Source organism: Pantoea sp. EKM21T (genome assembly GCF_011800405.1).
Taxonomy (GTDB): Bacteria; Pseudomonadota; Gammaproteobacteria; order Enterobacterales; family Enterobacteriaceae; genus Pantoea; species Pantoea agglomerans.
In genome coordinates this window covers 343305-400975 of sequence record NZ_JAALFV010000004.1, presented here as the reverse complement: position 1 = coordinate 400975, position 57671 = coordinate 343305, and the positions used below count along the sequence as shown (strand labels likewise).

The 57671-nt window shown below is 59.2% G+C and carries 52 protein-coding genes (2 of these 52 cut by a window edge); 44 read left to right on the top strand and 8 right to left on the bottom strand.

Annotated features, from left to right (window positions below):
- The 20 genes from cbl to HFD87_RS10730 all read left to right on the top strand — a co-directional run.
- Positions 1-211, top strand: partial view of an HTH-type transcriptional regulator Cbl gene (gene cbl, locus HFD87_RS10825; RefSeq protein WP_010247887.1) — the 3' portion only. Its footprint begins 749 nt before the window's first position; the window shows 211 of its 960 coding nt (coding positions 750-960); the start codon falls outside the window, past its left edge; its stop codon occupies positions 209-211.
- A gap of 160 nt (positions 212-371) precedes the next feature.
- Complete coding sequence (locus tag HFD87_RS10820) at positions 372-1829, top strand: NAD-dependent succinate-semialdehyde dehydrogenase (RefSeq protein ID WP_033758293.1); 1458 nt, start codon at positions 372-374, stop codon at positions 1827-1829.
- Between the two features lie 443 nt (positions 1830-2272).
- The gene (locus HFD87_RS10815) at positions 2273-3742 is read left to right on the top strand and encodes an aldehyde dehydrogenase (protein WP_167423408.1); all 1470 of its coding nucleotides are present in this window, start codon (positions 2273-2275) and stop codon (positions 3740-3742) included.
- Positions 3743-3770: 28 nt separating this feature from the next.
- Entirely contained in the window at positions 3771-4439 is a 669-nt protein-coding gene (locus HFD87_RS10810) for a haloacid dehalogenase type II (protein WP_167423407.1), read from the top strand.
- A 10-nt stretch (positions 4440-4449) separates the two neighbouring features.
- On the top strand, positions 4450-5727 hold the full coding sequence (locus HFD87_RS10805) for an FAD-binding oxidoreductase (RefSeq protein ID WP_167423406.1): 1278 nt from the start codon (positions 4450-4452) through the stop codon (positions 5725-5727).
- An 82-nt stretch (positions 5728-5809) separates the two neighbouring features.
- The gene (locus HFD87_RS10800; protein WP_167423405.1) at positions 5810-7417 is read left to right on the top strand and encodes an ABC transporter substrate-binding protein; all 1608 of its coding nucleotides are present in this window, start codon (positions 5810-5812) and stop codon (positions 7415-7417) included.
- Positions 7418-7444: 27 nt separating this feature from the next.
- Positions 7445-8401: an ABC transporter permease gene (locus tag HFD87_RS10795; RefSeq protein WP_010247875.1), complete on the top strand. Its 957-nt coding sequence runs from the start codon at positions 7445-7447 to the stop codon at positions 8399-8401.
- Positions 8398-9249 (top strand): ABC transporter permease, encoded by an 852-nt coding sequence (locus HFD87_RS10790; protein WP_010247873.1) that lies wholly within the window; start codon positions 8398-8400, stop codon positions 9247-9249. Before HFD87_RS10795 ends, HFD87_RS10790 begins: the two co-directional genes overlap by 4 nt.
- Entirely contained in the window at positions 9246-10910 is a 1665-nt protein-coding gene (locus HFD87_RS10785) for an ABC transporter ATP-binding protein (protein WP_010670910.1), read from the top strand. Before HFD87_RS10790 ends, HFD87_RS10785 begins: the two co-directional genes overlap by 4 nt.
- A gap of 134 nt (positions 10911-11044) precedes the next feature.
- Complete coding sequence (locus HFD87_RS10780; protein ID WP_033767690.1) at positions 11045-12376, top strand: FAD-binding oxidoreductase; 1332 nt, start codon at positions 11045-11047, stop codon at positions 12374-12376.
- A gap of 11 nt (positions 12377-12387) precedes the next feature.
- On the top strand, positions 12388-13230 hold the full coding sequence (locus tag HFD87_RS10775) for a GNAT family N-acetyltransferase (RefSeq protein WP_167423404.1): 843 nt from the start codon (positions 12388-12390) through the stop codon (positions 13228-13230).
- On the top strand, positions 13230-14156 hold the full coding sequence (locus HFD87_RS10770) for a glyoxylate/hydroxypyruvate reductase A (protein ID WP_167423403.1): 927 nt from the start codon (positions 13230-13232) through the stop codon (positions 14154-14156). The genes HFD87_RS10775 and HFD87_RS10770 overlap by 1 nt, the downstream gene beginning before the upstream one ends.
- Position 14157: 1 nt before the next feature.
- A complete protein-coding gene (locus HFD87_RS10765; RefSeq protein ID WP_033778890.1) occupies positions 14158-15291 on the top strand; it encodes a M20 aminoacylase family protein in 1134 nt (377 codons plus the stop codon).
- 113 nt (positions 15292-15404) lie between these two features.
- The gene (gabT, locus tag HFD87_RS10760; RefSeq protein ID WP_167423402.1) at positions 15405-16721 is read left to right on the top strand and encodes a 4-aminobutyrate--2-oxoglutarate transaminase; all 1317 of its coding nucleotides are present in this window, start codon (positions 15405-15407) and stop codon (positions 16719-16721) included.
- Positions 16722-17011: 290 nt separating this feature from the next.
- The gene (locus HFD87_RS10755) at positions 17012-17524 is read left to right on the top strand and encodes an Lrp/AsnC family transcriptional regulator (RefSeq protein ID WP_010247853.1); all 513 of its coding nucleotides are present in this window, start codon (positions 17012-17014) and stop codon (positions 17522-17524) included.
- 271 nt (positions 17525-17795) lie between these two features.
- The gene (locus HFD87_RS10750; protein ID WP_167423401.1) at positions 17796-18242 is read left to right on the top strand and encodes a GNAT family N-acetyltransferase; all 447 of its coding nucleotides are present in this window, start codon (positions 17796-17798) and stop codon (positions 18240-18242) included.
- Between the two features lie 18 nt (positions 18243-18260).
- The gene (locus HFD87_RS10745; protein WP_167423400.1) at positions 18261-20306 is read left to right on the top strand and encodes a hydantoinase/oxoprolinase family protein; all 2046 of its coding nucleotides are present in this window, start codon (positions 18261-18263) and stop codon (positions 20304-20306) included.
- Between the two features lies 1 nt (position 20307).
- On the top strand, positions 20308-22266 hold the full coding sequence (locus HFD87_RS10740) for a hydantoinase B/oxoprolinase family protein (RefSeq protein WP_167423399.1): 1959 nt from the start codon (positions 20308-20310) through the stop codon (positions 22264-22266).
- A 62-nt stretch (positions 22267-22328) separates the two neighbouring features.
- The gene (locus HFD87_RS10735) at positions 22329-24110 is read left to right on the top strand and encodes a thiamine pyrophosphate-requiring protein (RefSeq protein ID WP_033767679.1); all 1782 of its coding nucleotides are present in this window, start codon (positions 22329-22331) and stop codon (positions 24108-24110) included.
- 98 nt (positions 24111-24208) lie between these two features.
- Entirely contained in the window at positions 24209-25051 is an 843-nt protein-coding gene (locus HFD87_RS10730; protein ID WP_010247836.1) for an oxidoreductase, read from the top strand.
- Positions 25052-25138: 87 nt separating this feature from the next.
- Here HFD87_RS10730 and HFD87_RS10725 read toward each other — a convergent pair whose 3' ends face one another.
- Together HFD87_RS10725 and HFD87_RS10720 are read right to left on the bottom strand one after the other, a co-directional pair.
- Entirely contained in the window at positions 25139-25366 is a 228-nt protein-coding gene (locus tag HFD87_RS10725) for a hypothetical protein (RefSeq protein ID WP_029519618.1), read from the bottom strand.
- The gene (locus tag HFD87_RS10720; RefSeq protein ID WP_033772110.1) at positions 25350-25919 is read right to left on the bottom strand and encodes a hypothetical protein; all 570 of its coding nucleotides are present in this window, start codon (positions 25917-25919) and stop codon (positions 25350-25352) included. Before HFD87_RS10720 ends, HFD87_RS10725 begins: the two co-directional genes overlap by 17 nt.
- A gap of 367 nt (positions 25920-26286) precedes the next feature.
- Between HFD87_RS10720 and HFD87_RS10715 the strand changes: the two genes are divergently transcribed.
- The 3 genes from HFD87_RS10715 to HFD87_RS10705 are packed head-to-tail and all read left to right on the top strand — an operon-like array spanning position 26287 to position 29703.
- Complete coding sequence (locus HFD87_RS10715) at positions 26287-27723, top strand: amidase (protein WP_167423398.1); 1437 nt, start codon at positions 26287-26289, stop codon at positions 27721-27723.
- The gene (locus HFD87_RS10710) at positions 27720-29030 is read left to right on the top strand and encodes a cytosine permease (protein ID WP_167423397.1); all 1311 of its coding nucleotides are present in this window, start codon (positions 27720-27722) and stop codon (positions 29028-29030) included. The genes HFD87_RS10715 and HFD87_RS10710 overlap by 4 nt, the downstream gene beginning before the upstream one ends.
- Positions 29017-29703 (top strand): cysteine hydrolase family protein, encoded by a 687-nt coding sequence (locus HFD87_RS10705; protein WP_033772104.1) that lies wholly within the window; start codon positions 29017-29019, stop codon positions 29701-29703. The genes HFD87_RS10710 and HFD87_RS10705 overlap by 14 nt, the downstream gene beginning before the upstream one ends.
- Before the next feature lie 107 nt (positions 29704-29810).
- Here the strand turns inward: HFD87_RS10705 and HFD87_RS10700 are convergent, their stop codons facing one another.
- Positions 29811-31997 carry a bifunctional diguanylate cyclase/phosphodiesterase gene (locus tag HFD87_RS10700; protein ID WP_167423396.1) on the bottom strand — a complete coding sequence of 729 codons (2187 nt, stop codon included), beginning with the start codon at positions 31995-31997 and terminating at the stop codon, positions 29811-29813.
- Between the two features lie 415 nt (positions 31998-32412).
- Here HFD87_RS10700 and HFD87_RS10695 point away from each other — a divergent pair, with 415 nt between their 5' ends.
- Positions 32413-33504 carry a mechanosensitive ion channel family protein gene (locus HFD87_RS10695; RefSeq protein ID WP_033758264.1) on the top strand — a complete coding sequence of 364 codons (1092 nt, stop codon included), beginning with the start codon at positions 32413-32415 and terminating at the stop codon, positions 33502-33504.
- A gap of 184 nt (positions 33505-33688) precedes the next feature.
- Here the strand turns inward: HFD87_RS10695 and HFD87_RS10690 are convergent, their stop codons facing one another.
- From HFD87_RS10690 to HFD87_RS10680, 3 genes are all read right to left on the bottom strand, one after another.
- Positions 33689-35329 (bottom strand): methyl-accepting chemotaxis protein, encoded by a 1641-nt coding sequence (locus HFD87_RS10690; protein WP_010247812.1) that lies wholly within the window; start codon positions 35327-35329, stop codon positions 33689-33691.
- A 578-nt stretch (positions 35330-35907) separates the two neighbouring features.
- Positions 35908-36405, bottom strand: coding sequence for an AAA family ATPase (locus HFD87_RS10685; protein WP_167423395.1), 498 nt, complete (start codon positions 36403-36405; stop codon positions 35908-35910).
- A 140-nt stretch (positions 36406-36545) separates the two neighbouring features.
- Positions 36546-37175, bottom strand: a complete 630-nt coding sequence (locus tag HFD87_RS10680) for a Vat family streptogramin A O-acetyltransferase (RefSeq protein ID WP_033758258.1) — start codon at positions 37173-37175, stop codon at positions 36546-36548.
- A 255-nt stretch (positions 37176-37430) separates the two neighbouring features.
- On the opposite strand from HFD87_RS10680, the gene fos reads away from it, so the two are divergent.
- The 15 genes from fos (at position 37431) to phnE (HFD87_RS10605) (ending at position 49387) form a co-directional block, all read left to right on the top strand.
- Positions 37431-37829 carry a fosfomycin resistance glutathione transferase gene (gene fos, locus HFD87_RS10675; RefSeq protein WP_167423394.1) on the top strand — a complete coding sequence of 133 codons (399 nt, stop codon included), beginning with the start codon at positions 37431-37433 and terminating at the stop codon, positions 37827-37829.
- Positions 37830-38068: 239 nt separating this feature from the next.
- Positions 38069-38782 carry a phosphonate metabolism transcriptional regulator PhnF gene (gene phnF, locus HFD87_RS10670; protein WP_010247805.1) on the top strand — a complete coding sequence of 238 codons (714 nt, stop codon included), beginning with the start codon at positions 38069-38071 and terminating at the stop codon, positions 38780-38782.
- The gene (phnG, locus tag HFD87_RS10665) at positions 38782-39228 is read left to right on the top strand and encodes a phosphonate C-P lyase system protein PhnG (protein WP_167423393.1); all 447 of its coding nucleotides are present in this window, start codon (positions 38782-38784) and stop codon (positions 39226-39228) included. The genes phnF and phnG overlap by 1 nt, the downstream gene beginning before the upstream one ends.
- On the top strand, positions 39228-39803 hold the full coding sequence (gene phnH, locus HFD87_RS10660) for a phosphonate C-P lyase system protein PhnH (RefSeq protein WP_010247799.1): 576 nt from the start codon (positions 39228-39230) through the stop codon (positions 39801-39803). Before phnG ends, phnH begins: the two co-directional genes overlap by 1 nt.
- Positions 39803-40879: a carbon-phosphorus lyase complex subunit PhnI gene (locus HFD87_RS10655; protein ID WP_033758254.1), complete on the top strand. Its 1077-nt coding sequence runs from the start codon at positions 39803-39805 to the stop codon at positions 40877-40879. The genes phnH and HFD87_RS10655 overlap by 1 nt, the downstream gene beginning before the upstream one ends.
- Positions 40872-41720, top strand: coding sequence for an alpha-D-ribose 1-methylphosphonate 5-phosphate C-P-lyase PhnJ (locus HFD87_RS10650; RefSeq protein WP_010247794.1), 849 nt, complete (start codon positions 40872-40874; stop codon positions 41718-41720). The genes HFD87_RS10655 and HFD87_RS10650 overlap by 8 nt, the downstream gene beginning before the upstream one ends.
- A complete protein-coding gene (phnK, locus tag HFD87_RS10645) occupies positions 41710-42471 on the top strand; it encodes a phosphonate C-P lyase system protein PhnK (protein WP_013358336.1) in 762 nt (253 codons plus the stop codon). The genes HFD87_RS10650 and phnK overlap by 11 nt, the downstream gene beginning before the upstream one ends.
- Positions 42472-43185, top strand: coding sequence for a phosphonate C-P lyase system protein PhnL (phnL, locus tag HFD87_RS10640; RefSeq protein ID WP_033772090.1), 714 nt, complete (start codon positions 42472-42474; stop codon positions 43183-43185). It abuts the gene before it with no gap.
- The gene (gene phnM / locus HFD87_RS10635; RefSeq protein ID WP_010670886.1) at positions 43182-44318 is read left to right on the top strand and encodes an alpha-D-ribose 1-methylphosphonate 5-triphosphate diphosphatase; all 1137 of its coding nucleotides are present in this window, start codon (positions 43182-43184) and stop codon (positions 44316-44318) included. The genes phnL and phnM overlap by 4 nt, the downstream gene beginning before the upstream one ends.
- Complete coding sequence (phnN, locus tag HFD87_RS10630) at positions 44318-44854, top strand: ribose 1,5-bisphosphokinase (RefSeq protein ID WP_167423392.1); 537 nt, start codon at positions 44318-44320, stop codon at positions 44852-44854. Before phnM ends, phnN begins: the two co-directional genes overlap by 1 nt.
- A gap of 65 nt (positions 44855-44919) precedes the next feature.
- Positions 44920-45690, top strand: coding sequence for a phosphonate metabolism protein PhnP (gene phnP, locus HFD87_RS10625; RefSeq protein ID WP_064703786.1), 771 nt, complete (start codon positions 44920-44922; stop codon positions 45688-45690).
- Between the two features lie 78 nt (positions 45691-45768).
- Positions 45769-46599 carry a phosphonate ABC transporter ATP-binding protein gene (phnC, locus tag HFD87_RS10620; RefSeq protein ID WP_167423391.1) on the top strand — a complete coding sequence of 277 codons (831 nt, stop codon included), beginning with the start codon at positions 45769-45771 and terminating at the stop codon, positions 46597-46599.
- Positions 46600-46625: 26 nt separating this feature from the next.
- A complete protein-coding gene (gene phnD / locus HFD87_RS10615) occupies positions 46626-47552 on the top strand; it encodes a phosphonate ABC transporter substrate-binding protein (protein WP_010247773.1) in 927 nt (308 codons plus the stop codon).
- A gap of 93 nt (positions 47553-47645) precedes the next feature.
- Complete coding sequence (phnE, locus tag HFD87_RS10610; protein ID WP_010670882.1) at positions 47646-48506, top strand: phosphonate ABC transporter, permease protein PhnE; 861 nt, start codon at positions 47646-47648, stop codon at positions 48504-48506.
- The gene (gene phnE, locus HFD87_RS10605) at positions 48503-49387 is read left to right on the top strand and encodes a phosphonate ABC transporter, permease protein PhnE (RefSeq protein WP_167423390.1); all 885 of its coding nucleotides are present in this window, start codon (positions 48503-48505) and stop codon (positions 49385-49387) included. The genes phnE (HFD87_RS10610) and phnE (HFD87_RS10605) overlap by 4 nt, the downstream gene beginning before the upstream one ends.
- Here phnE (HFD87_RS10605) and HFD87_RS10600 read toward each other — a convergent pair.
- A complete protein-coding gene (locus HFD87_RS10600; RefSeq protein WP_167423389.1) occupies positions 49341-51956 on the bottom strand; it encodes an ATP-binding protein in 2616 nt (871 codons plus the stop codon). The genes phnE (HFD87_RS10605) and HFD87_RS10600 overlap by 47 nt on opposite strands.
- Positions 51957-52103: 147 nt before the next feature.
- Here HFD87_RS10600 and HFD87_RS10595 point away from each other — a divergent pair, with 147 nt between their 5' ends.
- The 4 genes from HFD87_RS10595 (at position 52104) to HFD87_RS10580 (ending at position 56381) form a co-directional block, all read left to right on the top strand.
- Positions 52104-53618 (top strand): sugar ABC transporter ATP-binding protein, encoded by a 1515-nt coding sequence (locus HFD87_RS10595; RefSeq protein ID WP_167423388.1) that lies wholly within the window; start codon positions 52104-52106, stop codon positions 53616-53618.
- A gap of 10 nt (positions 53619-53628) precedes the next feature.
- Positions 53629-54609 carry a ribose ABC transporter permease gene (locus HFD87_RS10590; RefSeq protein ID WP_010670880.1) on the top strand — a complete coding sequence of 327 codons (981 nt, stop codon included), beginning with the start codon at positions 53629-53631 and terminating at the stop codon, positions 54607-54609.
- A 90-nt stretch (positions 54610-54699) separates the two neighbouring features.
- Positions 54700-55638 (top strand): ABC transporter substrate-binding protein, encoded by a 939-nt coding sequence (locus HFD87_RS10585; RefSeq protein ID WP_010247755.1) that lies wholly within the window; start codon positions 54700-54702, stop codon positions 55636-55638.
- A gap of 44 nt (positions 55639-55682) precedes the next feature.
- Positions 55683-56381, top strand: a complete 699-nt coding sequence (locus HFD87_RS10580) for a D-lyxose/D-mannose family sugar isomerase (protein ID WP_167423387.1) — start codon at positions 55683-55685, stop codon at positions 56379-56381.
- Here the strand turns inward: HFD87_RS10580 and HFD87_RS10575 are convergent, their stop codons facing one another.
- The gene (locus HFD87_RS10575; protein ID WP_010247750.1) at positions 56382-57125 is read right to left on the bottom strand and encodes a response regulator; all 744 of its coding nucleotides are present in this window, start codon (positions 57123-57125) and stop codon (positions 56382-56384) included. It abuts the gene before it with no gap.
- Between the two features lie 422 nt (positions 57126-57547).
- Here HFD87_RS10575 and HFD87_RS10570 point away from each other — a divergent pair, with 422 nt between their 5' ends.
- Positions 57548-57671: the 5' portion of an NCS2 family permease gene (locus HFD87_RS10570; protein WP_212685931.1), read on the top strand. Its footprint extends 1175 nt past the window's final position; the window shows 124 of its 1299 coding nt (coding positions 1-124); the start codon lies at positions 57548-57550; its stop codon lies beyond the right edge, outside the window.

Here is a 57671-nt window from a genome sequence, read left to right as displayed (position 1 = left end):
TGAAGAGAGTGAAGAGCTGGTGCGCCTCGATGCCACGCATCTGTTCGATGCCAGCACCGTATGGCTCGGCCTCAAACGCGGCCAGCTGCAACGCAACTACGTCTGGCAGTTCCTGGAACTCTGCAACGCCAACCTGTCGCTGGAAGAGATCAAGCGTCAGGCGCTCTCCTACAGCAATGACGACGAACCGGTTATCGACTTCCAGATTTAAGCACACGGCGCATCCACCCGGATGCGCGCCTGTTTCCGCACGGCATAAAATTTCAAATCACCGCGAAAATCTCCTCTATCGACCTTTCTCACCCCGCACAACAACATCCTGCGCTGACCCGGCGCGATAAAGTGGAATCAGCTGACCACAAGGGGATGATATGTCGCGACTACAACTTAACGATAGCGATCTGCTGCGCCAGCAGGCGCTGTTTAATGGACGCTGGCAGGATGCGCATCAGGGCGCCACGCTGCCGGTTACCGATCCCGCCACGGGCGAAACCCTGGCGACGATTCCGGCACTGGGTCGGGCAGAAACCGGGCAGGCGATAGCTTATGCGGAAACGGTGCGCATCAGCTGGGGCAAAACCACCAATGCCAGCCGTGCCGCGCTGCTGGAAAAGTGGCATCAACTGATTATTGAACACGCTGACGACCTGGCGATTATCATGACCGCCGAGCAGGGCAAACCGCTGGCGGAAGCCAGAGGCGAAGTGCTCTATGGAGCCAGCTTCGTGAAATGGTTCGCGGAAGAGGCACGCCGCATCTATGGCGACACCATTCCCGCACCCAGCGAGGACCGGCGCATCCTGGTGCTGAAACAGCCGGTAGGCGTTGCCGCCGCGATCACGCCGTGGAACTTCCCGATTGCCATGATCACCCGCAAGGTGGCGCCCGCGCTGGCCGCCGGATGCCCGATTATTGTTAAGCCTTCCGAGTTAACACCGCTGTCGGCGCTGGCACTGGCGGTACTGGCAGAGCGCGCGGGCTTCCCGTCCGGCGTGCTGCAGGTGCTGACCGGCCTGCCCACGGAGATTGGCGCGACGCTGACTGAAAGCCGCACGGTACGTAAAATCTCCTTTACCGGTTCAACCCGCATCGGACAGTTGCTGATGCAACAGAGCGCCGACAGCATCAAGCGCCTGAGTCTGGAGCTGGGTGGCAACGCGCCCCTGATCGTGTTTGATGATGCCGATATTGAGATTGCCGTCGCGGGGGTCATGCTCAGCAAGTTCCGCAACGCCGGACAAACCTGCGTCTGCGCTAACCGCATCCTGGTGCAGCGAAGTATCTATCCGCGTTTCACCGCCCGGTTGCTGGAGGCGGTCGCCACCCTGAAAGTGGGCGATGGTTTTGCGCCCGACAGCACTATTGGTCCTTTGATCAACAGCCGCGCGGTGGAGAAAGTGAACGGTCATATCGATGATGCGCTCAGTCAGGGTGCAACGCTGCTGACCGGCGGCATCAGCCAGGGCAACGGGACCTTTGTGCAGCCCACGGTGCTCGGTGAGGTCACCGCCACCATGCGCATAGCCCATGAAGAGACGTTTGGTCCGGTCGCGCCGCTGTTTATCTTCGATGATGAAGAGGAGGCAATCGCGATGGCAAATGACACGCCCTACGGCCTGGGTGCCTATTTCTTTACTGAGAACATCCGGCGCGCATGGCGGGTAGCGGAGGCGCTGGAGTTTGGCATGGTCGGCTTTAATACCGGCGCTATTTCCCTGGAGGTCGCGCCGTTTGGCGGCGTGAAACTCTCCGGTATTGGCCGGGAAGGTTCCCGCTACGGAATTGATGAATATCTGGAACAGAAAACATTTCACATTGGCAGTCTGTAACTAAAAATGAAAAAAGCCAGCCGGATAATCCGGCTGGCTTTTTTTTGCCTGAGTCTCCGTAAAAACTTACCGGCGTCAAATAATTGTTCTGAAAAATCAAAGAATTTATCAGGGATGTGAAGCGGGTCGTTAAATCGGCGGATCATGTGAACCGGAATGAGCCGCCTGACCCGAAATATCCGCTTTGGTGCAATTTCCGTGCAGGTTGCACCAGCAGGGCGCATAAATTTTGTGAAGTAAATCATCTGTTTAATTGTTCGGCAATTCCGCAAAAAATCCCCCGCCAATACGGCAGAAAATTTTTTTGCACTGTTTTAAACGCATTTTTATTTTTTGCCCGGCTGGCATACTTTCTGCATTAGCTTATTAACAGCGCAGAAACCGGCAGTTTTAAACGCTAATAAACCAGCAACTGATGGGTGTAACAAATAAGGAATTCTTCCATGTTAAGTTTCGACCCGGAAAAAGTTTCTCTCCCGACTGGCCATTATATTGGCGGCCAGCACTGCCAGAGCCAGGGCGCATCCTTTGAGGTTAAACGTCCCTCGGATGGCAGGGTTTATGCCACGCTGCAGGACGCTACGCTGCAGGATGTTGATCGTGCCGTGACTGTGGCGCATCAGGCGCTGAAAAGCAGCGGCTGGTCCGGTTGTCCGCCGCGCGAACGCGGACGGGTACTGCGCCGCTGGGCCGATCTGATTGAGCAGGACGCGCTGCTGGCACAGCTGGAAGCGCTGGGCTCCACCCGGCCGATCAATGACGTGGTGCTGCACGAAATTCCTTTTACCGCCGAAGCGATTCGCTTCTATGCCGAATGCGCTGACAAATACAGCGGGGATCTCTTTCCCACCCGCGACAGCAGCCTGGGTATGCTGATTGCCGAACCTTATGGCGTTATCGCCGCGATTACCCCGTGGAATTTCCCGCTGTCGATGGCGTCGTGGAAATGCGGACCGGCGCTGGCGGCGGGCAATGCGGTGGTGCTTAAACCCTCTGAACTGACCCCGTTTTCTACCGTGCGCATGGCCGAACTGGCCATTCAGGCGGGCTTACCGGCGGGCGTGCTGAACATTGTACAGGGCAGTGGCGCGGTGACCGGCAGCGCGCTGGTAAAACATCCGCTGGTGCGCAAAGTCTCGTTTACCGGCTCGACGCTGACCGGCGCGCGCATTATGAGCGATGCCGCGCAGCACGGCATGAAGCCGGTGACGCTGGAACTGGGCGGCAAAAGTCCGCAACTGGTGTTTGATGACGCGGGTGACCTTGAGGTGCTGGCCCAGCGGATTCTGCGCGGCTTCACCGCCAACGGCGGTCAGGCCTGCGTGGCGGGCACCCGTCTTATTGTGCAGCGCAACATTGCCGATCCGCTGGTGGAGCGGCTGGCTCAGCTCTGCCGGGAGGTTAAACCGGGCGTCACCTGGCAGGAGGACAGCCGCTACGCGCCGCTGATCGATGAACGACAGGGCAACAAAGTCTGCTCGGTTATTGAAGCGGCAAAAGCGCAGGGCGCAGAAGTACTGGTGGGCGGTGAGCGTTTTGCCGACACCGACGACGGCTGGTTCTGGCAGCCCACGCTGCTGAGTCACGTGGCGCAGGATAACCCGGCGGTCCAGCAGGAGATTTTTGGTCCGGTGCTGACGGTGCAGACGTTTGATGATGAAGAGCAGGGACTGGCGATGGCCGCCCATGACACCTATGGCCTCTGCGCCGGTGTTCACACCCTGAGTCTGCCGCGCGCGCTGCGGGCAATGCGCGCCATCGACGCGGGCACCGTCTGGATCAACCGCTATGGGCGCTCCGGCGACTTCATCATTCCGACCGGTGGCTTTCTCGGCTCCGGCATTGGTAAAGATTTAGGCCGCCAGGCGTTTCAGGCCTGCCAGCGCCAGAAGAGTGTACTCATCGATTTCTAAGCGCAACTGACAATGACGAGGGTGTTACATGGCACTGTTTAAACCGAAATTCATCACGTTTGACTGTTACGGCACGCTGATTCGCTTCGATATGGCGGGTGCCGCACAGCGCTGTTTCAGCGACCGCGTCGACCCGGACGCAATGCTCGCCTTTACCACCGACTTTTCCAGCTACCGGCTGGATGAGGTGCTCGGCGCATGGAAACCCTATTACGACGTGGTGAGTAATGCCCTGCAGCGCACCTGCAAAAAGTGGGGCGTCCGCTGGGACAAAGCCGACAGCGACTTTATCTACACCGACTGCGCCAGCTGGGGTCCGCATCCCGACGTGCCCGCCGGGCTGGCAAAGGTGGCTAAGGAGTTTCCGCTGGTGCTGCTGACCAACTCGATGAAAGACCTGATCCCTCATCACGAACCGCGTCTGGGCGCGCCAATCTATATGGCTATCACGGCAGAAGAGACGGGAGCCTACAAACCACAGATGAAGGGCTTCGAGTACATGCTGGATAAGCTCAGCTGCGGCCCGGAGGAGATCCTGCACGTCTCCTCCAGCTTCCGCTATGACCTGATGACTGCCCACGATCTCGGCATCAAAAACAAAGTCTGGGTCAATCGCGGTCATGAACCGGCGAATCCGTATTACCAGTACACCGAAATCAACGATATCGGCGGCCTGCCTGGCGTCGTCGGACTCTGAGGAACACCCCATGAAACTGGAATCGTTCTGGCAGGCCACCGCTCCGGCCTTTACCGGCGCCGCACGCGAACCGCTGCCCGCACAGGCGGACGTGGTGGTGATTGGCGGTGGCTTCACCGGCATCTCAGCGGCCCTGAATCTGGCGCGCAGCGGCATCAACGTTGTGCTGCTGGAGAGTGGTGACGTGATGAGTCAGGCCTCGGCGCGCAACGGCGGCCACTGCAACACCGGTGTGGCGCAGAACTTCGCCTCGCTGGTGGCGAGCCAGGGTCTGGAGCAGGCCAGCCGCTTCTACCGGGCGTTTGATGAGGCGGTGAGCTATGTCCAGCAACTGATCCAGGATGAAGCGATCGACTGCGACTTCCGGCTGTGCGGCAAACTCAAGCTCGCCAGCAAAGCGTCGCATGTGGCCGGGCTGCAGGAAGCGTATGAGCTGATGCGGCGCACCGTTGACCCGGAGATCGAACTGCTCGACAAAACCGCAGTGCGTGACGAGATCGCCAGCGATGACTTCCACGGCGGCCTGCTGCAGAAACGTGGCGGTCAGATGCACATGGGCAAGTTCGGCGTCGGGCTGGCTGAGGCCGCCGCCCGCAGCGGCGCGAAGATTTTCCCGCACCACGCCGTGACGAAGTTAGCACGCCTGAAGGGTTATCAGCATCGGGTAGAGACCGCGCAGGGCACCATTGTGGCGGACAAAGTGCTGATGGCGACCGGCTGCTCCAACGTCGGCCCTTTTCCCTGGTTTCAGCGCCGCATTGTGCCGGTCGGCAGCTTTATCGTGGTGACGGAGGCGCTCGACCCGGCGCTGCTGCGCCAGGTGCTGCCAAACGATCGCACCTACGTCACCTCACTGAATATCGGCAACTACTTCCGTACCACGGCCGATCGCCGTTTGGTGTTTGGCGGGCGGGCGCGGTTTGCCGTCAGCAACCCGACGTCGGACTCGCGTAGCGGTGAGATCCTGCGCCGGGCGATGACGCAGATGCTGCCACAGCTCGGCCAGTCGCAGGTGGATTACTGCTGGGGCGGTATGGTCGACATGACCGCCGACCGTCTGCCGCACGCGGGTGAACAGGATGGCCTCTTCTACTCGCTGGGCTACAGCGGCCACGGCACCCAGATGTCGGTGTGGATGGGACGCGTCATGGCCAGTCTGCTGGCTGAAAAGCGCACTGAAAATCCCTGGCAGCGCGACACATGGCCCGCGCTGCCTGGTTATCACGGCAAGCCATGGTTTTTACCGCTCGCAGGACTCTATTACAAAGCAAAGGATCGCCTTTCATAACGTCCCGTCGGGTGCTGACCGCCAGGTTATCAGCACCGCCAGAACATGATCCCCGGTTCGCCTGACTATTGAGGGTACAGAGATGAGTAAATTTGATAATAACGACGCTGATGCGGTAAATCCGGCACTGACGCGCATGATCACCGAAGGCTCATTGTCACGCCGCAGCCTGATGAAAATGCTCTCAGCCGGTGCGGTGATGAGCAGCGGCCTGATCACTTTTTCAGGGGCGGCACTGGCGGACGACAAGCCGGTCAGGGGCGGTAAACTGCGGGCGGCGATGTCGAATGCCTCGGCCACCGATACACTGGATCCGGCCAAAAGTAACAACAGTGCGGATTACACCCGCCAGTTCATGTTCTACAGCGGCCTGACCGAGCTGGATAAAAACCTGATGGCGCAACCGGCGCTGGCCGAATCGCTGGAATCCAGCGACGGCATTACCTGGCATATCAAACTGCGTAAGGGGGTCACTTTCCATGATGGCAAACCGCTGACTGCCAAAGATGTCATTTACTCGCTCAGCCGTCACAAAGATCCGGCCATCGCCTCTATCGCCTTTAAGCTCGCCGATCAGTTCAATACCTTCAGCGCGGTCAATGATAATGAGGTGCAGCTGGAGCTGAGCAGCGCTAACTTCGACGTCCCTTATATGCTGGCGACGCCGCCGTTTCTGATCGTACCGGACGGCACCAAAGATTTCAGCAAAGGCATCGGCACCGGTCCGTTTATCTGCAAAGCCTTTATGCCGGGTGTGCGCACTATTGGTACCAAAAATCCCAACTACTACAAGCCTGGTCTGCCGCATCTGGATGAGGTAGAACTGATTGGCGTCACTGACGGCGCCGCGCGCGTTAATGCCCTGATGTCAGGCGATCTGCAGATGGTCTCCACGCTGACCGCTGCCGACTGCAAACGCATCAAAGCCAGCAGCGAATTTGGCGTGCTGGAGAGTAAATCGGGCATGTACACCAACCTGATTATCCGCACCGATGTGAAGCCGGGTAACAATGAAGATTTCGTGCTGGCGATGAAATATCTGCAGCCACGTGAAATGCTGGTGAAAACGGTGCTGCAGGGTTACGGCGACGTCAGTAATGACACCCCGGTGCCGCCGTGGCATCCGCTCTATAACGCCGATCTCAAACCGCGTGCGCTGGACATTGAAAAAGCGAAGTTCCACATCAAAAAAGCGGGCATGGCCGGCTCCACGGTGGAGATTATCACCACGCCGAATATCGAAGGGGCAAATGAAGGCGGTCAGATGATCCAGCAGATGGCGCGCGGGGCAGGGCTGAACATCAAAGTGCGACGTGTGCCGTATGACGGTTACTGGTCTTCGCACTGGATGAAAGATCCGGTGGGATATGGCTCGATAAACCCGCGTCCGACGCTCGACATGCTCTTCTCACAGTTTTATCTCTCTACCGCACCGAATAACGAATCGGGCTGGAAAAATCCTCAGTTTGATCAACTGGTGGTCGCGGCACGCGGTGAGCGCGATCAGGCGAAACGCAAGCAGATGTATGGCGACATGCAGAAGTTGATTTATGACCACTGCGGCACCCTTATCCCGACCTTTATCAGCTCCACAGATGGCTACAACAAAAAGGTCAAAGGGGTGGAGGCCTGGCCGTCGGGCATGATGATGGGCTATCGCTTCCATGAATTTGCGTGGCTGAGCGCCTGATACGTTATTTGAGGAAGGAGTACGCCGATGAACCGATACATGCTGTTCCTGATTGCCCGGCGAATTGGTGCCGGCATCCTGACTTTGCTTATCGTCTCGGCGGTGGTGTTTTTCATCACCAGCCTGCTGCCGGGCGACGCAGCGCAGATGATCCTCGGCCAGAACGCCACGCCGGAAACGGTGGCGGCGTTACGGCAGCAGCTGGGTCTCGATCAGCCTTTGCTGATGCGCTACTTCCACTGGCTGACAGGCATGGTGCAGGGCGACTTTGGCACCTCGTTTGCCAGCCATTTGCCGGTCTCGCAGCTGGTGGCGCAGCGCATTCCCGCCACCTTTGAACTGGCGGGTATCACCACGCTGATCTGCGTGCCGCTGGCGCTGATTATCGGCATTATTGCGGCGATGAATCGCGGTTCCCGACTCGATCGGGCGCTGGTCATCGGCACCATGGCGACGGTTGCCGTGCCGGAGTTTCTGGTGGCGACGGTGGCGGTACTGATTTTCGCCGTCAAGCTGCACTGGGTCTCGGCGATGTCGTTTGGCAGCCCGGATAGCGACCTGCTGAGTTACCTCAAAGCCTATGCGCTGCCGGTGCTGACGCTCTGCTGCGTGCTGGTGGCGCAGATGGCGCGTATGACGCGGGCAGCCATTATCAACCAGCTCGACAGTCCTTATCTGGAGATGGCGCTGCTGAAAGGGGTTTCACCGCTGAGAGCGGTGCTGCGTCACGCACTGCCTAACGCGGTCGGCCCCATCGCCAATGCCATTTCACTCAGCCTCTCCTATCTGTTTGGCGGGGTGATCATCATCGAAACTATCTTCAGCTATCCCGGTCTCGCCAGCCAGCTGGTGGATGCGGTCAGTAACCGCGACCTGCCGGTGGTGCAGCTCTGCGTGATGCTGTTCGCCGCCTGCTACCTGGTCCTGCTGCTGGCGGCAGACATTCTGACTATCGCCTTTAACCCGAAATGGAGAAGCGCATGAATATTCTCTCGTTGCCCTGGCGTTTCTTACAGTCGCTTTCCTGGTCGGGACGGCTGGGTCTGATCATGTCGCTGTTCTGGCTGCTGATGGCAGTATTCGGCACCCCGCTGGCCCCGCACAGCATTGATGACATCGGCGGCGGCCCGCTGATGGGCGGCCTGACGTCTGATAACCTGCTGGGCACCGACTACCTTGGGCGCGACATGCTGAGCCGCATTCTCTACGGCGCGAAGTTCTCTATCGGTCTGGCGCTAAGTGCGGCGCTGCTGGCCAGCCTGATCGGCACGCTGCTGGCGCTGCTGGCAGCGGTGGCGGGGCGCTGGCTGGAGGAGGTACTGGGCCGCGTCAACGACGCGCTGCTGGTACTGCCGGGCAAAGTGCTGTCGCTGATGATAGTTGCGGTATTTGGCTCCTCACTGCCGATGCTGATCCTCACGGCGGTCTTCACCTACTGGCCGGGCGCATTTCGTATCGCGTTTGCCATGGCCAGCTCGCTGCGCAGCATGGACTACGTCCGGGCGTCACGGCTGCGGGGCGAAAGCCGCTGGTATATCGCCATTCACGATATCCTGCCCAATATGGTGCACCCGATGCTGACTGACTTTGGTCTGCGCTTTGTCTACATCGTGCTGCTGCTGAGCGGCCTGAGCTTCCTCGGTCTGGGTGTTCAGCCGCCCTACGCCGACTGGGGCACGCTGGTGCGTGAAAATATGCAGGGGCTGTTTGACGGCTCGCCTGCGGTGCTGATGCCCGCGCTGGCGATTGCCAGCCTGACCATTGGTGCCAACCTGTTTATTGACAGCCTGCAGGCGATGCGTCCGATGACGCTGGCGAAGGAGGGAGCATGAACGTGACACCACATACCGCCATGCCGGTAATTTCGGTGGATAAACTGCGCGTCACTGCGCAGACCGATCGCGGCGAAGAGATCGACCTGGTTTCCGATATTCACTTTACCGTGCAGAAGGGCGAAGTGCTGGCGCTGATTGGCGAATCCGGCTCAGGTAAAACCACTATCGCGATGGCGCTGATGGGTTACGCCCGCAGCGGCTGCCGCATCGCCGACGGCAACATTCACGTTGCCGGCACCGACGTTAACAGCCTGACGCCGGGGCAGTTGCGCGCTTTCCGTGGCAACAAAGTCGCCTATATCGCCCAGAGCGCGGCAGCGTCGTTTAATCCGGGCATGAAGATCCTCGACCAGGTGATTGAGCCGGTGGTTATCCACGGCACCCTGACCCGCAAAGCGGCAAAAGCCAAAGCGATTGAGCTGTTCCGCGAACTGGCGCTGCCCAACCCCGAGACCATTGGCGACCGCTTCCCGCACCAGGTGTCGGGTGGTCAGTTACAGCGTCTGATGACGGCGATGGCGCTGATTGGCGATCCTGACGTGGTAATCCTTGATGAACCTACTACCGCGCTGGATGTGACCACGCAGGTGGAAGTGCTGAAGGCGTTTCGCCGCGTGGTGGTGCAGCGCGGCGTCACGGCGATTTACGTCAGTCACGATTTAGCCGTGGTGGCGCAGATGGCAGACCGGATACTGGTGCTGCTGCGCGGCAGAATGGCGGAGTATGGCAGCACCGCGCATCTGATCGGCGCACCGCAGGCGGAGTACACCCGTTTACTGATGGAGGCGGCGCGGCAGAAAGAGCGGCCCAGCAACTGGTGCCCGGTTGCCGCCGATATTCAGCCGCTGCTTGAGGTGCGCGACCTCAGCGCAGGTTATGGCCCGCGCGGCAGCGACGGCTATCCGAAAATACGCATTCTGGAAGATATCAATCTCAGGCTGTGGAAAGGGCAGGCGATTGGCATCATTGGTGAGTCAGGCTCAGGCAAAACCACTCTGGCGCATGCCATTGCCGGACTCAACGCTCCAAGCCACGGCCATATTCTGTTTAACGGCCACTACATCTCGGGCGATATGCAAAAACGGCCTGACAACGAGCTGCGCCGCATTCAGTATGTATTCCAGATGGCAGACACCGCGCTGAACCCGGCCCACAGCGTTGAGCGCATCCTGTCACGTCCGCTGACGCTGTTTCACGGTCTGAGCGGTGCGGCCCGACAGCAGCGGCTTTATCAGCTGCTGGATCTGGTGCAGCTTCCGCGCAGCGTGCTGTGGCGGCGTCCCTGGGCGCTCTCCGGCGGGCAGAAGCAGCGCGTTAATCTGGCGCGCGCGCTGGCGGCTGAGCCGGATCTGATTCTGTGTGATGAAGTGACCTCGGCGCTGGATACGGTGGTTGCCGCCGCCGTCCTCGACTTAATCAGCGAACTGCGCCGCGAACTGGGACTCTCGGTGATCTTCATCAGCCACGACATGCATGCGGTACGCGCGGTGTGTGATGAAATCGTGGTGATGAAGAGCGGTCGCATCGTCACCCAGCTGGCGCGCAGCGACTACGACAAGCCGACCAGCGAGTTGTATTTCGAGCGGCTGAAACGCGCGGTGCCGGAGCTGCGTCAGGGCTGGCTGGATGAGCATGAAGAGATTTTAAAAGCAGAGTGAGTTGCCTGAAGCAACTGGCACCCTGATTAATCCGCCTGCACAGCACTGATGTAATGCGCGGGCGGCACGGGTCAAGGCACAGCGGTGATATCGCTCTGCGCTGATCAGATACTGACAACAGAGGTAGTCTTGTTATGCCTGCACCGATTCGTTATGTACAGGACAGTGCGAATTTTCCCGATTCCGCCGATGTAGTGGTGATTGGCGCCGGTATCGCCGGAGCCGCCGCCACCTGGGAGCTGGCGAAGCAGGGACTGAAGGTCGTGCTAATCGAAAAAGGCCTGGTAGGGGCGGAGCAGTCGAGCCGTAACTGGGGCTGGTGTCGCCAGCAGAACCGTGATGAACGTGAATTGCCGCTGATTATTTATGCGCTGCAACGCTGGGGTGAGCTTAACGATGAAACCGGCGAAGAGCTGGGTTTCCGCCGCAGCGGGCTGGTCTACGCCACGCAGGAAGAGTCGGACATCGCGGCCTGGGATAAGTGGATCCAGATGGCAAAAGGCTATGGCGTGCGCAGTTCGATCCTCACGGCGGAGCAGGCCAAAGCGATGACGCCCGGCAGCACCACAAGCTGGCGGGGCGGTCTCTCAGCGCCTACCGACGGTCACGCCGAACCACGGCTGGCCGCGCCCGGGCTGGTGGCGGGCGCGCTGAAAAAAGGGGCGCTGCTGTTTCAGCAATGCGCGGTGCGCGGGCTGGATATCGCCGCCGGACAGGTCAGCGGCGTCTGGACCGAGCGCGGCCTGATCAAAACCAGCCGGGTGATCTGTGCCGCCGGGGCCTGGACCTCCATGTTTTGCCGTCGTCACGGTATCGATCTGCCGCTGGGCAACGTGATTGGTACCGCCTTCCGCACGCAGCCCATTGAGCAGGCGATTGCCATGCCACTCTACACACCTGGCTTTGCCTGTCGGCCACAGATGGACGGCAGTTACACCGTCTCCGTCTCGGGTCGCGGGCGTCTGGAACCGGGCGCGCAGGGGCTGCGCTATGCCCGCCAGTTCTATCCGACCTTTAAAAGCCGCCGCAAGAATCTCACCCTGAATCTTGGCCTGTCGCCGTTCTTCAATGGTCCGGAAGCGATGGGTGGCTGGGCATTTGACCGCGAGTCGCCGTTTGAGCGCATGCGCATTCTCGATCCGGCAGCCGATGCAACGATCGTGGAAGAGGGACTGGCGGCGATGCGGCGTGAATATCCGGCGCTGGCGAACCTGCGGCTGGCGCAGTCGTGGGGCGGCATGATTGACAGTACCCCGGACGCGATTCCGGTGATCTCCACCGTGGCGAAATTGCCGGGGCTGGTGCTCTCGGCGGGCTACAGCGCCCACGGCTTTGGTATCGGACCAGGTGCCGGACGACTGGCAGCCGATCTGGCGACCGAAGCCACGCCAGTCGTTGATCCCACCCCTTATCGCTACAGCCGTCTGGTTGACGGCAGCGGACTTGAAACGCCAGGCATGATGTAAGGAGACCTGCAATGAGCCTGAAAATACGCGCAATGACGCCGGACGATATCGACCCCTGTTTCACCTTAACGCAGGCACTGAAATGGCCCCATCGACGTGAAGACTGGCAGCTGGCGCTGCAGCTGGGCGAGGGTACGGTGATTGAAGAGCAGGGCAAGCTGATTGCGAGTGCGGTGCTCTGGCGCTGGGGCGAGCGCGCCGCCACGCTGGGGCTGGTGATCGTCGATAACCAGCAGCAGGGGCGTGGCCTTGGCAAACAGCTGATGCTGGCGCAACTGGAAAAACTGTCTGACTGTAACGTGCGTCTGCACGCCACCGAAATGGGCAAAGGTTTGTATGAAAAACTCGGGTTTGTCAGTTGCGGTGAAATTCGCCAGCACCAGACCCACGCTGTGACCACCCTTCCAGACGTCGTGATCCCGGCGGGACTGCAGCTGCGTCCGGCAACACTGGCCGATCACGCCACACTGGTGACGCTGGATCAGCAGGCGCACGGCATGCATCGTCCGGCACTGTTCGACCACCTGCTGCGCGACTGCCAGACGGTGCTGTTGCAGGATGATCATCAGCAAATTCAGGGCTTCGCCAGCCTGCGCCGCTTTGGTCACGGCTGGGCGATAGGCCCGATCATCGCGGGAGACTTCGCGGTAGCGCAGGCACTGGTCGCCACATTGATGCAGACGCTGCAGGGGGAGTTTCTCCGCATCGACACCGATGCCGCGCTGCCGATGGCCGCCTGGCTACAGAGCCTCGGCATCCCTCAGGTCGATGCGCCTGCGACTATGGTGCGCGGCACGCCCTGGACGCCGCAGGGTATGCAGGCATTTGGACTGATGACGCAGGCGATGGCCTGATGCATATCGTCTATAAATCGGAGCCGGAACGTGGCCGGATCTGGCAGCGCTGGCTGGCAGCGCATGCGCCTGACATTCAGCTGCATATCTGGCCTGAGACCGGCGAGCCAGAGCAGGTTGAGGCGCTGGTTGCCTGGCAGCCACCGGCTGACATCACCGCGCTCTTCCCCCGGCTGAAACTGCTGTTCTCCGTGGGTGCCGGGGCCGATCAGTTTGACCTTGGCGCGCTGCCGCCCGACCTGCCGGTGATCAGGATGATCGAGCCAGGCCTGACCCAGGGTATGGTGGAGTATGTCACCTTCGCGGTACTCGGCCTGCATCGCGACATGCCGCGCTATTTTCATCAGCAACGCCAGCAGCAGTGGCTGACACACGCGGTATTACCTGCCGCGCAGCGTCGGGTAGGCGTCATGGGGCTGGGCGAACTGGGCCAGGCCGCATTGCAACAGCTGGTGGCGCTGGGCTTTGACTGCGCTGGCTGGAGCCGCACACCGCGCCAGATTCCCGGCGTCCGCTGCTGGCACGGTGACGATCAGCTCGGGGCGTTTCTGGCGCACAGCGAGATTCTGGTCTGCCTGCTGCCGCTGACTGACACCACACAGGGTTTGCTTAACCGCACCCTGTTTAATCAGCTACCACAGGGCGCGGCGCTGGTGCAGGCCGGGCGCGGCCCCCAGCTGAATCAGGACGATCTGCTGCAGGCGCTGGAGAGCGGTCAGCTCCGTGCCGCCGTGATCGATGTGACCGACCCGGAGCCGTTACCGCCGGGTCATCCCTTCTGGCACCATCCCGCCATCTGGCTCACACCCCACATCGCCAGCCAGACGCAGAATGAGAGCGCCATTGCGGCACTGCTGGAAAATCTGCGGCGCCATCAGCGTGGCGAGCCGCTGCATGGTGAGATTGACCGTTCGCGAGGATATTAAGATGGAACATCTGGTGGCATTGCGCCGCGACCTGCATGCGCACCCGGAACTGGGCTTTCAGGAGCAGCGCACCAGCGACATCGTGGCGAACTTTCTGCAACAGCTGGGCATTGAGGTGCATCGCGGCATCGGTAAAACCGGCGTGGTCGGGATACTGAAAAAGGGCAGCAGTGAACGCATGATTGGCCTGCGGGCTGATATGGATGCGCTGCCGATGCAGGATCAGAGCGGCACCGACTGGCAAAGCCGCCTGGAGCAGGTGAGCCACGCCTGCGGCCACGACGGTCACACCGTGATGCTGCTGGGAGCCGCAGAAAAACTGGCGCGCGACGTCAGCTTTGATGGCAGCGTCTGCTTTATCTTCCAGCCCGCCGAAGAGGGGCTGGCGGGCGCAAAGGCGATGATTGACGATGGCCTCTTCAGCCGCTTTCCCTGCGAGGCGGTCTACGCCATCCACAACTGGCCGGAACTGCCGCTCGGCCAGGTACAGACCCGCCCTGGCGCGATCATGGCGGCGGCTGATCGTTTTGATATCCGGGTACTGGGCGGAGGCGGTCATGCCGCGCAGCCGCATCTGACGCGCGATACTCTGCTGGCGACCAGCGAGCTGGTGGTGCAGCTGAATACTCTGGTCTCACGCGCCCTGGATCCGTGCGAAACGGCGCTGCTCACCGTCACCCGGATGCAGGGCGGCTTTTCGCACAACATGATCCCGGCGGAGGCGAACATCACCGGCACGGTGCGCACTTTCAGCCCTGCAGCGCAGGCGACGATTGAAGCACGACTGCGTCAGATGGCGGAGCACATCACCGCCGCCCACGGTTTGCACGCAGAGGTCAGCTATCTGCGCTACTACCCGGCGACCCTGAACAGTAATGCTGAAGCGCAGTTTTGCCTGCAGGCGCTGACGCAGGCGGGCATTAAGGCTGAGGCCGCGCCCCAGCCCGCACTTACCTCAGAAGATTTTGCTTTTATGCTGCAGGCGCGGCCCGGTGCCTATCTGTGGCTGGGGTCGGCACCCTGCAAGCCGCTGCATCATGCTGCATACGACTTCAACGATGCGCTGATCCCGCATGGCGTTAACGTTTTTGTCACGCTGATTCGTCAGGCGCTGGCAGAGAAATTTCCCTGCTGAATGCCGCAGGATTTTGACAGGAAATGCCGCTGTCTGAGGAATTACGGCAGCGTGACAAACCAGCGGGTTGCGATACTTGAGCCAACCGAACGTTACGTGGATGAGGGTTTAAAATGCAGAATGTCATGGCAGAGCAGCAAGCATACTCCGATAACAGCCTGTTACTGGATGCACGCGAGCAGAACGTGCCGCGCGGCGTAGTTACCGCCCATCCGCTGGTGATCGAACGCGCCAGAGGCAGTGAAGTGTGGGACGTGGAGGGCAATCGCTATCTCGACTTTGTCGGCGGCATCGGGGTGCTGAATGTCGGCCACAATCACCCGGCGGTGGTCAATGCGGTGACCCGCCAGCTCGGTCTGGTGTCTCATGCCTGCTTTCAGGTGGTGGCCTATCCGGGCTACATCGAGCTGGCGCAGCGGCTGAACAAACTGGTGGGCGGCGATGAGGCGTACAAAAGCGTCTTCTTTACCAGCGGCGCCGAAGCGGTGGAAAATGCGGTGAAGATTGCCCGCTCACACACCCAGCGCTCTGGCATTATCGCTTTTGATGGTGCGTTTCATGGCCGCACCCTGCTGGGTATCACCCTGACCGGCATGTCCGCGCCTTACAAACAGAATTTTGGCCCGTTCCCCGGCGATATCTACCGTCTGCCCTTCCCGAACCCGCTGCACGGTATTACTGAAGCGGACTGCCTGAAAGCGCTGGATCAGCTGTTTGCGGTGCAGATCCTGCCGGAGCGGGTCGCGGCGATTATCATTGAGCCGGTTCAGGGTGACGGCGGCTTCCTGCCCGCTGGCCCGGCATTTATGCAGGCGCTGCGTCGCATCACCAGCCAGCACGGTATTCTGCTGATTTGTGATGAAATACAGTCCGGCTTCGGGCGTACCGGCACGATGTTCGCCTTCCAGCAACTGGGTATCAAACCCGATTTAGTCACGCTGGCGAAAAGCCTGGGCGGTGGTCTGCCGATTTCCGGTGTGTTGGGGCGTGCGGAGATCATGGATGCACCGACGCCTGGCGGGTTAGGCGGTACTTATGGCGGCAACGCACTGGCCTGTGCGGCGGCGCTGGCGGTACTCGATCTGTTTGAGCAGGAAAACCTGTTGCAGCGCTCCTGCCAGCTTGGTGAGCAACTCAATGCACGACTGCGGCAACTGGCGGATAAATATGCCTGCATCGGTGACGTCCGCGGCGTGGGCTTTATGCAGGCGGTGGAGATCCTCGATTTCGAAACCGGTCGCCCGGATGCGGCCTTAACCCAGAGGATCCTCGACAGCGCCTGCCAGGAAGGATTGCTGCTGATCAAATGCGGCCTGCATCGCAACACCATCCGTTTCCTGGCGCCGCTGGTCACTACCGACTCACAGCTGGAAGAGGCGCTGCATATCTTCGATATTGCGCTGGCCCGCGCCACAGGCCGGTTGGGGTAAAGTGCGATTCCTCATTGATATTGTTAAAGTAATTTGAAAATCTCCCGCTGGTATAACCACTGCGAAGCGCTGGCGCGTTTACGGTAAAGCGTGATATACCTTCGGGAGGTTCTGCACATTTAATTAAGCGTCTATCCCATCAGGCTATTTCATTTGTCAGTCTGAAACTGGTCAGTGCTTACAATCCTCACGTACGCCATGTACGCGCCGGTTGTTCCGCGCTGTCCGTCTCCAGACTGCCTGCAACAATGACGCCTGGCGGGACAGGCTCTGACAATGAGGGGGGTGCTATGAACGGCTTAATGAAACTCGACCGCATCGACATCAACATCCTGGTGCAACTCCAGAAAGATGGCCGTATCAGCAACGTTAACCTCGCCGACGCCGTAGGCCTTTCGCCCAGTCCCTGTCTGCAACGGGTCAAACGTCTGGAACAGGCCGGTTTTATCACCGGTTATGAAGCGCACATTAATCTCACCCGCATTACCGATTCGGTGACGGTCTTTACCGAAGTCACTCTGTCAGGCCATCGCCGCGAAGACTTTATGAAATTTGAAAGTGCGATGCGCGACGTCGATGAGCTGATGGAGTGCCATCTGATTACCGGCGGCTATGACTATTTGCTGCGCTTTATTACCCGCAGCATTGAACATTACCAGGAAGTGATTGAGAAGATGCTCGACGCTCAGATCGGCATCGATAAGTACTTCAGCTATATCGTGATCAAATCCCCGATCATGAAAAGCAGCGTGCCGTTGCGATCGCTGATCGGCAAGCACAATTCGGTGGAGTTCGGCGTGTAGCGGGCGGCCAGGCGTCGCCCTCGCCATGTCTACCGGTGGAGAGAGGGCCGTCACCTGCCTTGTTTCTGCTTACTCTTTCGCGATTCACCCCAGCCGCACTTTTGTTCGCCCATCCGCTTCACTTCTCCCGTTAATGTGCCAGACGCCCCCTCAGCATAAAATTTCTTCATGACGCAAAATTCAGTCGCAACAGCCGGTTCTGTGGCGCGCTACAGCCTCAACCGTTGGGCGAACCCTTTTACACTGTTTTCAACCGATACAAGGAGTTGTCATGGACTCATTGCAGATTGCTGACCAGCAGTGGCAGCGCGAGGCGTTCACTGTCTCCACCAGCCGCCAGCGGCTCGACCTGGCGTGGATCCACATCCAGCTGGTGGAGAAATCCTACTGGGCCAAAGGCCAGCCGCTGGCCAAAACCGTGCGGGCGATTGCCGGTTCGCTGCCGTTTGGCCTCTATCACCAGCAGAGCCAGATTGGCTTTGCCCGACTGATTACTGACTACACCCGGTTTGGCTGGCTGTGTGACGTAATGATTGATGAAAACTGGCGCGGTCACGGGCTGGGCAGCTGGCTGGCAACCTGCGTTCGTGAACACCCGGAGCTGCAAACGGTGCATCGCTGGATGCTCTCAACCCAGGATGCCCATCAGGTCTATCAGCGGCTCGGCTGGCGTGTGGTGCAGCATCCCGAGGCACTGATGGAATTTCCCCCTTCCTGACACTGGAGTTACCCCGATATGCGATACCGCGTTGGCGTGGATATTGGCGGATCCTTTACCGATTTCGCCGTGCTCGATCAGCAAACGAACCAGATTCACACCCTGAAAGTCCTGTCACGACCGGATCAGCCAGGCAGCGAAATCGTTACCGGGCTGGCGCAGTTTCAGCAGCATCAGGGTATTGACCCCGCTGAGATTGGCTACTTCACCCACGGCACCACGGTAGGCATTAATGCGGTGATCCAGCGGCGTGGCGTGCGGCTGGCACTGTTCGCCACGGAGGGCTTCTGCGATGTCCTGGAGCTGGCCCGGCTTAAAATCCCGCATATTCACGATCTTTTCTCCCGGCGTCCTGCTCCGCTGATCACCCGCGATCGGGTGTTTGCCATCCGTGAACGCAGTGACGCGCACGGCAACGTGCTGCACGCGCCTGATCGCCAGAGCGTGCTCGACGCAATCGCTCAGGCACGCGCGGCAGGCTGTCAGGGCATTGTGGTGTCGCTGCTGCACAGCTATCGCAACCGGCACAATGAAGCGGCGGTGAAGGCGATTATCGACGAGGTGGCACCCGAGCTGCTGACCTCCTGTTCCGCTGACATCTGGCCGATCATCCGTGAATATGAACGCACCATTACCGCCACCATTAATGCCTACGTGCAGCCGATGGTGATCCACTACCTGGAATCCTTTGAGCAGGCGCTGCAACGGCTCGGCGTCAGGCCGCCGCCACGCATCACCAAATCCAACGGCGGGGTGATGGGCGTCGATCAGGCGAAACGCGAATGCGTGCAGATGGTGCTCTCCGGCACCGCATCCGGGGTGATTGGTGCCAGCTATCTCGCCAGCGCCTGCGGTTTTGACAAAATCCTCAGCCTGGATATCGGCGGCACCAGCGCCGACGTGGCGGTGATCATCGACGGCAAAGTGGCGCAGGGCAACGGCGAAATTATCGGGGATTTCCCAATCTTTATTCCTTCTGTCGCCGTCACCTCGGTGGGTCAGGGCGGCGGCTCGCTGGCGTGGATCGATGGTCAGGGTGTGCTGCAGATGGGCCCGGACAGTGCCGGATCGCTGCCTGGCCCGGTCTGCTTCCAGCGCGGCGGCACGCAACCCACCGCCACCGATGCGTTCGCCGCCTGCGGCATGATGGGCCATGGCGCGCTGGGTTATAACGCCGTCACTGTTGATGTGGACGCCGCCTGCGCGGCCTGGCAGCCGCTGGCGGATGCGCTTGGCGTCACGTTGCAGGAAACGGCAGAGACCGCCATCCAGCTGGCGATCTCCAGCATGTACAGCGACACCAGCGGGCTGTTGTCGCGCTTTGGTCTCGATCCGCGTGAATTCTGGTTCCTCGCCTTTGGCGGAGCGGGTCCGATGATGGGCTGCTTTCTGGCCCGCGAACTGAATATGAAAGGGGTGATTGTGCCGCCGACGCCGGGCGTGCTGTCCGCGCTGGGCGGGCTGGTGGCGGACATTCGTAACGACTTTATCCGCACGCTCTACGGCGATCTGACACCCGCCCTGGCCGACACCCTGGCCAGTGAAGCCGAAGCATTACAGCAGCGCGCCTGTGGCTGGCTGGCCCAGGAGCACGGCAGCGATATGCCTTACAGCCTGCAGTTCAGCGCGGATATGCGCTATCGCGGTCAGTCGTTTGAGATCGACGTACCGCTGGAGGCGAACTGGCTGGCGCAGGCGGATTTCACTGCGCTGCATGACGCCTTTGATCGCCAGCACCAGCAGCTGTTTGGTCACTGTGACCCGCAGGCGCCGGTGCAGTTGATCAACCTGCGGCTGGTGATTGCATCACCGACGCCGAAACCGGTGATTAACCCACTGGCTCCGGCCACGGAACCGGTGCCGGTACTGAAACAGACCAGGGCGTGGATCGACGGCGGCTGGCATCAGGTTGATTTAGTGCTGCGTTCAGTGCTGCGTGCCGGACATCAGCTCAGTGGCCCGGTCATCATCGCCCAGGATGACTGCACCACCTGCGTGCCGCCCGGCATGGGCGTCACGGTCGATTCATTCGGTAATCTGCTGATCACGGCGAACGAGGCATAACATGGCGATTGATGGACGTAACTTACAGATCCTGGCGAACTACTGCGCCGCCGCTGCCGATGCGATGGCCTTTACGCTGATGCGCACAGCGCACTCCACCTTTGTTAAAGAGACGGAAGATTTCTCCTGCCAGATTGTCAGCCGCAGCGGCCTGGCGTTTGCCTCGCCGCGCAGCTTCGGCGCCCCCTGGTACAGCGGCATCGACTATGCGCCGGTGCTGGCACTGATTGAAGAGTACGCTGACGGCGACATCTGCATTACGAACGACGCCTACGCCGGCAACGTGGCGACCCACTCGCCCGATATCCATATCTGGAAACCGGTGTTCCACCAGGGTGAAATTGTCTGCTTCGTGGTGGGCCACATTCATAACACCGACGTCGGCGGCGCGGTGCCTGCCTCGCTGTCGCGCTCGCTGACCGATATCGTGCAGGAGGGGATTCGCATCCCGCCGCTGAAGATCATGCGGCAGGGTCAGCTCAACGAAGAGGTCGCCAGCATCATGCGGCTCAATGTGCGGGTGCCGGATCAGAACTGGGGCGATTTCAAAGCCCAGCTGGCGTCGGTGAACGTCGGCGAGCGTAAAATCCATGACATTATTGCCCGCTTTGGCATCGCCGATTTTTTGCAGGGCATTGAGGGCATTCTCGATTACGCCGAAGCGCAGGCGCGCAGCATTATCAAAACCATTCCCGACGGGGAATACTTCTATGCCGACTACGCCGATGAAGATGGCGAGGGCGGTTATCCCTGCCGTATCGCCATTACTCTGCGGGTGCAGGGCGATCAACTGGAGCTGGACTACACCGGCAGCGATCCGCAGCTGGCCTCGTCGCTGAATATGCCGACTGGCGGACGTGAGCGGCATCCGCTGGCGCTGGTGGGTGTTAACTATGCGCTCTCTACGCTGGACCGTTCACTGCTGCTTAACGCCGGTACGCTGCGACCCACTAGGGCAATCCTGCCGCCTGGCACGGTCATGAACTGTGAAGCGCCCGCAGCGGTAGGGATGCGCTCCCTGACCTGTGCACTGTCGCAGATTGCCACTATCGGCGTCTTCTCGCTGGCGATGCCGGAGCGTTTGCCCGCGAATTCACCGGGCGGCAACTCAATCATGAACATTCGTACCCAGACGCAGAATCGCAGTGTGGTCGCCTCGCTGGGTCCGGTGGGCGGCGGCGCGGGCGGCACGCCGCGTCACGATGGGCCTGACGGCTCCGGCGGTCTTTCAGCCTTTCTGAAAAACACCCCGATTGAGATCAACGAAGCGGAAGTGCCGATCCGCTTTCATCGCTACGGACTGGCTCAGGACAGCGCCGGAGCCGGTCGCTATCGCGGCGGTTTAGCCACCGAAATGGCATTTGAGATTTTCTCGCCCAATACCACCATTACCGCGCGCAACCGTAACCGATCGGTGTTTGCCTCGGCGGGCGTCGTCGGCGGCCAGAGTGGGGCGCTCTCTTACTTCCGTACCCGGCGTGACGGTGAGGTCATCAATCACGGTAACACTGATGTGATCCACTGCCTGCCGGGTGACGTGGTCGAAGTGCGCGGACCCGGCGCGGGCGGTTATGGCCTGCCAACACAGCGCGATGCCGACGCGGTGATGCAGGATGTGCGCTGCGGTTATCTCAGCGTCGCGGCAGCCAGGACGCAGTATGGCGTGGTGGTAGTTGATCACCACGTGGATCGGGCAGCAACGGAGCGCCTGCGCGCCACAATGCCGCAGCAGGCTGCGCACCATTTTGAGCACGGCGAAGCACGGAGTCGCTTCGAAACGCTCTGGACGCCACAGCGTTATCAGTTACTGACCGCCTTTCTGGCAAGCGCGCCGGTGAGCTGGCGTCACTTCCTGAAAACCCAGGTATTCCGGGTAGTGGCAGAGATAGGCGAAACGGCGGATATGGAACAAATATTCAGTGATTTGCGTCAGCGATACCCGGCAATGGCGAACAATTAACGGCGATTGCCCATCGTCTACTACGCTTTAAGTCTGCATGGACTACAAGGGGAAACGCGACGATGAGCATGAAAACCAGTGATTTTTTTGTCCAGCGCCTGAAAGAGTGGGGCGTCACACGCATCTATGGCTATCCGGGAGATGGCATCAATGGGGTGCTGGGCGCCATTCAGCGTGCTAACGCCAAAGGCGACGGCATCGAATTTATTCAGGTACGCCACGAAGAGATGGCGGCCTTTATGGCGGCCGGACACGCCAAATTCACCGGTGAGCTGGGCGTCTGCCTCTCTACCGGCGGGCCCGGCGCGACCCATCTGCTGACGGGACTCTATGACGCCAAAATGGATCATGCCCCGGTGCTGGCGATTGCCGGACAGGCGGAAGCGACCGCGCGCGGTTCCAGTTATCAGCAGGAGATGAACCTGGATCGCATCTTCTCGGACGTTGCCAACTTCGTTCAGGAAGCCTCGACTTCGACCCAGGTGCGCCATCTGCTCGACCGGGGCGTGCGCATCGCCAAAGCGCAAAACGGCGTGGCGGTGATCATCATCCCTAAAGATATTCAGGATGAAGAGTGGCAGCCGCCGCAGCATCTGCACGGTTTTACCCATTCCGGCAGCGGCTATCAGCGTCCCAAAGTGATCCCTTATGAAGCGGATCTGCAACGCGCCGCTGAGGTGCTGAACGCCGGCAAAAAAGTGGCGATTCTGATTGGCGCAGGCGCACGTAACGCCGCCGTCGAGGTGGTACAGGTCGCCAATGTGCTGGGTGCGGGCGTGGCAAAAGCGCTGCTGGGCAAAGATGTGCTGCCGGACGATGCGCCGTTTGTGACCGGTTCGATTGGCCTGCTGGGCACGAAGCCCTCATCCGATTTAATGCAGAACTGCGACACCCTGCTGATGATCGGCAGCGGCTTCCCGTGGACGGAGTTCCTGCCGGAAGAGGGCAAGGCGCGTGCGGTGCAGATAGACATCGATCCCGCCATGCTCGGCCTGCGCTATCCCAGCGAAGTGAATCTTCATGGCGATGCGGCTGAAACCCTGCGCGCCCTGCTGCCGCTGCTGGAGCACAAAGAGGATCGCAGCTGGCAGGAAGATATCGCGCTTCAGGTGCGCGACTGGTGGACGCTGATGGAAGAGCGCGCCATGGCACCCGCTAATCCGGTCAACCCGCAGCGGGTGGTGTGGGAGATGTCGCCACAACTGCCGGATAACGCCATTGTCACCTCGGACTCTGGTTCCTGTGCCAACTGGTTCGCCCGCGACTATCGGGTTAAGCAGGGTCAGCGCGCCTCGCTTTCCGGCGGTCTGGCCTGTATGGGCGCGGCGGTGCCTTATGCGATTGCCGCAAAATTTGCCCACCCCGACAAACCGGTGGTGGCGCTGGTGGGTGACGGTGCGATGCAGATGAACAACATGGCGGAGCTGATCACCATCCAGAAATACTGGCAGCAGTGGGCCGATCCACGCCTGATCGTCTGCGTGTTCAACAACCAGGATCTCAATCAGGTCACCTGGGAGCAGCGGGTCATGGAGGGGAATCCCCGCTTTGACGCCTCGCAGCAACTGCCGGATGTGAAGTATGCCGAGTTTGCGCAGTCGCTGGGAATGGTCGGTATTTTTGTCGATAATCCTGACGATCTGGCGGCGGCATGGCAGCGTGCGCTCAGCGCCGATCGCCCGGTATTGCTGGAGGTGAAAACCGATCCGGAAGTTGCCCCGTTACCGCCGCACATCACCTTTAAACAGGCGAAAGCCTTTATGGCGTCGATGGTGAAAGGCGATCGCGGTGCGGCACAGATCATCAGCGACACCGCCAGCCAGCTGTTCAATAAAAAGCATTAAGGGCTAAGTGGGGCGGTCGCGCCTCGCTAACCTTAAATCCCGGATGCACTCGCGTCCGGGTCTCCAGTCACTTCATCATCATCAACGGGAGTCTTACCATGACTGCTCACTCCAGCCCTGTCTGGTTAATATCGGGATGTTCGACCGGATTTGGTCGTGAACTGGCGCAGCAGACCATCGCGCGTGGTTTTAAGGTCGTCGTGACGGCACGTGATACCTCTTCCATTGCCGATCTGGTTGAGGGACACGACAACGCGCTTGCAGTAGCGCTGGATGTGACCCACCAGGCGAGCATCGACCAGGCCGTCAAAACGGCACTCGACACGTTCGGCACCATTGATGTGCTGGTCAACAACGCCGGTTACGGCTATCAGAGCTCGGTGGAAGAGGGTGTGGAAAGCGAAATCCGCGCGCAGTTTGATGCCAACGTCTTTGGCCTGTTTGCCCTGACCCGCGCCGTGCTGCCCGCGATGAGAAAGGCGCGCAGCGGCCACGTCATCAACATTACCTCGGTGGCAGGCTTAATTGGCTTTGCCAGTTCAGGCTACTACTCTGCCAGCAAACATGCGGTGGAAGGCTGGTCAGATTCGCTGGCGCTGGAAGCGGGACCGCTGGGCATTCGCGTTACCTGTGTCGAGCCAGGTCCGTTCCGCACCGACTGGGCGGGACGCTCCCTGCATCAGACGCCGAGCACGCTGCCAGACTATGCAGAGACTGCAGCCGCACGGATGAAAGCCACCGCCGAATACAGCGGCACGCAGAAGGGCGATCCGGCGCGGGCCGCCACGGCAATGATCGCCATCACTGAGCATGACAACCCGCCACGCCATCTGGTGATGGGCGCCTGGGGCCATGATGCCGTGACCAGTAAGCTTAAAGAGCGGCTGGCTGAGATCGAAGCGTGGAAACAGACGTCGGTGGAGACGGATTTTCCGGAGTAGAGGTGAGTTGCGGGTGGCGGAAAGCCGTCTGCGAGTGAGCCAGAAGCTGATAAAAATACGAAAGGCCCGTTATCGGGCCTTTAAGCGTTAAGCGCTGATCTTAGCTTTCTGCATTTCGCGCGCATTCAGCTCTTTCAACTTGCGGCGTAACAGGGCAGACGACGAGCGTTTTTTCCTCTGAGCTAACTGGGCTTTAATGGCGGGCAGATCGGGTCTGGCCAGCCATTCAGCAATCAATAGTGCCCTTAACTCCTTATACCTGGTTTCGACCGGAGCCAAAGGGGTTGTTTCATCGTGTTTATTGTAAAACGACATAGCAAGCTCTCCCTGTAGTCACTACTTTATAAGCCCGGAAACAGTCCGGGATTAAAGGTTGCGGCGCTTTCTTTGGCAACCCTGTCCGGCGATTGTAGCGTAGTTCATTTTTTAACCCAAGCAAAGCATCGTAGATCTCCTCAAGGGGTGTCGGGCGATTGCGGTCAACGATCTCTCCTGATGCAGCCTGGAAAACAAAACCGCCTATAAAGAAGCTTTCATGGTGTGCCATTAACGCCAGGAGTACGCTTTTGAAAACGACAGCACTGCCTAATCCTGCAAAGCTGATATGGCGGAAATCGCCCAGGCACTCCAGACCATCGAACACGTCAAAACAGACTTCAGCCAGCCCGTTAACCGGAAAGGCGATACCGGGTGGCATCCGGTATCCGATACGGTTAAAGGTCTGTTCATCTATCCGGTCGCCAACGATGACGGTGTAAGTCTCATTACCGACAACAAACACGTAGCTGTGATAAACCTGACGATCATAAATGAATCTTTTTCGTCTGATTTCGTAGTTTTCGAGATAAATATCTTCCTCAATGCGCACTTATCATCCCTGCAGGCTGCATGTGAATCTTTAAGCCGTGATTTTTCAGTGCCTGCTCAGACCGGTCAAACATCCCTGGTAAAAATGTGGTTATTCATTCCAGCATATCGGCCGCTGTTGCTGATTACCGACATCGTTTTGTAAACCAGCCCGCAAACCATTCAGCTATTACGCCCCCTTATCGCGCAGCCCTGCGCCATCATCGTGCTGGAAAAATAAACAGTCGCCTGCACCTGGCATCATAAGAATTCGATCTTGTATCCCAGCCCGTATTCCATCTGGCATCCCCACCTCAGACCGGTTGATTCACCGCTAACTGGCACGCTTCATGCACTAGCTGACAGGTACACTTTTGGCGAGGTAACCCATGTTTGACTCCTTATTAGACGAAGATGCCACCACGATGGCCGCTCTGATTCGCAGCGGGGACGTGTCGGCGTGCGAGCTGACCGTGGCGGCGCTGGCCCGGATGGAACAGCGGGAACCGGCGATACAGGCTTTTTGTACTCCGACGCCTGAACTGGCGCTGGCACAGGCCAGAGCCGTGGATGCCCGACGGGCACGCGGAGAAACACTGGGCGCGCTGGCGGGCGTACCGCTGGCGGTGAAGGATTTAATCTGCACCGCAAACGTCAGAACCACCTCCGGTTCGGTGGCGTACAAAGATTTCGTGCCGGAAGATGATGACATTACGGTGGAACGGTTGCTGGCCGCCGACGCCATTCTGCTTGGCAAAACCACCGCACCGGAGTTTGGCTACAGCGGGGTCGGGCACAATCCGCTGTTTCCGTCGCCACGGAATCCCTGGGATTTGAGCATGACGCCAGGAGGGTCCAGCGCTGGTTCGGGTGCGGCGGTGGCGGCGCGGCTCTGCCCGATTGCACTGGGCAGCGACGGCGGCGGGTCGGTACGCATTCCGGCGGCGCACTGCGGTATTTTCGGCTTCAAGGCGTCGATGGGCCGGGTGCCGCTCTGGCCCGGCTGTCGTGATGAACGCTACCCCGGCGTGTCGAGCTGGGAGTCACTGGAGCACATCGGTCCGATGACGCGCAGCGTGCGCGATGCCGCGCTGATGATGTCGCTGATGGCCGGACCGGATATGCGCGATCGCCACTCGATTCCCTGCAGCGATGTCGACTGGCTGGGTGCGCCACACCATCTGCCAGGCAAACGGCGCATCGCCTTCAGCGCGGATTTTGGCTATGTGGCCGTTGACCCGGAAGTGCGGGCAGTGGTCAGCGCGGCGGTGCAGCGTTTTGCCGCTGAAATCGGTGCTGAACTGGAACTGGCCGATCCGGGCTTCCCTGATCCGTCGGCGGCCTTTGGCGCGCTGGTGGCGATGGAGAGCGATCTCACCGGTATGCGCCGGATGCTGGCGGAGCAGGGCAGCGAGATGTCGCCGCATCTGGTCGCCATGCTGCAGCGCGAATGGCGGGCGGAAAACTTCACCGATGCCATCACCACCCGAAAAGCGGTCAGCAACTGCCTGTGGCGCTTTATGCAGCGCTTTGACCTGCTGATTACCCCGACGCTGGCGGTACCGCCGTTTCCGCTGGGGATGCAGGGACCGGAGATCATTGATGGCCGCATGGTCCGCAGCGATCACTGGCTCTCGTTCTGCTACCCGTTCAACTTCACCGGTCAGCCCGCCGCGTCCGTGCCCGCCGGTTTTACCGCCAGCGGCTTGCCCGTCGGTCTGCAGATTGTCGGACGTCATCTTGATGATGCCTTAGTGCTGGCTGCCAGTGCCGCTTTCGAGCGCATTCAGCCGTGGAATCACCTTCAACCCGGAATCGCCCAATGAAAACGTCTACTACGCCTGCGCTGGAGCAGGAGTTTGAACATGAGCCGGTACCGCTGTCGCACCGTCATTCTACCCGCTCCGTCTCGGCCGTCTGGTTTGGATTTCCGATGATCCTCACCAATGCGCTGTTTGGTGGCATCATTACCTGGCATCTGGGGTTCTGGCCTGCGCTGATCGCCATTCTGCTGGGAAACCTGGTGCTGTTCGCCTATGTCGGCGCGCTGAGCTGGTACGCCGGTAACAGCGGAATGAATTTCGCCCTGCAGGCCAGACGCACCTTTGGCAGCAAAGGCTACATCCTGGTCTCGGGTTTTCTCTCGACGGTGGTGATCGGCTGGTATGCCTTCCAGACCGGCCTTACCGGCACGGTCATTAATCAGACCTTTGGCTGGAATGCGCTGGCGGTGACGGCCTTTGCCATGATCCTCTATACCGGCATCACGTTCCTGGGCGTGCGGGCGCTGTCGGTGCTGGGGATGATCGCCGCGCCGCTGTTTGTGGTGCTGGGAATGGTGGCGCTGTGGCTGATTAGCAAACAGCACGACTTCTCCGTGGTGACGCAGTGGAAGGGCAGCGCCAGCGTAGCCGGTGCAATGAGTATGGGCACCGCCGTCACCATGGTGGTGGCCGGTTTTGCTGACTCCGGCACCATGACCGCTGACTTTACCCGCTGGTCGAAGAATGGCCGTTCGGCGGTGATCGCCGCGTTCTCTGCCTTCCCGGTCGCCAATGTTATCTCCTATCTGTTTGGTGTAGTGATTGTGGCCGTGGGCGCCGCGGTTGATCCGCTGACCAATGGCGGTAACTTCCTGCCGATGCTGATGGGGCACAGCGCCTTTTTGTCGGTAGTGGCCTGCCTGTTTGTCTTTATCAATCTCGGATCGGTCTGCACACACTGCCTCTATAACGGGGCGGTGGGCTTCAGTCATCTGTTCAGCAGTAAAATGCGGCTCTGGACGCTGATCCTGGGTGCCATTGGCGGCGTGCTGGCGCTGGCGGGCGTCTGGTCTTACTTCCTGGAGTGGCTCAGCCTGCTCGGCATTGTGGTGCCGCCGTTTGGTGCGGTGATGATCGTGGATTTAATTTTTATGGCGCGCATCAGCGAACAGCGTCCGGCGCAGCGTTTTCGTGGTACTGCGTTTGCCGCCTGGGCGATTGGCAGCCTGTGTGCGGTGATCGCCCACGTCGCTTTCCCTCAATTTGGTGAAGCGGTTATTGGTCTGGTGACCGCCACCATCAGCTACAGCGTGATCAGCAAAATGCGCATGCCGCGCCCGGTAATGGAGAACAGCAATGTCCGACTATAGCGTTAATTCAACCCCCTACGCCTGGCCGTTTGACGGCACTTTTACACCGGCTGACACCGCGCTGATCGTGATTGATATGCAGACCGACTTCTGCGGCGTGGGCGGCTATGTCGACAGCATGGGCTATGACGTGAGTCTGACCCGCGCGCCCATCGCACCGTTGCAGCAGGTGCTGGCGGCGATGCGTGCCCGGCAGTTTCCGGTTATTCATACCCGCGAAGGGCACCGGCCCGATCTCAGTGATTTGCCCGCCAACAAACGCTGGCGCTCGCGACGGATGAACGCCGGGATCGGGGATGAGGGACCGTGCGGCCGTATTCTGGTGCGCGGTGAACCGGGCTGGGAGATTATCCCGGAGCTGGCACCGCTGCCGGGTGAGGTGGTGATTGATAAGCCGGGTAAGGGATCGTTTTATGCCACCGATCTGGAGCTGATATTGCGCAGTCGCGGCATCCGTAATCTGATCCTCACCGGCATTACCACCGACGTCTGCGTCCACACCACGCTGCGCGAAGCCAACGATCGCGGCTTTGAGTGCCTGGTGCTGTCTGATTGCTGTGCTGCGACCGAGCAGCATCATCATGAGGCGGCGCTGAGCATGATCCATATGCAGGGCGGCATCTTTGGCGCGGTCGCCCATTCTGCCGCGCTGCTGGATAGCCTGGGGGTTTAATTTCCCGCAACAACGGGTGAAGGGTGATGTTGATCTTCTGATCTCAGATGCATCACGCAGCCAGAAAGCCTGAGCACAGAGCTGCGCTCAGGCTTTCCACATCAGTATCACTCATGCTGCGCATTGTCTGGCGCAATCGTTTTCATCAGCGCCGCGAGCTGATCGGCGGGCACTGCCTGACTGAACAGATAGCCCTGCAACTGATTACAGCCTGCATCTGCCAGCGCAGACATCTGTCCTGGCGTCTCGACGCCTTCTGCTGTCACCATCAGACCCATGGCATGACCCAGTTTCACCACCGATTCAACAATCGCCACTGAATTTTCCGCCACGCCCAGCGACTGGGTGAATGAGCGATCGATTTTGATTTTATCCACCGGAAAGTTGCTGAGATAGTTCAGGCTGGAGTAACCGGTGCCAAAGTCATCCAGCGCAATCCGGAAGCCCGCGTCACGCAGCTCCACAATAATGGCGCGTGCTTCACGTTCATCTTCGATTAACACCCCTTCGGTGATCTCCAGTTCCAGGCGCTTCGGATCGCCGCCGTTCTGGCTGACAATCGCCATCACCCGCTCAACAAAGCCGGTAGAGCGGAACTGCACCGGCGAGACGTTGACCGCCACCAGCAGCTCGGGAAAACGTTGCTGAGTGACGCAGGCTTCAGCCAGCACCCATTCGCCCAGCGGAATAATCAGGCCGGTCTCTTCGGCAATCGCGATAAATTCACCGGGCGCAATCAGGCCGCGGGCTGGATGGTGCCAGCGCAGCAGCGCTTCGATGCCCACCATCTGCTGACCGCCAATATCCATCAGCGGCTGATACCACACCTCCAGCCCCTGATGGGTATGCAGCGCCGTACGCAGGTCGGCAGCGATGGTCTGTCGGGTCCGCACCGACTCATCCATCGCCCGTTCAAACTGACGATACGTGCCGCGCCCGCCGCTTTTGGCCTCATACAGCGCAATATCCGCTTTGCGCATCAGTTCCAGCCGATCAACCCCATCTTTGGGTGCCAGCGCCAGTCCGATACTGGCACCACTCCAGACATCGCTGCCAAACAGCGTAAAAGGCTCACTCAGTTCGTCGATAATGCGCTGTGCCAGGCTATGCACCTGGCCGATATTATCGACATCTGGCATCACCACGATAAATTCATCACCGCCGATGCGTCCTACCGTATCGCTGGCCCGCACGATACGGCTCAGGCGCTGTGCGACCGCGATGATCAGTTCATCTCCGGCATGATGACCGTGAGTGTCGTTGATGGTTTTAAAGCGGTCGAGGTCGATGAGCAGCAGCGCCACCCGCTGATCGTGGCGCGTCGCCAGAGCCAGCGCCTGGGTTAAGCGGTCTTCGACCAGTGCGCGGTTCGGCAGGCCGGTCAGCACATCATGAAACGCCAGATGCTGTGCCTGAGCCTCCGACGCGCCGAGCCTGAGCATGGATTGCGAGAGGTTCACCGAGGAGTTCCAGAGTCGCCGCACCATATAAAGGCAGAGCAGGGATATCGCCAGTACCGCCAGCCCGGTAGATGGCCCGATGGTGCGCAGCATCTGCGCACCGGGACGGGAGGGGATCCAGTTCAGATAGCCAACCGCCTCGCCCGCCTGCGCGATCAACAAATAGCGTGCACCGGTTCCCGGCTGTGGCGTGCCGTCGGAGAAGTGCAGCCCCTGCAGCTGATTGCGTTCCGCCAGACCCGCCAGATAGCCGTCATCAAGAAATTTCAGGCTCACCAGCCGGAAACGCGGCAGGGCATTATCATCCCGCTGGATGTTACCCACTGCCAGCGCGGCGGCACGGTTTGTCACACGGGCATAATCCGCGTTATCGTGGCGCGCCGGATCGTTGACCAGCGGACTTTGCAGCACCTCACCAATCAGCGGGTCATTTTCAGGGGCGGAGACCGGCTGGCCTTCGCGCCAGACTCTGACGATCTGATTTTGCTGGTCCAGCACCAGAATCAGCTGATGGCCGAACATCTCATACAGCCACAGCCCAATGTTCTCATCCAGCCACCTGCTGCTGTTGCCCTCTGCCAGATGCTGCTCAAAGGGTCCCCAGCGCGACAGGCTATGCAGCTGGCGCAGATGCTCATTCAGACTCTGTGAAAAAGAGGCTTCAATCATCCGTTGCTGCTGATGGCGGGCCTCCGTATTGGTGAGTGAGGTACCAACAAAGAGCGCAGCGCCTGCACCTACAAACGTCAGCAATAAGATAGCGACCAGCGGCACCAGGACTTCACGCAGGAAACTGCGACGAAAATCAGAGGAAAGTTTAAGGGTGTTAATCATATTGTTGTTTTTCTCAGCAGCAGGGGAACAGCTTAAAAATTAGCAGATTGCACAAAAACGTCACGCAAAGCGTTACGCTTAGTGATTCTGGCAACGTTTTTGTTGCCGGATGGCCAGGGCAGCCTAAATAATGGGGAGTGAAAAAGTGTCCGTGTTGTATCAGATATTTTAATGGGGTTAGCTGGCTGGACGGTGACATGAGGGCCAACATTCGGCCTCTGTATCAGTAGCCATAAGGCTGGCGCGCGACAGCCTCTCTGGACGCATCACCGTGCATTTCCTGTTAACTTCGCCGCGATGGTTCATACTCATGTGCGCTGATTGTGTTACGAACGGATAGCCGTGAAGACAACGGTTACTGAGTTTGTCACTTATCTGACAGCCTGAGGTTGTCAGCTTACTATAAGGGAAAATAATGCCATTGTTATTCGGTGAGTTATCTGGTTTCCCGTCATGGGTGCCTGTTGTATTACTCGTCTCGCTCTCTTTTGTGCTGGGATTTCTGGCCCGCCTTATCCTGCTCCGGTTCATCCGCTACTGGCAGATTCGTGACAGAAAACTGTTTAAATCCCTTGAGAAGCATCTTAGCGGCTCGATGTTCTTTTTTATTCCGTTATTAATGATTAATGTCGGCGTTAATTACATCGATTTCCAACCGGAATCTCTCTCTTTAATCACCAATATTATCAATGTCTTTATTATTATGTCATTTTGCTCGGTCTTAATCCGGCTGACCAATGTGGCGCAGGATATGCTTTATATCCGCTATGACATTAATATTTCCAATAACCTTCGTGCGCGTAAAATTCGCACGCAGATTATCTATGTCAAAAAAGTGGTTATTGTCATCCTGGTTCTGTTCTGTGTTTCGCTGATTCTGCTCAGCTTCCCTGGCGTCCGGAAATTCGGCACCACCATTCTGGCCGGTGCGGGTGTTGCCGGTATCATTATTGGTTTTGCGCTGCAAAAGTCGCTGGTCAATCTTTTCGCCGGTATTCAGATCGCCTTTACCCAGCCTATTAAAATTGATGATGCGGTAGTGGTAGAAAAAGAGTGGGGCTGGATTGAGGAGATCAACCTGACCTATGTGGTGGTGCGCATCTGGGATTTGCGTCGGCTGGTGTTGCCGATCACCTACTTTACCGAAAACCCGTTTCAGAACTGGACGCGCAATAACGCCCAGATCTTAGGCTCGGTGTTCCTTTACGTGGATTACTCCATGCCGCTGGAGCCGCTGCGCAAGCATTTTGAAAAGGTGCTGAGCGAAACCAAGCTTTGGGATCAGGAAACGTCTGTGCTACAGGTGACCGACACCACCGAGAAAACCATGACCATCAGGATGCTGATGACCGCGCAGAACTCCCCGATCGCCTTTGATTTACGCTGTTACGTGCGTGAAAAAATGATTGAGTTTATTCAGCAGAATTACCCGGAAAGCCTGCCGCAGGTGAGAGCGTCACTGACGGATACCGGGCGTGAGAAGGTGGGAATAGGGACGGCAGAATAGGGGCAAGCTGGGAGCGGCAGTTTGAGAGGGTGTGTGCATCCTGATGGCTGTCGCTCCGTTGTTCTTTCAGGGCAGGCGATGGTGTCTTTGTCCGCATGGTGTCTGAAGCGGACATAATTGTTTTGGCCATCTTCTGGTAGGCCCGATGTCTGCAGAAGAAGCTGCAGACATCAGCCTGACTCAGTTAAAAGCTCACCCACGGATCGCTTGAAACTTTTTCTTTTACCTGAACAGACAGTATGGCCGGGGAGCGTAAGTCTGTCACGACCGCACCAGTCTGCAACCTGAACCGGCTGGTAATCGCACTTAACGATTTAACCTGTTCCTCCAGTACACCCGTAGCAGCAGCAGAAGCCTGAACCAGCGTGGCGTTCTGTTGAGTCACACTGTCCATTTCGGTTACAGCCGTGCCGATCTGATTTATTCCCTTACTCTGTTCAGAAGACGCCGCCGCAATCTCTCCCAGCAGCGAGGTCACGCCGGTCACATCGCTGATAATTTTTTCTGTTGTCAGCGAAACCTGAGCCACTTTCTGCTCACCCAGACCGACGTTCAGATTGGATTCAGCAATTAACTTTTCAATTTCCCGCGCAGACTGTGTGCTGCGTTGTGCAAGCGTGCGAACTTCGTTAGCAACCACAGCAAAACCGCGACCCTGGTCGCCTGCACGTGCTGCTTCTACCGCTGCGTTCAGTGCCAGAATGTTTGTCTGAAAGGCAATGCTGTTTATTACGGAGGTAATTTCACTGATGGCCATTGCGCTGGTTTTGATGTCTGCCATCGTGCGCACCACTTCCCGCATTGCCGCGCCGCATTCCGAAGCGGTTCCGGAAGCCGCAGAGGCCGCGTCGCTGGCGACTGAGGCATTACCGGCGTTGAGTGAGACAGTAGACGAGAGCTCCTCCATGCTCGCCGCGGTCTCTTCGAGCGCTGCCGCCTGTTGCTCCGTGCGGCTGGAAAGACTGTGGTTGCCGTCGCTTATCTGCGTGGTAACGCGAGCCACTTCGCTTACGCCATTGACGATTTCACTGACCATCGTTTTCAGGCCAAGCTGCATATTTTCAAGCCCCTGCAGAAGCCTGCCCATTTCATCGTTGCGGAGATTGTGGAACTCCGATGTCAGATCGCCGGCACCAATGGCTGCCGTTACTTCGCCAGCACGACGCAGGGGCTTGATCAGCACATTTTTCAGTACCACCGCCACAATGACTGAAGCCAGGATAAAGAGTATGACCGACACACCCGCAGCAACATAAGCAATGTGCGTATCGGTATCGGCCTGTTGGGTGATGTTTACGGCTGACTGTTTATGTATGGCAATAACCTTGTCCAGCGGAACGCGGTAAGCCTCATCAAGTGCCACGACTTTTGTACCAGCAAGCATCAGAAAAGCGGGTACATCCCTTTTCTGCAGCGCGGTGAAAAGGGCACCAACGCCTTGCTGAGTGTAATCGTTGTAGCGTGCGGCCAGCTCCCGTGACAGTTCCGCTTCACCGGCCATTTTTGGTGCAGCCTGATAGGCCTGCATAAAGCGCAAGCCGCCATCATAGTAAAATCTGGCCTGGGCCAGCGCGGCATTAAACGCCTCTGGATTGCTGCCGTCAGCATAAGGAACAGCGGCCAGCAGTGTGGTGCGAGCGGCACGTATCCAGTTCGTCGTGTCAGCGACGCCAAGGGTTGCAGAAACTTCATGGTTGAGATTTTTGAGAGACTCCGCACTGCGATTCAGATAGATCACACTCAGCAATGAAGAAGCAAGAAAGACAAAAAACAGAAACAGTCCGGATAACGTCAGGATCGTGGTGAGACGTGTATTTTTCAGCATGGCAGTAAAGCTCCAGGTAAGATGTCTTACGATTATCGGCCTGGAGCAGCCAGAGATTACTCACGGTTATTAACCAACGGCAGTGCAAAAATCGCGCATAAATTTAAGAAGGCAGGCTTCAGTAAAAATAAAATGACAATTTAAAATTATGATGTTGAATCAGATGGTTTATTTATTTTTTAAGGTTTTGAATATTCAGATTAACTTAAAAAATAGTGGAAAATTACAATGTTAATTTGAGAGGGAATGATGGAATACCATCAAAAGGGCATCAGAATTTTGCCAGCCGGGATGCTTTTTGATTCAATTATCTGCGACTTCTACTCTTTTTCAGTTTTTGAAAAAGCCTTTGGGACATGATCAACTGTTCAGGAATTACGTCCGTTTTCTCTCATTGAGTACCTGAGCCTGGTTACCTCATTAATCCTCTCCAGAACGTGCTGATATTGCCGCTTAAGCTGAGGGAATAGCGTGGCTACTTCTGTTTTACCGGTTTTAATCCCTGAGGGTAGGGCAACATGCAGCCTCAGGTTAAAACATTTATTGCCGTTAAGGGTGCGGGCTAAACGCGGTCAGGGCTAAATGCTCTTCTGGAGGATGATATCAACGCACTCAGCAGGCGATAATTCCGCGGTATCTAATTGCAGATGCTCTCTGCTCCACGGTTCATAAACACGATCCACAACGGCGTGCCAGTCAGGCACTTTTAAGCCAGGGATATCTGAGATTCTGTTCTCTACACGGGCACGATGCTGTTCTGGATCAGAACAGAGGATTTCTATCTCCAGAAAGGGAACACCTGATGATAGTGCGATATCACGAAAACTATCACGTACCAGGTTAAGGTCATTCACCGAGTCAGTGATAACAGGTAATCCCAGTCTGAGATTGTCCCGCGCAAGCTCATAAAGGATGAAATAGCCTTCAGGGCCAATATCCCTGAAAGCTGCTGAACTATTACGCAGAGCCTGTTCGATCGTATCGACGCGTAAATACACCGCTTTTAATTTTTCAGATAACATTTTAGCGATAGTGCTTTTTCCGCAACCCGGAAGGCCACTAAAGATGTAGAGCATAACGACTCCTGTTTTAACCTGCGCTCCAGTGGTAAAGCAGACACATTGATACATCAATCTGCGCGAAATTATGCGAACCCGTGTCGGATGATCGCCGCCCTATGTCAGCAGCGGACAGTGTTTATTCCACTTCTGCCCGGCTATTCATCTGGCAGTGCTTCAAGGTCTGCGGAGATAATTGCCGGTAAGTTTTGGGTAATCTTTTCTACCGGCCAGTCCCACCAGGCCAGCTTCTCTAGTCGGGATATGGTTTCATCGGTAAAACGCTGCCTGATAACTCTGGCCGGGTTGCCACCCACAATCGAATAGGCCGGGACATCCGACGTCACAACAGAACGTGACGAGATTATTGCGCCGTTGCCGATTTTAACGCCTGGCATAATCAGCGCCTGATAACCCATCCATACATCATTACCAATCACCGTATCGCCTTTATAGGGCAGATCGCCGGCCTGAGGCTGGGCTGTTTCCCATCCGTTTCCGAAAATGTAAAACGGAAAAGTGGAGAAACCCGCCATGTTATGGTTTGCCCCGTTCATGATGAACTGAACGCCTCTGGCTATCGCGCAGAATTTACCAATGATCAGTTTGTCACCAATAAAGGGGAAGTGATAAAGGACATTGCGCTCGAAGTTTTCTGAGTCTTCAGGATCATCATAATAAGTAAAATCCCCGATTATGATGTTGGGGTTTTTCACCGTATTTTTGATAAAACAAACCTGTGGGAAACCTTCCATTGGATGGGGATTAGCGGGATCCGGTCCGTACATACTCTCTCCTAAGCGCAACGTTAGTTCGTTCCAGTGTACACCATCAAGCCTGTCGTTCCTTTCGTGCAAGCCCGGGCTTCATTATCTGCTCATCGCGCGCCGGCCCCGGCTGTATTGCCGGCTCCTGTTTCCTCTTTCCGGGATGGGCCCGGCAGAGATTCAGCAGATATATAAACGGTTGTTAATTCTGTTTGTGTGCAAAGAAATCTGATTCCTGTAAATTAAATTCTTCTGCATTCTGATAAAGAGTTTTACATGCTGACCGGACTCAATCACCTCACCCTCGCAGTTAGCAACCTGGCCAGTAGCCTGAATTTTTATACGGAGACCCTTGGATTCACCCCCAAAGCGGCATGGGATCACGGCGCTTATCTTTCGCTGGGTGAACTCTGGCTCTGTCTCTCTGTGGATACCGTCTCTGCTGGAAATGATTACACACACTATGCATTCACTATTCCTGGTGACGAATTTGATGCGTTCGTTGAGCGATTGAGAGCGGCGGGTGTGACAGAGTGGAAGCGCAATAAAAGCGAGGGGAACTCCTTCTACTTTCTGGACCCCGATGGCCACAGGCTTGAGATCCATGATGGCGATCTTGAGAGCCGTATCAGAGCCTGCCTTGCTCAGCTTTATCAGGGAATGACGTTCTTTTGATTGATTGACTCCCGGCCCGGCAGAGAAAATGACCGCTGAAGCGGGGGCTATCACCCCATGCCCGGCGGTTTCCTGCCAGTCACTCACCCTGACAAGCACTCCTCATTTTTCAGCCACCACATTCACCTCTCCTTCACCCCCGCGTCACGGTTCTGTCATCTGATCCCCTCAAGCTAACACCATCCCGCAGCGTCTTTTCACTGCGTTCCCACTCTGTAACCCGTGAGGATTTCATCGTGATGGAGTTATCCAGACATCCGACCACTGTCTATCAGGCTGTTGCCGCACAACTGGAGCAGGCGCTCAAAGAGCGCTACCGCTGCGGCGACTATCTTCCTTCCGAGCAACAGCTGGCCGATCACTATGAGGTGAATCGCCACACGCTGCGTCGGGCGGTGGATGAGCTGGTGCACAAAGGGCTGCTGCAGCGCCGTCACGGCGTCGGCATCCTGGTTTTGATGCGCCCTTATGACTATCCGCTGCATGCCCAGGCGCGATTCAGCCAGAACCTGCTGGAGCAGGGCAGTCATCCCACCAGCGAACGGCTGCTGGCGGTGCTGCGTCCGGCCAGCAACGACGTTGCCAATGCGCTGGGCGTGAAAGAGGGCGACAACGTCATTCATCTGCGCACCCTGCGTCGCGCCAACGGCGTGCCGCTCTGCCTGATTAACCATTTCCTCGCCGACCTCAGCTGGTGGCCACAACTTCAGCAATTTAACAGCGGATCGCTGCACGACTTCTTGGTTGAGCACACCGGAAAGCAGCTGGTACGCACCCAGACCCGCATCAGCACCCGCCGGGCGCAGGCCAAAGAGTGTCGGCAGCTCGACATCGCGCTGCATTCCCCACTGCTCTGCGTGCGGACCCTGAACAAAACCAGTGATGGCGCGGTGGCGGAATACTCCGTCAGCCTGACGCGCGGTGACATGATTGAACTGACTCTGGAGCACTAATGGAACAGCAAACGGATCGCCAGCGCTGGCTGTCGGTGCTGGCGCACAGCAGCGCCGCCTTGCTTGAGACGCACTGGCAGGCGCTTAACCTCCAGCCCGCCTATACCCTGATCCGTCCGGCAGAGATCGGGCTGACGCGGTTGCAGGCGCGGATGGGGGCCACCGGCCAACGCTTTGTGATGGGCGATGCCACGGTGACGCGCGCGGTGGTGCAGCTCAGCGACGGCACTCTGGGTTACAGCTACCTGTTAGGGCGCGACAAAGCCCATGCCGAGCGCTGCGCCCTGCTGGATGCGCTTTTACAGCAGCCGGAAACCCGGCAACTGCTGGAAGAGAAGATTATTACCCCGCTGGCGGCGTGGCGCGATGAGCAGCGACAGCTGCGCGCCCGCGAGATCGCCAGCAGCAAAGTGGATTTCTTTACGCTGGTTCGCGGAGATAACTGATGACTTTACTGGCAAGTTTTAACCATCCGGTGGCGGATGCGCAGCGCGCGTTTCGCCGCATTCTGAAAGCGATGAGCGAACCGGGCGTGATGGTCTCGCTGCCGCTGCAACAGGGCTGGGGCGCACTGTCACCGGCGGCCACGGCGCTGCTGCTGACGCTGGTCGATCAGGAAAGCCCGGTCTGGCTGGATGCGGAAATTGACAACGAACAGCTGCGCAACAATCTGCGCTTCCATACCGGTGCGCCGATCACCACGCAGCAGGATGCACCATTCGCCCTGAGCCATGCGGCGGCGCAGCCCGATCCGACGCAGTTCGCAGCGGGTGACAACATGTCACCGGAAAAAAGCACCACGCTTATTATCGAAGTGCCGTCACTGAATGGCGGCCTGACGCTGCGCCTCTCCGGCCCTGGCCTGCGCGAAACCCGCGCCATCGCGCCACAGCTGCCCGAAAGCGTGCTGGAATATCTGCGCACTCGTCCACATCCGTTTCCACAGGGCGTGGACCTGATCTTCACCTGTGGCGAAGCGATTATGGCCGTGCCGCGCACCACTGTTGTGGAGGTGTGCTGATGTATGTCGCGGTGAAAGGGGGCGAAAAAGCCATTTCAAATGCCCACCAGTTGCAGGCCGATCTGCGGCGCGGCGATCGGGCGGTAGCCGAACTCGGCTGCGATCAGGTGGCGCAGCAGCTGGGACTGGCGGTGGATCGGGTGATGACCGAAGGCGGGATTTACGATCCCGAACTGGCGGCGCTGGCGATTAAACAGGCCAGCGGCGATCTGGTCGAGGCGATCTTTCTGCTTCGCGCCTATCGCACCACGCTGCCACGCCTGGCGGAGAGCACGCCGCTGGCGACCGGTGCGATGCGCATCGAACGCCGCATCTCGGCGGTCTATAAAGATCTGCCGGGCGGCCAGGTATTGGGGCCAACTTACGACTACAGCCACCGTCTGCTCGACTTCACCCTGCTGGCCAATGGCGAAACGCCCGCCGCGCCGCGTGACGATCGTTCGGTACCTGACCAGTGCCCGCATATGTTCAGCATGATGAGCGATGAAGGGCTGGCCGCCGCTGAGATGGATGACGGCAGCGAGCCTGTCGATATCACCCGCGAGCCGATGAGCTTTCCCGCCTCACGCGCCGCCCGCCTGCAACAGCTGGTGCGTGGCGACGAAGGCTTTCTGCTGGCGCTCGGCTACTCGACCCAGCGCGGCTATGGCCGCACCCATCCGTTTGCCGGCGAGATCCGCACCGGCACTCTCAGCGTCAGTATCTGTCCCGAAGAGCTGGGTTTTGAGCTGGAGATCGGTGAGCTGCTACTGACGGAGTGTGAAATGGTCAACGGCGTTGCCCACAGCGACGACACGGCGCCGCACTTTACCCGGGGCTATGGGCTGGTGTTTGGCCGCGCCGAACGTAAAGCGATGGCGATGGCGCTGGTGGACCGGGCGCTGCAAAGCCGCGAACAGCATGAGCGTGTTACCAGCCCGGCGCAGGACGAAGAGTTTGTGCTGTCGCACGCCGACAACGTTGAAGCCGCAGGCTTTGTCTCGCATCTCAAGCTGCCGCACTACGTCGATTTCCAGGCGGAACTGGAACTGCTGAAACAGCTGCAGCACGATTATCAGGAGCGCAACCATGGCTGAACTCACCGGCTATAACAACGGCTATCTCGACGAGCAGACCAAGCGCACCATCCGCCGCGCCATCCTGAAAGCGGTGGCGATCCCTGGCTATCAGGTGCCGTTCGCCGGACGTGAGATGCCGATGCCCTACGGCTGGGGCACCGGCGGCATCCAGATCACCGCCAGCGTGATTGGCGATCAGGATGTGCTGAAAGTGATCGATCAGGGCGCAGATGACACTACCAATGCGGTGTCGATCCGCCAGTTCTTTAAGCGGGTCAGCAATGCTGCCACCACCGAGCGCACCGCCGATGCCACCCTGATCCAGACCCGGCACCGCATCCCGGAAACGCCGCTGGAAGAGGATCAGATCCTGATTTTCCAGGTGCCGATTCCGGAGCCGCTGCGCTTTATCGAGCCGCGCGAAACCGAAACCCGCACCATGCATGCGCTGGAGGAGTACGGCATCATGCAGGTGAAGCTGTATGAAGATATCGCCCGCTACGGCCACATCGCGACGACTTACGCCTATCCGGTCCGGGTCAACGATCGCTATGTGATGGATCCATCGCCCATTCCCAAATTCGACAACCCGAAGATGCACATGATGCCCGCGCTGCAGCTGTTTGGTGCCGGGCGTGAAAAGCGCATCTACGCCTTGCCGCCTTACACCCGTGTGGAAAGCCTGGACTTCGACGATCATCCGTTCACCGTGCAGCAGTGGGATGAACCCTGCGCGCTGTGCGGCTCGCGCCACAGCTATCTCGATGAGGTGGTAATGGACGATCAGGGAACGCGGATGTTTGTCTGCTCCGACACCGACTTTTGCCATCAGCAGCAGGAACAGCAACATGCACAGTGAACAGCCGCTGCTTGCGGTGAACCAGCTCACCCACCTTTATGCGCCGGGCAAAGGGTTTGAGCAGGTCAGTTTTGATCTCTGGCCCGGTGAAGTGCTGGGCATTGTCGGCGAGTCCGGCTCCGGTAAAACCACGCTGCTGCAGAGCCTGTCGGCGCGTCTGACGCCGCAGCAGGGCAGCATTCTCTATCAGAATCGCGACCTCTATCAGATGAGTGAAAGCGATCGCCGTCGCCTGCTGCGCACCGAATGGGGCGTGGTGCATCAGCATCCGATGGACGGGCTGCGTTCGCAGGTCAGCGCGGGCGGCAATATCGGCGAACGGCTGATGGCGACCGGACAGCGCCACTATGGCGATATCCGCGCCGAGGCGAGCCGCTGGCTGCAGGCGGTGGAGATTGACGCCGGTCGCATCGACGATCTGCCCACCACCTTTTCCGGCGGTATGCAGCAGCGTCTGCAGATCGCCCGGAACCTGGTGACGCAGCCGCAGTTGATGTTTATGGATGAGCCGACCGGCGGGCTGGATGTGTCGGTGCAGGCGCGACTGCTGGATCTGCTGCGGACGCTGGTGCGCGAACTGAATCTGGCGGTGGTGATTGTCACCCACGATCTCGGCGTGGCGCGACTGCTGGCGCATCGCCTGCTGGTGATGAAGCAGGGGCGGGTGGTGGAGAGCGGTCTGACTGACCGCGTGCTGGACGATCCTCATCATCCTTACACTCAACTGCTGGTCTCTTCGGTGCTCAATTAAATGACAACTATCACTCCGCGCCTGCGGGTAGAGAATTTGTGTAAAACCTTTGTGCTGCATAACCAGAACGGCGCGGCGCTGCCGGTGCTGCACAACGCCAGCCTGACGGCAGGCGAGGGCGAATGCGTGGTGCTGCACGGTCACTCCGGCAGCGGTAAATCCACACTGCTGCGCGCGCTTTACGGCAACTATCAGCCCGACAGCGGCCACATTCGGGTCGCGCATCAGGGCGAGTGGATAGACATGGCGCAGGCATCGGCGCGCCAGATTATCGCCCTGCGCCGCGACACGCTGGGCTGGGTCAGCCAGTTTCTGCGGGTGATCCCGCGCGTGCCGACGCTGGAGATTGTGATGCAGCCGCTGCTGGAGCGCGGCGTCGAGCGCGCCTTATGTGAAGCACGTGCCGCCGAACTGCTGACCCGGCTCAACGTGCCGCAGCGTCTCTGGTCGCTGGCCCCGTCCACTTTCTCTGGCGGAGAGCAGCAGCGCGTCAATATCGCTCGCGGCTTTATCGCCGACTATCCGGTGCTGCTGCTGGATGAACCCACCGCCTCGCTCGACAGTGTCAACAGCGAGGCGGTGGTGAGCCTAATTGAACAGGCGCGCGCCCGTGGTGCCGCCATCGTCGGTATTTTTCACGATCGGGCGGTGCGCGAGCGGGTAGCGGACCGGCTGCACCTGATGCACCCAATCGAGACAGGAGCGCAGGCATGATCATCAATAACGTCAGACTGGTGCTGGAAAACGAAGTGGTAACCGGATCGCTGGAGTTTCGCGACGAGCGCATCAGCAGCTTCAGCGAAACCACCAGCCAGCAGCCGGGCGCGCTGGATGGCGAGGGCGCCTGGCTGATGCCGGGTCTGGTGGAGCTGCACACCGATAACCTCGACAAGTTTTTCACGCCGCGTCCGAAAGTGGACTGGCCGGCACACTCGGCGATGAGCAGCCACGATGCGCTGATGGTCTCCAGCGGCATTACCACGGTGCTGGATGCGATTGGCGTCGGGGATGTGCGCGACGGCGGGCACCGGCTGGATAACCTCAGCAAGATGATCGACGCCATCCGCGACAGCAACCGCAAAGGACTGAACCGGGCCGAGCATCTGCTGCATCTGCGCTGTGAACTGCCGCATCCCACCACTGCGCCGCTGTTTGAAGCGCTGATGGGCACGCCAGAGCTGGCGCTGGTGTCGCTGATGGACCATTCGCCGGGCCAGCGCCAGTATGCGTCGCTGACGAAGTATCGCGAATATTATCAGGGCAAATATCAGCTCAACGACGCGGAGATGGATCAGTTCGAGCATGACCAGCTCACCCTGGCAGCAGCGTGGTCACAGCCCAATCGTCAGGCGATTGCCGGACTCTGCCGGGAACATGGCATCGCCATTGCCAGCCATGATGATGCCACCGCGGCACACGTGGAGGAGTCCCATGCGGCAGGCAGCCGCATCGCGGAGTTTCCTACCACGCTGGAGGCGGCACGCGCCTCGCGTTATCGCAATATGCAGGTGCTGATGGGCGCGCCAAACATCGTGCGTGGCGGCTCGCACTCCGGCAACGTCGCCGCCTGGGAGCTGGCGTCACACGGCCTGCTGAATATTCTCTCCTCCGATTACTATCCGGCGAGCCTGCTGGATGCGGCGTTCCGGCTGGCAGATGATGAGCGCAACAGCCTCGGCATGGCGCAGGCGATCGCACTGGTCACCTGTAACCCGGCGCGCGCCTTAGGGCTCGAAGATCGCGGGGTAATCGCCGAAGGCTGCCGCGCCGATCTGGTGCTGGCGCACACCGCACACGGCTACCCGCATGTGCGGCACGTCTGGAGCAAAGGCCGGCAGGTGTACTGATGGCGCGGCTGATCTGGCTCACCGGTCCCTCGGGCTCGGGTAAAGACAGCCTGCTGGATGCGCTGCGGGCGGCACCTCCGCCACGGCTGCTGATCGCCCATCGCTACATTACCCGCGCCGCCGATGCGGGCGGTGAAAACCATGTGGCGCTCACCGAAGCGGAGTTTGCCCGTCGCGTCGCGCTGGGACTGTTCGCGGTGAGCTGGCAGGCGCACGGTTTCAGCTATGGCATTGGCTGTGAGACGGAGCAGTGGCTGCTGCGCGGGCAGAATGTGGTGGTGAATGGTTCGCGGCTGCATCTGGCGCAGGCGCAGGCCCGTTTCGGCTCGCAGCTGCTGCCGGTCTGTCTGCAGGTCACACCCGCCGTGCTGGCAGCGCGGCTGCGCCAGCGCGGACGGGAAGATGAGGCGGAGATCGCCCGGCGGCTGGCGCGCGCCGCACAGCCGCAGCCCGATGGCTGCATTATCCTCAACAACGACGGCGCGCTGGCGGATACCGTGTGCCTGCTGCGTCAGATACTGGAGGCGCATCAATGAAACTCTCTTATCCTGGCACCGGCGGAGACAGTCCGGCATCGACATCCGCCACCGAAGGCGCATCAATGAAACTCACTTTTCTGGGTACTGGCGGGGTCACTGCCGCACCACTGCCGGGCTGCGCCTGTCGCGCCTGTCAGCGTGCGCAGCTCAACAGTGGCTATGCGCGTGCGCCCTGCAGCGCGCTGATTGAGTTTGGTCGCGAGCGCATCCTGCTGGATGCCGGCTTGCCGCTGCTGGCGTCGCGCTTCCCGCCCGGCACGCTGACGCGCATTCTGCTGACCCACTACCACATGGATCATGTGCAGGGGCTGTTTGCGCTGCGCTGGGGAGTGGGTGCGCCGGTTCCGGTCTGGGGGCCACCCGATCCGCGAGGCTGTGACGATCTCTACAAACACCCTGGCCTGCTCGATTTCCGTCCCGCCTTAACGCCGTTTGTAGCGCACGCCTTTGGAGAACTGCAGGTCACGCCGCTGCCGTTGCAACACTCGAAACTGACGCATGGCTATCTGTTCGACTGGCACGGCACCCGGCTCGCCTGGCTGTGTGATACCTGCGGATTGCCACCCGACACCGCCGACTTCCTGCGCGGTCAGCCGCTGGACCAGCTGGTGATTGACTGCAACGATCCGCCGCAAGCAGAACCGCGAAACCATAATGATGTGACCCAGGCGCTGGCGATAGCAGAGATGCTCCAGCCGCGTCAGACCTGGCTCACCCATCTCAGTCATGAGATGGATAACTGGTTAGCTGAGAACCCGTTGCCGGACGGCGTGCTGGCTGCCCGTGACGGCCAGACATTGCTGTGCGGCGCGCACTGGCCTGTCACGGTTTGATCATCTGACTGTCATCTCGTGTTCATCGCGTCACGCCTTAATAACCCGCAGAACGCAATCAGCGATGACGGAGAAACCATGGCACAGGCACTTCTGAAAACGGTGGTCGACAACGACCTGCCACCGGCCAGCCTCAGCGGACAAAAAGTGTTGTCGGTGCAGAAACTGAGCAAAGCCTACGGCGACACTCAGGTGCTGCATCAGGTCAGTTTCGACCTGCACGCCGGTGAGCTGGTGGCGGTGATTGGCCGCTCTGGCGCGGGTAAATCGACCCTGCTGCACATGCTCAACGGCACGATTGAAGCGACTTCCGGCGCGATTATCAGTCTGCATCATGGCGAAGCGGATCGTAACGTGGTTACGCTCAACAGCCGCCAGCTGCGCGAATGGCGCAGCCAGTGCGGCATGATCTTTCAGGATTTCTGTCTGGTGCCACGCCTCGACGTGCTGACCAACGTGCTGCTGGGCCGTCTGAGCCAGACCGGCACGCTGAAATCCTTCTTTAAAATCTTCTCCGACAATGACCGGGCGCACGCCATCGAACTGCTGCAGTGGATGAACATGCTGCCGCAGGCGCTGCAGCGGGCGGAAAACCTCTCTGGCGGGCAGATGCAGCGTGTGGCGATCTGCCGTGCCCTGATGCAGAACCCCAAAATCCTGCTGGCCGATGAGCCGGTGGCGTCACTCGATCCCAAAAATACCAAGCGCATCATGGATGTGCTGCGTCAGGTCAGCGAGCAGGGCATCAGCGTGATGGTCAACCTGCACTCGATTGAGCTGGTGAAAAGCTACTGCACCAGGGTGATTGGCATTCAGCGCGGCGTGGTGCTGTTTGACGGCCATCCTTCAGGACTGACCGACAGCCTGCTGCACCAGCTGTACGGCGATGAACTTAACCAAATCCATTAACTTCCACAGCAAGAGAACAACCCCGAATGAAACTGACTTCTTTAGCACTCCTGACCAGTGTAATGGCGTTTGGTGTCAGCGCAGCGGATGCGCCGAAACAGCTTAATCTGGGGATTCTGGGCGGTCAGAACGCCACCCAGCAGATTGGCGATAATCAGTGTGTGAAGACCTTCTTTGATAAAGAGCTGGGTGTGGATACCCAGATGCGCAACGCCTCCGACTACTCTGGCGTGATTCAGGGTCTGCTGGGTGGCAAGATTGATATGGTGCTGAGCATGTCGCCAGCCTCGTTTGCGTCGGTCTACATTCAGGACCCGAAAGCGGTGGATGTGGTTGGCATTGTGGTGGATGACAAAGATCAGTCACGCGGCTACCACTCGGTGGTGATCGTCAAAGCGGACAGCCCGTACAAAAAACTGGAAGACCTGAAAGGGAAATCTTTCGGTATGGCCGATCCCGACTCGACGTCCGGCTTCCTGATGCCGAACCAGGCGTTTAAGAAGATGTTCGGCGGCTCAGTGGATGACAAATATAACAACACCTTCTCCAGCGTGACCTTCTCCGGCGGCCATGAGCAGGACATTCTGGGCGTGCTGAATAACCAGTTTGATGGCGCAGTGACCTGGACCTCACTGGTCGGTGACTACAACAGCGGCTATACCTCTGGCGCGTTTGGCCGTCTGATCCGCATGGACCATCCTGATCTGATGAAGCAGATCCGCATTATCTGGCAGTCACCGCTGATCCCCAACGGTCCGGTGCTGGTCAGCAACAAGCTGCCCGCTGACTTTAAAGCGAAAGTGGTGTCGGCAATTAAAAAGCTGGATAAGGAAGATCACGCCTGCTTCGTGAAAGCGGTGGGCGGCGAGCAGCATATCGGTCAGGCGACGGTCGCCGATTATCAGAACATCATCGATATGAAGCGCGACCTGATGAAAGGCAGCCGCGGCTAAATCCAGCCACTCCTTACCTTCTCCGCTCAGGCGGGGAAAGCGGGACGCGGCAAACTCGCCTGCGTCCCGCTGCTTTAGCGCCGGAGATCCCCTTTGACCGAATTCGAACACTACTACCAACGCATCCGCCGCCAGCAGAAACGAGACACGCTGCTCTGGTCACTGCTGCTGGTGGCACTCTACCTGGCGGCGGGCAGGGTGGCAGAATTTAATCTGCTTACCGTCTGGCAGTCGCTGCCGCACTTCTTTGACTACCTGCACGAAATCCTGCCGGTGCTGCATCTGCCGCTGCTGTTTGCCGACGGCAAAACCGAAGGCTCGCTGGCTTACTGGGGCTATCGCCTGCCGATCCAGCTGCCGCTGATCTGGGAAACACTACAACTGGCGCTGGCTTCGACGCTGGTGGCGGTGGCACTGGCCGCGGTGCTGGCCTTTTTCGCCGCCGACAATACTCAGACGCCGGTCAGCGTGCGGATGACGATTCGCGCCTTTGTCGCCTTCCTGCGCACCATGCCGGAGCTGGCGTGGGCGGTGATGTTTGTGATGGCCTTTGGCATCGGGGCGATCCCCGGTTTTCTGGCGCTGGCGCTGCACACCGTGGGCAGCCTGACCAAGCTGTTTTACGAGGCGATTGAATCGGCGTCAGATAAGCCGGTACGCGGCCTGGCGGCCTGCGGAGCCAGCAAACTGCAGCGGATGCGCTTCGCTTTCTGGCCACAGGTTAAGCCGGTCTTTCTCTCCTACAGCTTTATGCGACTGGAAATTAACTTCCGCTCCTCAACCATCCTTGGGCTGGTCGGCGCAGGCGGCATCGGCCAGGAGCTGATGACCAACATCAAACTGGACCGCTACGATCAGGTCAGTATTACGCTGCTGCTGATCCTGATTGTGGTGTCGCTGCTGGATACGCTCTCCGGCCAGCTTCGTCGCCGTGTGACAGGAGACAGGACATGATAAGCACCGTTCCCGATATCGCGCTAATGAAGCAGCAGCATCGTGAACTCTTCGCCGCACAGCCGCGCTATCTGCGTCGCCTGGCGCTGATGACACTGGCGGTGCTGCTCTATTACCTCTTTTTCTTTTCGGTGTTTGGTCTGGAGTGGTCGCGTTTGCTGATGGGCTGCCAGCAGCTGGGGCGCTATTTCCTGCGGATGTTTGTCTGGCACGACTTCCTGAACTGGCCGTTTGGCTACTATCTGTCGCAGGTCGGCATCACCTTAGGGATTGTCTTTGCCGGCACGCTGACTGCCTCGCTGCTGGCGCTGCCGCTGTCGTTTCTGGCGGCGCGCAACGTGATGCACAGCCGAACCGCGAAACCGCTGGCGTTTCTGATGCGCCGTCTGTTCGATCTGCTGCGCGGCATCGACATGGCGATCTGGGGGCTGATCTTCGTCCGGGCGGTCGGCATGGGGCCGCTGGCCGGGGTGCTGGCGATTATCCTGCAGGATGTCGGTCTGCTCGGCAAACTCTACGCCGAAGGGCACGAAGCGGTGGAGCGTTCACCGGGTCGCGGACTGGGCGCCGTCGGCGCCAACAGCCTGCAGAAACACCGCTTCGGCATCTTCACCCAGTCATTCCCGCAGTTTCTGGCGCTGAGCCTTTACCAGATAGAGTCCAATACCCGCTCAGCGGCGGTGCTGGGCTTTGTCGGCGCCGGGGGAGTCGGTCTGGTTTACGCTGAGAATATGCGCCTGTGGAACTGGGATGTGGTGATGTTCCTGACGCTGATTCTGGTGGTGGTAGTGATGGTGATGGATGTGATCTCCAGCCGCCTGCGCAAGCGCTACATCAGTGGGAAGCCGGTACCGTTGTGGCAGCCTGCTGGGCGCGATTAAGCCGTTCGCTGCGCTGCCAGGCGCGCTGTAACGCCTGCACCAGCTGTGCCTGCTGCCAGGGCTTCGCCAGCCGTTCGCACAGCGGCAGCGTCACCGGCTGGTGGCGCAGGTCCTGACCGCTGATGAGCAGCGTCGCCAGCTGCGGCCAGTTCTGCTGCGCCTGGCGGATCACCTCCGCACCGTTAATCTCGCCGGGCAGCATCAGGTCGCTGATCAGCAGGTCGATATCAGGTGTCTGGCGCAGCAGCGCCAGCGCCTCTTCACCGTCACCACACTCCAGCGTCAGATAGCCCAGCTGATGCAGATGCTCACAGAGCGTCTGGCGCACCGCCGGTTCATCATCCAGCACCAGCACCAGCCGGTTACTGGCCGCCGCAATGTCCGTCTCAATGTGCACAGGCGATGGCGGGGTGATCACTGCCGCGACGGCAGCTTCCGGCGCGCGTGGCAACAGCAGCCGCACCGTTGTGCCCTGGCCTGGCGCGGTTTCCAGTTCGATCTGGCCGCCTGACTGCCGTACAAAACCATAAACCATCGACAGGCCCAGCCCGCTGCCGCTGCCGGTAGCCTTGGTAGTGAAAAAAGGCTCAAACACCTGCTCACGAACCCCGGCCGACATGCCGCAGCCGTGGTCTATCACCTCGATTGTGACCCTGTCACGCTTTTCATCCCCCTCCAGACGACGCTGATTCCAGATGCGCAGCCGGATTTCACCGCTTTGCTGATGCATCGCATCGCGGGCATTCACCACCAGATTCATCAGCGCATTTTCCAGCTGGCTGGCATCAATCCAGGCGGGCCAGCCGGGACGCTGCGCATCAATAATCAGCTGCTGACCGGGCAGCAGCGAGTGCTGCAGCAGCCCCTGCAGGTTATCCACCAGCGTCACCACCGACACCGCACGGGGATAGAGAGCCTGCTTGCGTGAGAACGCCAGCAGCCGCTGGGTCAGCTGTGCAGCGCGGTCGGCCGCCTGCCGCGCCCGCTCAATCCGGCTGGCCAGCGGGCCGGGCGTCAGCTGGCCTTCGGTCAGCGCCAGACTGCCGATAATCACCGCCAGCAGATTGTTGAAGTCGTGCGCCAGTCCGCCGGTCAGCTGGCCGACCGCCTTCATCTTCTGGCTGTGCTGCAGCGCCTCCTCCAGCGTTTTACGCGAGGTCCGGTCCAGCACGGTATTGACCATGCCGCGCCGCGGGATTGGGCTGAAGCGCAGCTCAAGCGTACGACCATCGTCCAGCCGGATCTCCTGCGGCTCACCGGGATCGTGCAGATCCACCGCCAGCGGCGCCAGCAGTTGCTGCCAGGGAACGCCGCGATGCAGTTCATGCGGCGCGATGCCGAGCAGTTCCGCATACTGGGCGTTCCACACCACCAGCTGCCCGTTGTTATCAAACAGCGCAAAGCCGTCGCGCATCGCCAGAAAGGTGGATTCCAGCTGGTTGCTCTTCTCTTTCAGCAGCCGTGAGGTGTGAGCCAGAGAGGCGGTATTACGCGCAAAGACGTTAAAGGCCCGCGCCAGCTCGCCCAGCTCGTCGCGGCGTTGCAGCCCTGGCACGCTGACGTTCTGCTCGCCCTGCGCCAGCCGCGTCATGGCCCCGGCAATCGCCGTCAGGCTCGACCCGAGATTGCGGTAGATGTAGATACCGGCATAGCCGGTAATTGCCAGCGCCAGCAGCGCAAACAGCGCGATAAAGCCGATGATGGAATCCAGCTCACGGTGGGTCGCCAGGGTACGCGCCTCGCTTTGCAGCGCGACCTGCTGCACCGAGGCGCTGATATCTTCATTCAGCATCGCCACCAGCGCTTTAATCCGGTAGGTGGCATAGGCGATCGCCAGGTCGCTCTGTTCCAGCGCCTCCGCCAGCGGCAGGAGGCGCTGCTGGGTGGCCAGCAGTCGCTGCACATTTTCGCCAGTCACGCCCGTCAGCGGCACGTTGCGCCACTGCGCCATCACCTGCTGGAGCTGTTCGATGACGGCGATGGGCGAGGGTGTGCGGATCGCGATGGTGATCAGCCGTTCGGTTTGCTCCCGCAGTGCGGCATCCGGCAGCGTCCGCTGTTCCCGCTGCACCAGCTGGTCGATATGGCTGAGCAGAATCTGCGTCTGCCACAGGTCGCTCAGCATGTTGTTGCGCTGCAGATGACGCTGGTGGCCGGTCAGCAGCAGGCTGTTAATCGTCTGTTCCAGCATCAGGCTGCGGGCGCGGATCCGGGCGATGCGCTCCGGCTGACGTGCCGCCAGCGGCGCACTGGCCAGCAGGCTCAGCGACTGCTGCAACGCCTGCTGATTCTGCTGCAGCCGCTGTGATTCGCTCTGATACTCCAGCGCGCCCACCACCTGTGACAGCCGCACTGCCGCTGTCGCCACGTTGGCGGTATCCCGCGCCAGCGCCAGGCTGCCGTTCATGTCGGCCAGGGTCTGTGCCTGCGCCTGCTCCTGAATCGCCCCGGCATGACGAAAGCCGAAGATCGCCACCACGCTGACCATCAGCGTGACCGACACCACCAGCAGATTGAACAGCAACAGGCGTCCACGTGCCCCGGCCTGCCACGGATAAGTGCGCTGCATCCCACGACCTCTTATTCACTGCAACGATGGGCCGAGTATAGGAGCGTGCAGGCGGGCGTTTATGACAAATATGAACGGCCGCTGACATTTTCCGTTTATCTGGCGTTGCTTTACTGACGGCTATCCACAGTCCGCAGGAGCGAGGCGATGACAGCCACACCGATACTGGAAATGCGGGGAATTACCCGGCGCTTCGGCAGCTTTTATGCCCTGAAGGGCGTCGATCTCACGGTTTACCCCGGTGAGGTCCACGCGCTGATGGGGGAGAACGGCGCGGGTAAAAGCACACTGATGAAGATTCTGGCCGGTGCCTATACCGCCAGCAGCGGGGAAATTTTAATTGAAGGCAAGCCCTGGGCGCTGAAAGGGCCGAAAGAGGCACTGGCCGCCGGGATCACCCTGATTTATCAGGAGATCAACCTGGCACCCAACCTGACGGTGGCGGAGAACATTTTTCTCGGCAGCGAAATCGCGCCCGGCGGGCTGGTCAGGCGGCGGCAGATGGCCGAAGAGGCGCAGCGGGTCATTGACCGGCTCGGCGCGCAGTTCAGCGCCTGGGATCTGGTCAGCCGTCTGAGCATCGCCGAGCAGCAGCAGGTGGAGATCGCCCGCGCGCTGCAGCGCAACAGCCGCATTCTGGTTATGGATGAGCCGACCGCCGCGCTCTCCAACCGCGAAACCGAACAGCTGTTCGCGCTGATCAAACGGCTGCGCAGCGAAGGCATGGCGATCATCTATATCAGCCACCGCATGGCGGAGGTATATGAGCTGTCCGACCGCGTCAGCGTGCTGCGCGACGGGGAGTATGTGGGCAGCCTGACCCGTGACCAGCTTAACGCCAGCGAACTGGTGCGGATGATGGTCGGACGGCCGCTCAGCGACCTGTTTAACAAAGACCGTGCTATCCCGCTGGGTGATATCCGGCTGGCGGTCAATCACCTTACCGACGGCGGCAAAGTGCATCCCAGCAGTCTTGAAGTGCGGGCCGGAGAGATTGTCGGCCTGGCCGGGCTGGTGGGCGCAGGCCGCAGCGAACTGGCACAGCTGATTTTTGGCGTGCACAAGCCGAAAGAGGGCGAGATCTGGATCGATGGCGAGAAGGTCACCATCCATTCACCGCGCGATGCGATTGCACGCGGCATCGGTTTCCTCACCGAAAACCGCAAAGAGCAGGGACTGTTTCTGGAGATGGCGGCGCAGGAGAACATCGTGATGGCGACGCTGGAACGTGACGCCAGTTACGGGATGCTGAACCGCCGCAAAGGGCAGACCATCGCCAGTGAGGCGATCGCTGCACTCAATATTCGCGTTCCTCACGCTCAGGTCCGGGCAGGCGGTCTGTCGGGCGGTAACCAGCAGAAGCTGCTGATTTCACGCTGGGTGGCGATTGGTCCGCGCATCCTGATCCTCGATGAACCGACGCGCGGCGTCGATGTCGGGGCGAAAAGCGAGATCTACCGGATGATGCAGGAGATGGCGCGGCAGGGTGTGGCGATTCTGATGATCTCCAGCGAACTGCCGGAAGTGGTCGGGATGAGCGACCGCGTTTACGTGATGCACGAAGGCACCATCGTCGGTGAGCTGGAGGGCAGCCACATCAGTCAGGAAAATATTATGACGCTGGCAACCGGTGCGCACAGCGCGTCAGCAGGCGAAATCTAAGGAGACCACCATGACACAACTGGCCCGCACCAAAGCACCGACGCTGAAACGCGCCCTGATGGGCGATCTGCTGCAAACGGTGGGTATCCTGCCGATTCTGATCCTGATCGTGGCAGTATTTGGTTTCGTCACGCCGAACTTCTTTACCGAAGCAAACCTGCTCAATATCACCCGTCAGGCGTCGATTAATATCGTGCTGGCGGCGGGCATGACCTTTGTGATCCTCACCGGCGGCATCGACCTGTCGGTGGGGTCAATGCTGGGGACCACCGCGGTGGTGGCGCTGGTGGCATCACTGGATCCGATGCTGGCTTCCATGACCATTCCGATGGCGCTGGGCGCAGGCCTGGTGATGGGGCTATTCAACGGCATCCTGGTCGCCTGGGCCGGGTTGCCGCCCTTTATCGTCACGCTTGGCACCTACACCGCGCTGCGCGGAGCCGCTTACCTGCTGGCGGATGGCACCACAGTAATCAACTCCGATATTAACTTTGAGTGGATCGGCAACGGCTATCTCGGGCCAGTGCCGTGGCTGATTGTGATTGCCTTTGCGGTGATCGCCATCTGCTGGTTCATCCTGCGCCGCACCACGCTGGGCGTACATATCTACGCGGTCGGCGGCAATATCCAGGCGGCGCGTCTCACCGGGATCAAGGTCGGAATGGTGCTGCTGTTTGTCTACGGCATGAGCGGCCTGCTGTCGGGGCTGGGCGGTCTGATGAGCGCCTCGCGGCTTTACAGCGCCAACGGCAACCTTGGGGTGGGCTATGAGCTGGATGCGATTGCGGCGGTGATCCTCGGCGGCACCAGCTTTGTCGGCGGCATCGGCACCATCACCGGCACCCTGATTGGCGCACTGATTATCGCCACGCTGAATAACGGCATGACGCTGATGGGGGTCTCCTATTTCTGGCAGCTGGTAATCAAGGGTGCGGTCATCATCATCGCGGTCCTGATCGACAAATACCGTACCCGTCATCATGTGAGTTGAGTCTTATAAGGGCGGATGTGCTATTTCACCTCCGCAACCTAAAAAACGCCATTAAGTGGTTGGCACCTTGAAAACAGCAGGAGAAGGTCTATGCGTTTTAATCCGATTGTAACCGGGCTGCTGGCGGCGACGCTGTTCAGTACCGGCCTGGCTCAGGCAAAAGAACTCAAATCTATCGGCGTAACGGTCGGCGATCTGGCAAACCCCTTCTTCGTGCAGATCACCAAAGGCGCTGAGATGAAGGCACGTCAGCTGGCGGGCGATAAGGTGAATGTGACGCTGGTCTCCAGCGGCTACGATCTCGGTCAGCAGGTGGGCCAGATTGATAACTTTATTGCGGCCAAAGTCGACATGATTATTCTCAACGCCGCCGACTCCAAAGGGATCGCTCCGGCGGTGAAGCGGGCGCGTGATGCCGGTATCGTCGTGGTGGCGGTCGACGTGGCGGCCGATGGCGCGAATGCGACCATCACCTCCGATAACACCGAGGCGGGCGCAATGGCCTGTAAATATATTGCTGACCGCCTGAAGAACAAAGGTAACGTGGTGATCATCAACGGACCACCGGTCTCTGCGGTGCAGAACCGCGTTGAAGGCTGCATGACCGAACTGAAAACCCATCCTGACATCAAGCTGCTCTCTTACAACCAGAACGCCAAAGGCAGTCGTGAAGGCGGACTGGAAGTCATGACCGGTCTGCTTTCTGCCAATCCAAAAATTGATGCGGTGTTTGCCATCAACGACCCGACAGCGATTGGTGCAGACTTAGCGGCGAAACAGGCGCAGCGCAGTGAGTTCTTTATCGTTGGCGTTGATGGCTCGCCGGACGGTGAAGAGGCGCTCAAGCGCAAGAATTCACTGTTCGTCGCGACGCCTGCGCAGGATCCACAGGTCATGGCCGCCAAAGCGGTCGAGATTGGTTATGACATTCTGCAGGGCAAACCGGCACCCGATAAGCCGGTGCTGATCCCGGTGAAACTGATCGATCGTAATAATATCGGCAGCTATCAGGGCTGGACGGTGAAATAAGCTTTAGGGCGGCACTTTTAGGGTGCCGCTCTCAGGAGGCCACCATGCAACGTTCAGAGGTTAATTATTACCTGCAACATACGCGCGAGTTTTTCCGACAGCAGGATGTGCATCTGCCGCCGTGGGCCGATTTCGATGTGAGCCAGTGGCGGGCTCAGGATCGTGAGGTCGCGCAGGAGATTCTGGCGTTGCGGCTGGGCTGGGATCTCACCAGTTTTGGCGCAGCTGATTTTCTGCAGACCGGGCTGACGCTGTTTACTCTGCGCAACGGTTCACCAGGCGGGCAGCCGTGGCATAAACCCTACGCCGAGAAAATAATGCACGTGCGGGAAGGGCAGCAGACGCCGATGCACTACCATCCGCACAAGATGGAAGACATCATTAATCGCGGCGGCGGAAATCTGATTGTCGAACTGCATAACCGCAACGGTGACGGGCTGGCTGACTCGCTGGTGGCGGTTTCGCTGGATGGCCTGCGCCAGACCCATGCCGCCGGTTCACAGCTACGGCTCTCACCGGGTGAAAGCGTGACGCTGGAGGCGGGCATCTGGCACAGTTTCTGGGGTGAAAGTGGCTTCGGCGACGTGCTGGTGGGCGAGGTGTCGATGCCCAACGATGACGAAAACGACAATGTGTTTCTGACGCCGCTGGCTCGTTTCAACCCACTGGAGGAGGATGAAGCGCCGCGCTGGCTGCTGTGTAATGATTACGCGCACTGGCTATCCTGCGCGCGTCAGGCCTAATCAGGCAATCTGACTGGCACGCGTTGTCGAATCGGGTTTCACCACATCGGCCGAAAAGACATAACCCAGTCCGCGAATGGTGCGGATCAGGTCGGGCTGGTGCGGGTTGGTTTCGATTTTACGGCGCAGCCGCATGATCAGCACATCGATGGTGCGGTCAAACACGTCGAGACTTTCGCTATGGGTCAGCTCCAGCAACTGATCGCGGGTCAGCACTTTTCGGGCGTGGCGAACCAGCGCGCGTAACAGGCTATATTCCCCCTGGGTCAGCGGCACCAGCTCGCGCTGCGGATTAAACAGCTGGCAGCGGCCATCATCCAGTTGCCAGCCGCCAAAACGCCAGCCCTCCTGTTCAGGGTCGGCCTGCGCTATGCGTCCGCTGCGACGCAGGGCCGCCCGGGTTCTCGCTACTACCACGCGTGGATTAAAGGGTTTGGCGATGTAATCATCTGCGCCCATCTCAAGGCCCACCACCATCTCCGCTTCAGAACCCATACCGGTCAGCATAATCACCAGCACTTCGGGTCGCTGACGCTGAAGCTGCTGCAATACCAGTAGCCCGTTGGTATCGGGCAGCATCATATCCAGCATCACCAGCGAGATTTCCGGGTGTTCGCTGAGCATCGATAGCGCCTCGCGTCCCTGATGACAGCGGTAGACCGTTAACAGATGTTCACTTAACGCATCCTGCAAGACGTCGCAGACTGCAGGATCATCATCCACCACCAAAATTGCTGGCTTCATTGCGCGGCCTCAATGTTACGAAAGAGTTAATTCAGGAGTCTACACAGGCCAAAAAAGCTTGCTGAGGCAGCGTGCTGAAACGTGACCAGCTTCGCCTGTGAGAGTGCGGAAGCGTGCGCTGGCGCAGAGTTTTTCGGGGCTCGCCGTTTGCCGCAGGAAAACGATTGCGCGGCATCGGTGCATTGCACCATAATCGCGCCTCGTTTTGGTTCGGAATTCTCTTAGCCGTACCCGGCTCTGCCAGGTAATCGATTGCGTCGGTAGATGGCATGGCAATTGCTTTGGGCAGTGGGTAAGTCAGGGATTTCAGGCGATTCTGGCACGCAAGTATGCAGCGGCCGGCATCAGTGTCCCGGAAACAGAATAATCAGCATGCAAACCCCTTTGGCAAGTGAGACTGATGTCTCCTGTATCGAGAGATGATGATGTTAGAAAAACTATTCAAACTCAAAGCGCATAACACGACGGTTCGTACTGAGATTATCGCCGGGATCACCACCTTCCTGGCGATGGCTTATATTCTGTTTGTGAACCCAAGCATTCTGG

Excerpts from the sequence above, each read along its gene's own strand:
- HFD87_RS10820 (WP_033758293.1), top strand. The coding sequence starts at position 372 with ATGTCGCGACTACAACTTAACGATAGCGATCTGCTGCGCCAGCAGGCG.
- HFD87_RS10815 (WP_167423408.1), top strand. The coding sequence starts at position 2,273 with ATGTTAAGTTTCGACCCGGAAAAAGTTTCTCTCCCGACTGGCCATTAT.
- HFD87_RS10810 (WP_167423407.1), top strand. The coding sequence starts at position 3,771 with ATGGCACTGTTTAAACCGAAATTCATCACGTTTGACTGTTACGGCACG.
- HFD87_RS10805 (WP_167423406.1), top strand. The coding sequence starts at position 4,450 with ATGAAACTGGAATCGTTCTGGCAGGCCACCGCTCCGGCCTTTACCGGC.
- HFD87_RS10800 (WP_167423405.1), top strand. The coding sequence starts at position 5,810 with ATGAGTAAATTTGATAATAACGACGCTGATGCGGTAAATCCGGCACTG.
- HFD87_RS10795 (WP_010247875.1), top strand. The coding sequence starts at position 7,445 with ATGAACCGATACATGCTGTTCCTGATTGCCCGGCGAATTGGTGCCGGC.
- HFD87_RS10790 (WP_010247873.1), top strand. The coding sequence starts at position 8,398 with ATGAATATTCTCTCGTTGCCCTGGCGTTTCTTACAGTCGCTTTCCTGG.
- HFD87_RS10785 (WP_010670910.1), top strand. The coding sequence starts at position 9,246 with ATGAACGTGACACCACATACCGCCATGCCGGTAATTTCGGTGGATAAA.
- HFD87_RS10780 (WP_033767690.1), top strand. The coding sequence starts at position 11,045 with ATGCCTGCACCGATTCGTTATGTACAGGACAGTGCGAATTTTCCCGAT.
- HFD87_RS10775 (WP_167423404.1), top strand. The coding sequence starts at position 12,388 with ATGAGCCTGAAAATACGCGCAATGACGCCGGACGATATCGACCCCTGT.
- HFD87_RS10770 (WP_167423403.1), top strand. The coding sequence starts at position 13,230 with ATGCATATCGTCTATAAATCGGAGCCGGAACGTGGCCGGATCTGGCAG.
- HFD87_RS10765 (WP_033778890.1), top strand. The coding sequence starts at position 14,158 with ATGGAACATCTGGTGGCATTGCGCCGCGACCTGCATGCGCACCCGGAA.
- gabT (WP_167423402.1), top strand. The coding sequence starts at position 15,405 with ATGCAGAATGTCATGGCAGAGCAGCAAGCATACTCCGATAACAGCCTG.
- HFD87_RS10755 (WP_010247853.1), top strand. The coding sequence starts at position 17,012 with ATGAACGGCTTAATGAAACTCGACCGCATCGACATCAACATCCTGGTG.
- HFD87_RS10750 (WP_167423401.1), top strand. The coding sequence starts at position 17,796 with ATGGACTCATTGCAGATTGCTGACCAGCAGTGGCAGCGCGAGGCGTTC.
- HFD87_RS10745 (WP_167423400.1), top strand. The coding sequence starts at position 18,261 with ATGCGATACCGCGTTGGCGTGGATATTGGCGGATCCTTTACCGATTTC.
- HFD87_RS10740 (WP_167423399.1), top strand. The coding sequence starts at position 20,308 with ATGGCGATTGATGGACGTAACTTACAGATCCTGGCGAACTACTGCGCC.
- HFD87_RS10735 (WP_033767679.1), top strand. The coding sequence starts at position 22,329 with ATGAGCATGAAAACCAGTGATTTTTTTGTCCAGCGCCTGAAAGAGTGG.
- HFD87_RS10730 (WP_010247836.1), top strand. The coding sequence starts at position 24,209 with ATGACTGCTCACTCCAGCCCTGTCTGGTTAATATCGGGATGTTCGACC.
- HFD87_RS10725 (WP_029519618.1), bottom strand. The coding sequence starts at position 25,366 with ATGTCGTTTTACAATAAACACGATGAAACAACCCCTTTGGCTCCGGTC.
- HFD87_RS10715 (WP_167423398.1), top strand. The coding sequence starts at position 26,287 with ATGTTTGACTCCTTATTAGACGAAGATGCCACCACGATGGCCGCTCTG.
- HFD87_RS10710 (WP_167423397.1), top strand. The coding sequence starts at position 27,720 with ATGAAAACGTCTACTACGCCTGCGCTGGAGCAGGAGTTTGAACATGAG.
- HFD87_RS10705 (WP_033772104.1), top strand. The coding sequence starts at position 29,017 with ATGTCCGACTATAGCGTTAATTCAACCCCCTACGCCTGGCCGTTTGAC.
- HFD87_RS10700 (WP_167423396.1), bottom strand. The coding sequence starts at position 31,997 with ATGATTAACACCCTTAAACTTTCCTCTGATTTTCGTCGCAGTTTCCTG.
- HFD87_RS10695 (WP_033758264.1), top strand. The coding sequence starts at position 32,413 with ATGCCATTGTTATTCGGTGAGTTATCTGGTTTCCCGTCATGGGTGCCT.
- HFD87_RS10690 (WP_010247812.1), bottom strand. The coding sequence starts at position 35,329 with ATGCTGAAAAATACACGTCTCACCACGATCCTGACGTTATCCGGACTG.
- HFD87_RS10685 (WP_167423395.1), bottom strand. The coding sequence starts at position 36,405 with ATGCTCTACATCTTTAGTGGCCTTCCGGGTTGCGGAAAAAGCACTATC.
- HFD87_RS10680 (WP_033758258.1), bottom strand. The coding sequence starts at position 37,175 with ATGTACGGACCGGATCCCGCTAATCCCCATCCAATGGAAGGTTTCCCA.
- fos (WP_167423394.1), top strand. The coding sequence starts at position 37,431 with ATGCTGACCGGACTCAATCACCTCACCCTCGCAGTTAGCAACCTGGCC.
- phnF (WP_010247805.1), top strand. The coding sequence starts at position 38,069 with ATGGAGTTATCCAGACATCCGACCACTGTCTATCAGGCTGTTGCCGCA.
- phnG (WP_167423393.1), top strand. The coding sequence starts at position 38,782 with ATGGAACAGCAAACGGATCGCCAGCGCTGGCTGTCGGTGCTGGCGCAC.
- phnH (WP_010247799.1), top strand. The coding sequence starts at position 39,228 with ATGACTTTACTGGCAAGTTTTAACCATCCGGTGGCGGATGCGCAGCGC.
- HFD87_RS10655 (WP_033758254.1), top strand. The coding sequence starts at position 39,803 with ATGTATGTCGCGGTGAAAGGGGGCGAAAAAGCCATTTCAAATGCCCAC.
- HFD87_RS10650 (WP_010247794.1), top strand. The coding sequence starts at position 40,872 with ATGGCTGAACTCACCGGCTATAACAACGGCTATCTCGACGAGCAGACC.
- phnK (WP_013358336.1), top strand. The coding sequence starts at position 41,710 with ATGCACAGTGAACAGCCGCTGCTTGCGGTGAACCAGCTCACCCACCTT.
- phnL (WP_033772090.1), top strand. The coding sequence starts at position 42,472 with ATGACAACTATCACTCCGCGCCTGCGGGTAGAGAATTTGTGTAAAACC.
- phnM (WP_010670886.1), top strand. The coding sequence starts at position 43,182 with ATGATCATCAATAACGTCAGACTGGTGCTGGAAAACGAAGTGGTAACC.
- phnN (WP_167423392.1), top strand. The coding sequence starts at position 44,318 with ATGGCGCGGCTGATCTGGCTCACCGGTCCCTCGGGCTCGGGTAAAGAC.
- phnP (WP_064703786.1), top strand. The coding sequence starts at position 44,920 with ATGAAACTCACTTTTCTGGGTACTGGCGGGGTCACTGCCGCACCACTG.
- phnC (WP_167423391.1), top strand. The coding sequence starts at position 45,769 with ATGGCACAGGCACTTCTGAAAACGGTGGTCGACAACGACCTGCCACCG.
- phnD (WP_010247773.1), top strand. The coding sequence starts at position 46,626 with ATGAAACTGACTTCTTTAGCACTCCTGACCAGTGTAATGGCGTTTGGT.
- phnE (WP_167423390.1), top strand. The coding sequence starts at position 48,503 with ATGATAAGCACCGTTCCCGATATCGCGCTAATGAAGCAGCAGCATCGT.
- HFD87_RS10600 (WP_167423389.1), bottom strand. The coding sequence starts at position 51,956 with ATGCAGCGCACTTATCCGTGGCAGGCCGGGGCACGTGGACGCCTGTTG.
- HFD87_RS10595 (WP_167423388.1), top strand. The coding sequence starts at position 52,104 with ATGACAGCCACACCGATACTGGAAATGCGGGGAATTACCCGGCGCTTC.
- HFD87_RS10590 (WP_010670880.1), top strand. The coding sequence starts at position 53,629 with ATGACACAACTGGCCCGCACCAAAGCACCGACGCTGAAACGCGCCCTG.
- HFD87_RS10585 (WP_010247755.1), top strand. The coding sequence starts at position 54,700 with ATGCGTTTTAATCCGATTGTAACCGGGCTGCTGGCGGCGACGCTGTTC.
- HFD87_RS10580 (WP_167423387.1), top strand. The coding sequence starts at position 55,683 with ATGCAACGTTCAGAGGTTAATTATTACCTGCAACATACGCGCGAGTTT.
- HFD87_RS10575 (WP_010247750.1), bottom strand. The coding sequence starts at position 57,125 with ATGAAGCCAGCAATTTTGGTGGTGGATGATGATCCTGCAGTCTGCGAC.